Raw genomic sequence first — 57,671 nt, forward strand, 5'->3', positions numbered from 1 at the left:
ACGGTGTTTGGTCGAGAGTATATAGTTCTGGTACCAACTTGGCAGGAGAGATTACTTCTACGGTTGGTATATTGACCAACCTACAAGCTATTGAGTCGATAAATGCAGCGTCCGAGACGGATTACTCTTTTCATGAAGGGGTTGCGAAAACACTTTACGCTCACTCTTTATTTCAATTGGTTGATTTCTTAGGAGGGGCTGCCTTTTCGCAAGCAGGTAATGCGACTGAGTTTCCTGCTCCAGTTTTGGATAGTGGTGCTGACGTATATGCTGGTGCGCTTGCTTTATTGGATGAGGCAGAAGCGCTTTTAGCTGCAGATCCCGACCCCGTAGGTGCTACGGATTTATTTTACGATGAAGATACCGCAAAATGGGTAAAACTGATCAATACCTTGAAACTCCGCACCTATTTCTTAACTGGAAATACAGCAGCATTCGATGCTGTCATTGCAGGTGACAATTTCATTTCGGATACGGAAGATGATTTCCAATTTCAATATGGAACAAGTGCCTTGCAGCCTGATAACAGGCACCCAGACTACATCGATGGATACACTCCTTCTGGTAACAATGAAGAGTATCGTTCAAACTGGTTGATGAACCAAATGCTTGTAAATGATGATCCAAGAAGATTCTACTACTTCTATCGTCAACAAGATGCCACCCCTGGTGCGGATGCCGATCCTAATGAAGAAACTTTGGTTTGTTCATTTGTAGTTCCTCCTCCACACTATGATGGTTTTATTTACTGTTCGGTTCCTGAAGGGTACTGGGGTAGATCTCATGGTAATGATGAAGGTGGCCCACCAGATAACTTCTTAACCGCAGCTCCAGGTGTTTATCCCGCAGCTGGTAAGTTCGACGACAGTGCATTTGGTGTTGTTGGTCTTGGTGTAGGTGGTGGTGGTGCCGGTATTGAGCCATTGATGTTAGCTTCCTATGTTGATTTTTGGAGAGGTGCTATGGCCACTAGTGATACTGAAAAAGCCGCATTCTTACGTGCAGGTATGGAGAAATCTATTGCGAAAGTTCAGAGCTTTGGTTCTTTGGATGGCGGTGCTGATCTATCTACTGAACCGGACGAAGATGCCGTTACAGATTTCATTGATGGTGTTATTGACAGTTACAATGCCGCCACCGGTGATGACAAAGAAAATATCTTTGCCGAGCAATTTTGGGTAACCCTTTATGGAGGAGCTACAGAATCCTACAATTATTATAGAAAAACAGGATTCCCAACTACGCTAGCACCAAACTGGGAGCCAGATCCGGGATCGTTCCCACGTACGTTCTTGCTTCCTGAAAACGAGGTAATCAACAACCCAAGTTTGACGCAAAGAACAGATTTGTCAACGCAGGTATTCTGGGATACCAACCCAGCAGGACCTGCATTTCCAGCAGCTAACTAAAAAAATAAGAACATGAAAAGATATTTTAATACACGAATCGCAATTGCACTGGCAGGAATTGTCACTTTAGTTTCAGCTTGTGCCGATGCCGATCAAGTTTTTGACGAGATTCAAGCAGACGTCACTAGAGGTGCTATTTTAAGAGGATTGGATATAGTATCAGAAGAATTGGCCATTAATACCGTCGATGGCGGTATAGTCGATGGGGAGTTTTTTGAGGTAGTAATACAAGAGCAGGATCAACAAAGTGGTGATTTGCTTTCTTCAGTGGATGTATATCTCAGCTTCTCCGATAATACGGATGGAGCTACTGACACAAGTAAAGCTGAAATACAGCACGAAACCATTGCTGCCGATTCTTTTGCTAAAGATGAGTTTGGCTTGCCAAGATACACCTATACGATTACTGCGGAAACGATGCAGAGCGCGCTTGGCGTTGCTGATTCAGATATCGAGGGTGGTGATAGTTTTGGCATCCGATTCGTATTGAATCTTACCGATGGCAGATCCTTTACCAATGCACAGAATTCAGGTACGATAACCGGGTCGTTCTTTTCGTCACCGTTCCTTTATAACGCAACTGTTGTTTGCCCTCCAATTGCACCGACACCTGGAACATGGACAATTGTTCAGAATGATTCCTATGGTGACTCTTGGAACGGGGCATCTTTAGATGTGACCATTGATGGTGAAACTACAAGCTATGCTCACCCTGACGGATCGACAACAACCTTTGAATTTGATGTACCCGATGGCGCTGCCGCAATTCAAATCGTTTATGTTAGTGGTGATTTTGATGAAGAAAACACCTATACTGTAACATCTGCAAATGGTATGGTCGTGCTAGAAGATGGCCCGAATCCAGTGATTGGAACTCTTTTTGATTTCTGTCTTCCACTTGATTTATAAATAGTTTATCTAATAAATACTAAAGGCCCAAATTTTCATTTGGGCCTTTTATTTTATAACTAATTGTCGTTAATTTATTAAAATTGGTTTTGTTCATTTTTTGCACGCAGATGTTAAGAAAACAACTATTCCATAGCCTATTTTGCTTCAATCGATTCTTGGTTGTATGTATCGCTTTTATCGTATTTAACTGTGAGCAGAAACAGAAACCGGAAAAAACAGGTTTGGAAAACTCACCGGAACAACCCTCTATCTTTCAAAAAATAGAGGCACAGTCTTCTCACTTATTCTTTCAAAACAATTTGCAAGAGAATATTGCCACTAACGAGAACCTCTTTAATTACGATTACTTCTATAATGGTGCTGGCGTGGGTGTTGAGGATATCAATAATGATGGCTTACTGGATATTTTCTTCTGCGGCAACCAAGTACCAAATAAACTGTTCATCAACCGGGGTGATTTTGTCTTTGAAGATATTTCGGAAAAGGCATTAATCAATAGCGGTAAAAATTGGTCAAACGGTGTGACATTTGTCGATATAAACAACGATGGCTGGATGGATATCTATGTGTCCCAAGGCGGACCTAAATCTAGGGAAGAGCGAAAAAACCTGCTCTTTATCAATCAGAAAAATGAAACTTTTAAAGAAAGTGCGGAAGACCTCGGATTATCCGATATGGGCATCAGCACCCAGTCTGCGTTTTTCGATTATGACAAAGATGGTGATTTGGACTGCATCGTAATGAACGAAAACGAACTCTATGGCGTTGACCCCATCAATTTATATAGACTTGTCGATTCAAGTCAAGAGAATCAATATTTTAATTCACCGCATTTCTATAGAAACGATAATGGAAAGTTTGTAGATCAAACACGGGCATCAGGCATTCAACGTCCTATTTTCGGTTTGGGCCTTTCCGTTTCGGATATCAATAACGACGGATGGCTTGATTTCTACATCGCAAGTGACTATTATATTCCAGATGCCCTGTTTATCAATAATCGAGATGGTACTTTTTCAGATGGTATTAAAGAATACACCAAACATATTTCGTTTTACGGTATGGGAATGGATATCGCCGACATCAACAACGATGGATTGCAGGACATTTTTGTTTTGGATATGGCCGCAAATGACCATGTACGATCCAAAACCTTAATGGCTTCGATGAATACGAAACGTTTTGATTATTTGGTAAACAAAGCCGGATTTCATCATCAGTACATGTATAATTCCCTACAGTTGAACACCGGATTAAATACATTTTCAAATATCTCACAGGCCACTAAAATGGCCAATACGGATTGGAGCTGGTCCGTATTAATGAACGACTTTGATCATGACCAAGATAAGGATGTCTACATCACAAACGGATACCGTCGCTACGCCCTCGACAATGATCTGCAAAAGAAAGTCTTCAATACCAAGATGAAATATCGGAATAACGTCCCCTTGGAAATAAAAAAACAACTTTATAACGAAATACCTTCGGAGAAACTACCGAACATACTTTTTGAAAATAAAGGTCTCACGAACTTTAAAGAAAATGCAAGGGAGTGGGGACTGAATGATTTCTCATTCAGCAATGGCTGCGCTACCGGAGATTTTGATAACGATGGAGATTTAGATTTGGTCGTCAACAATCTTGATGAGAATTGTTTTCTCTATAAAAATATGACGATGGAAGTCCAAGGTGGCAACTACTTAAAAGTCCAAACCAAAGGTAGCCTATCAGAGTCGTTTGCAAAAGTGAAGATTGCCTACAACAAGACACAACAACTAATTGAAACCAGAAGGGTACGTGGATACAGGTCATCGCAGCAAAACATTGCCCATTTCGGACTTAAGGATGTCTCCGTTATTGATACCATAACCGTTTCTTGGCCAAACGGAAAGTCGGAACAGCGTTATAACGTTGGCGCAAACACCACCATTACCTTTTTGGAAAAGGATGCCAAAGACATTCTTAAGTCCGATTCAAAGACCAAGTCCATTTTTACAGAAAAAAGCGCAACATCATTGGGTGTAGCTTTTAAACATCGAGAAAATCCGTATGACGATTTTGAAAAAGAGGTCCTACTGCCCTACAAACAATCGAGCCTTGGACCGTTTTTTTCTCAGGGGGATTTGAACGGGGATGGACTGATCGATTTTTACGTTGGAGGCGCGTCAGGTCAAACCGGAGCGGTATATCTACAAAATCGCAACGGTACCTTCACGCAAAAATCACAAAAATCACTCTCTGACGACAGGAATTATGAGGATATGGAGTCGCATATTTTTGATTGGGACAATGACGGTGACCAAGATCTATATGTAGTAAGTGGAGGAAATGAGTTTCCGCAATATTCCTCTTTATACGCTGATAGATTATATTTAAATGATGGAAAGGGAAGGTTAGAAAAACAAACGATTGAAGTGTTGGAAACTTACCCAAAAAGTGGAAAAACGGTTACTTCGCTCGATTTCGACAAGGATGGGGACCAAGATCTTATCATTGGAAACCGTACGATACCCCAAGCTTATCCGTATCCTGCTACGTCGGTCATTTATGAGAACAAAGCGGGTACTTTAATAGACGTCACCGCAAAAGCAGCTCCCGGTCTTCAAGAGTTCGGGGTCGTGAATAAAGTGATTCGTACAGATTTTGATAATGACGGTTGGGAAGATTTAATTGTGGTGGGCGAATGGACAGGAATCGGGCTTTTTAAGAACAATAATGGAGTTTTTGAAAGTCTTGCCGATGCGAATGCACCTTTAGCTGCATTGAGAGGCTGGTGGTTCTCCGTTGGCGAAACCGACATCAATAATGACGGTCTACCTGATTATATCATTGGAAATGTAGGCAGCAACATCAAATTCGACGCCAGTCAAAAAAAGCCTTTCAAAGTATTTGCCAATGATTTTGATGAAAATGGCACGCCAGACATTGTACTAAGCAAACAATATCAGGGCGCATACGTACCGGTAAGAGGTTTGGAATGCTCCTCACAGCAAATGCCATTCATACAACAAAAATTCGAGACCTATTCCGATTTTGCCAATGCCAATATAGAGGATATCTACGGTGACAAGTTAGAAACGGGTTACGAAGCCGAAGCAAACGAATTTAAGTCTGTCTTGCTTATAAATAAAGGCAATGGAACGTTTGATTATACGTATTTGCCAGAGCTTGCCCAATTATTCCCCGTTTTAAAGAGCACTTTCATCGACATTGATCATGATGGATTCGAAGATGTCATTTTAGGTGGAAATATCTACGAGACCGAAGTCGAAACACCAAGACTAGATGCTTTTTCAGGCTTGGTTCTAATCTCAAATGGTAAAGATGGCTATCACGCGGTTTCTCAGAAAGAATCCGGATTGTCAATGAATGGCAACATCAAAGACCTCATGGTATTGTCAACGCAAGAGTCGACGATGCTAATGGCCTCTCAAAACAATGGGAAAATCTTGTTCTTCGAAAAGGAAAATTGAACCTATTTCCTAGAATTTAGAGAAGTCATGAAATGGAAAATTGTTGGATTTCCTTCGCGCTCCAGTCTCACTTAATCGTTTTAAAATCTTAAAAAAACGTTAAATTCAGCATTCTAGAATAAAAAAGTGTTAAATTAAAAGAAGGTAAAAACTTTAAAAATCATAATATGAGAAAGATTGCATTCCTATTTATAGCAGCATTGGGCATGGTAACGCTAAATGCCCAAACATCCGGCCAAATGGCAACCTATAATTCCTTCAGTGCCGATGGCGGAGTCACGGACGCATTACTGAATTACGCAGACGGGGATTTATCAGAGAAGTACACCGAAAGTTCTTTAGTGAACGACCAATATATTCAAGGGTCACCATATCTTTCCAATTCTTTTTCCCCTACCCCATTATATTACAAAGATGATGTTGTTGGAAATGTTTTCTACCGATATAACGCCTTGAACGAGGAAGTTGAAATCATGAAAACCCAGGTAGAGGGCGAAACAATTAGAGGACTGGCAAAAGACAAAGAGCTCAATATTCGCCCTAACGGCAAAAAAATGAGTTTCAAAACCTTTATCACTGCTTCCGATAGAACTGTCAACGGTTACCTGACTGAACTTGTCAATGGTAATACTTATGATCTCTACAAAAGAATACACGTTAAATTCTCTGAGGCGAAAGCACCTAAGAATACCTTTGAAAAAGCCGTTCCTGCAAGGTTTACCAAGTACGTTGAATTTTACGTTCAAAAGGAAGGCGCGAATCGAATCGACCAGATTCTTCCCAAAAAGAGCAAGTTTTTAAATCTGCTTGATGCGGATAACAAAGAGGCAGCAAAGCAATTCATCAAAGAGAATGATCTCAACCTCAAAACTGAGGCGGATATGACTAAGTTATTCACATTTTTGAACAAGTAGTCCAGTATAATTTCCCTTAAAGTATAAAAACTGTTTCCTAGCACGCTGGGAAACAGTTTTTTTGGTTAGGCAAAGCCTACTTGTCAAAAAAACGCTGGCTTCATTTCCCCTGTTCTTAGGTTCCGTGAGTTTTCCTCTATTTATAATAGATTGATTTAGGTCTTGTGGTGATTTGTCTTATAAGACGCCTTCCCTGTAATTATCCACGATTGAATTTTAGGGTATCAAAAATTATCGAATTGAGGTATTGAGACCTTTTTTTCAACGTTTTGTCTAAAAATGCGGTTAAAATGGCCAATATTTGGTAGGGCTCCTATAAATTAATTATCTTGCTGCAACAAAATATTTTTACGACATGAAAAAGTCCTTTTTACTTGCATTTACTTTCTTTTCCGCCCTTGCTATGAGTGGGCAAACTACTGGTCAACTGGCCACGTACAATAGCACACGAGGTGACGGTGGTGTTACCGATGCCATGTATAACTACACTGCTGGATCCATTGGGGAAAAGTATTCTGAAAAAGACATTTTGGACGATGACAATATTCAAGGGTCGCCCTATACTTCGAATACCTTCTCTCCTACGCCTCTTTACTATAAAGATGAGAAGGTTGGAAACATCTTTTTCAGATACAATGCCTTAAATGAAGAGATTGAAATCATGAAAGCCAATGTTGAAGGAGAAACTATTCGAAGTTTAGCTAGGGATAAGGAACTTAATATTCGTCCAAATGGCAAAAAAATGAGCTTTAAGACCTTTGTTACTTCCAAGAACAGAACCACCAATGGTTACTTGACTGAATTGGTGAACGGCGATAAATATGACCTTTTCAAAAGAATACATGTAAAGTACACGGCAGCGACCGCATCGCAAAACTCTTTTGTAAAAGCTATACCGGCACGATTCACAAAGTTCACCGAATTTTATATGCAGAAAAAAGGAGTGTCTCGAATGGATGAAGTATTGTCCAAAAAAGGAAAACTCTTAAAACTGGTGGATGCATCCGAAAAAGAGTCCGCAAAACAATTTCTTAAGGATAACGACCTTAACCTTAAGGAAGAATCGGACATGATCAAATTTTTTGAATTTCTGAATCAATAATCACTAATTCAATGTCCTTTTCAAAAAACTGTTTACCTAATCATGGGTAAACAGTTTTTTTGGTTTTTAATAAATTTGCTGTATTGAAATGCATCTTTTTACGACATAGTTAATATACTTTAGCCTGTTGTAGGACCCATACAGCCACACAAATTTTGATCGAATGCTACAACCTATAAAATATTCCCTTATTGTTATTGGCCTAGTCTTATTAACATGTCTGTCTTGTGCTGACGATGACCCTGTGACAGAGCCAGAACCTTCAATGAAAGATGAAGAGGTTGTTGAGGAGGAGGAAGAGGTTGTGAACACGAATGACTTGGAAAATCCGGATACTGTAATAGAAACCGATTTAGGCATATCGGAGTTCTTCGACGAAGCCAAGGTCGATGACAATTACGTGCTTGTAAACGACGCGGCAAATAATAGTGTCTATATCATGGACAAAAGGTCTAAAAAACTATTTGACCTCGAACTCAACGCCAAACGCCTAGGTAATGATGTGCAATTGCTGCCTGACGGAAGAATCTTGGCCATGTTGGAGGCTGAAGAACCTACTATCAAAATTGGAGGTTTTGGGGGACTCATTCAACTACTGCAAAGTGATGGCACCGTAGAATGGAGTTATGATTATTCCTCAGAGGATTATATTGCCCATCACGACGCCGAACTCTTACCGAATGGAAATATCATCTTCCAAATATGGGAGCGGAAAACTGCTGATGAGTCAATAGCCAATGGATACACCTTGGAAGTGGATGTTTTTCCTGATGGAATATTGGAGGTGGACCCCAAGTCGAATGAAATTGTTTGGGAATGGCACGCCTGGGATCACCTCGTTCAAGCCCATGATGAAACCAAAGCCAATTTTGGGACCATAGGAGAAAATCCCCAACGAATCAATGTGAACTATATTACAGATGAGAAAGGCGATATTATGCACGCAAATGGTATCTCATATGATGCCAATCGTGACATTATTTATCTTAGTGCGAACTTTTTTAGTGAAGTATGGGTGATAGACCACAGCACCACAAAAGAAGAGGCTGCCTCTAACGAGGGAGGAAACTATGGTAAAGGAGGGGATCTCATTTATCGTTTTGGCAATCCTAGGGCATATAATAACCAAACAGGACCTGTTCGTTTTGACCACAATCACTACCCTAACTTGCTGACCGGGGAAGACGAGGGGAAAATGTTGATTTTCTCCAATGGTTTCGAAGCGGGTAAGTCTACGGTCTATGAACTACAACTCCCTACCTCCTTTGATCTTCGACCGAATTCGGATAATGAACCCTTAGTTCTATGGAGTTTCACGAATGATACTCTATTCTCACCCAAAGTTTCTGGCGCGATTAAACTACCAAATGGAAATCGGCTGATTACAGAGGGAGATCGTGGTTACTGGGAGGTAACCGAAGAAGGTAAAGTAGTATGGCGCTTCAAAGGCAAAGGTTTTTTTTGGCGGGGGTACCATGTCGAAAAAAATGCTGAGATTATAAATAATCTTGGCATTTAAAAACTGTAAGACTTTACTGTGCTAATTTTTAATTTCTTACGTTCTGTATTCCCATACGAACCAAAACTATCTGAATTATAGCTTTTTATGACAAGGTGGACTGTTGTTCCATAAGCATAGAAGTCTTACGGTCTAAACACAAATATTCCCCCATGAAACAAATCAATAAAACTATTATTTCGTCTGTAGTATCAATTTCTCTCCGGCGCAGACAGGTAGTCAAATAACAATGACCCAATACGCGTCGAATTCGGGCGTAGATGGGCAAGTCGGATACTTGTTGGGACTTATCGCCGATAGAGATGAATAAAATTTCGAAAAAAGGGACTATGGTCTATAAGGTTACGCCTTTACTTCAGACAAGCTTTCACCTGGTAAAGTATTCTATGGTATCGATTTTGAAGGTAATGTTTTATATCGCTACAACCCGTACCACGAAGAAATTGAAATTTCCAAGATAAACCTTCCCGGAGCACCTATGCGACCATTACTTCGTGATAAGAAAATCCGTCTGATATCTTCGAATGGGAATGAAATGACATTCAAAACTTTTATCGACAAAAAGAATCTCACTCAAAATGGGTATTTGACCAAACTCCGAAACGGAAAGTATTCTCTTGATAAAAGAACAACCATCAAATACACTACCGGCCAAAAACCACCAAATTCGCTTTCAAAACCGATTCCTGCACGTTTCAGTAAATTTTATGAGTACTATCTTGAAATCAAAGGCGTCAATAGAATTATTGAACTTGAATTAAGCAAAAGAAAACTGCTCAAATCTTTACCCTATGATAAAAAAGAACGTACTGCCGAATCCATAAAAGAGAACAAGGTCAAAATCAGTAATGAATATGGCCTTTTCAAGGTTGTGGAATTTTTAAACGAAAAGTAAGGGCACCAGGTTGCCAAACCGACTGGTAAGCACTTGTTAAAATTAGGCGAGTAAATTTCCAATTTTAAATCATCGGTATTAGATTCTATTTTCCCTCACCACCCCTTCGATCGATTTGGTTACCTTTGCCCTATGCAAAAAACCACTCAAATTTACGGTATACGTGCCGTAATAGAAGCGATCAATGATAAAGAACACATCGATAAGGTTTTTGTTCAAAGGGGCTTAAAAGGGGAGCTGATCAAAGAGTTGGAAAGTACGCTTAGAAGAAATCAAATCAGTACTTCTTATGTACCAGCTGAAAAGCTCAATCGCCTGACCAAAAATAACCATCAAGGTGTTGTCGCCAATATCTCACCTATCTCTTTCCATTCTATGGAAGATTTGGTCGAAAATGCATTGAAAAGCGAGAAAACACCACTGTTCCTTTTATTAGATCAGTTATCGGATGTACGTAATTTCGGAGCTATAATTCGAACGGCGGAGTGCACCGGAGTCGATGGCATTATCATTCAGAAAAAGGGGGCCGCGCCAGTTACCGCGGATACCATTAAAACATCGGCCGGGGCCGCATTTAAAGTGCCGATTGCAAAGGTAGATCATATCAAAGATGCCGTTTTCTACCTTCAGGCATCTGGTATTCAAGTGGTAGCGGCTACCGAAAAGACCCAAAATACCATTTATGAGATTTCCTTTAAGGAACCTACAGCAATTGTTATGGGTTCGGAAGATCGCGGTATATCACCATCCATTTTGAAAGCGGCCGACGAAACGGCCAAACTGCCTTTGCTCGGGGAGATTGAATCGTTGAATGTCTCTGTCGCATGTGCGGTCTTCTTATATGAGACCGTACGTCAGCGCATTGAACCATAAATCAAGCCTTACTCCTCAGTATCTTCCTTGTATTGATAGGTGTACCGAATAGGTTCTTCCTCAAGCTCTTTAGGGGTCTCAATGAAGTTTCCGTGCTCATCGAAATGTCTCAGAAATTCATCCTCTTCCTCATTATAGTCTTCATGCTCCCAAGCGAATTTCTTCGAAGACGGTACAGGTGCCTTCAGTATATAGGCCAATGCCAGTCCCGTGAGAAAACCACCCAGATGCCCCTCCCAAGAGATACCTTCTTTTATGGGGAAAATGTACCACAACAAACTTCCGTAAATAAAAACGACCATCAATGATAACGCCACAAGCCGATAATACCTGGTGATCATTCCTTTGAAGAAGATAAAACTTGCTAAAAAATAGATGACTCCGCTAGCCCCAATATGGTAAGAGGGTCTGCCGATAACCCATGTGAGAAGTCCTGAAAAAAAAATCCCTAATAGCAACGTACGTGCGGCTATATTTCTGTAAAAATAAAAAAGAGAGGCCATCAAAACGGCCAAAGGAATGGTATTATTATACAAGTGCTCAAGCGACGCATGTATAAAAGGACTAAAGAGAATTCCCCTGATTCCCTGAACAGTTCTGGGGTAAACCCCGTAATCGTTCCAATTCATTTGAAAACGAAGCTCTATCCAATAGACCGACCATATCGTTATAATCGCTAGCAAAGGGGCGACCACGACTGAATTGGAAAATCTAAAATAATTCTGCTCAACCATTGTTCAAAGTAAGCAATAAGTCGGCCGCTTGGCGTTTTCCTGAAAAAATGTCATTAAATAATCGGCGAAAGTTCTCAAAAAGAAGGCTAAAGTTAGTTTAAAAGTGATGTAATGAGAACTTTATTTACATTTATACTATGAACGAACCACTGGCAGAACGAGTACGCCCAAAAAATTTGGAGGAATATATAAGTCAAAACCATTTGGTGGGCGAAAAGGGTTCTTTGACCCATCAAATAAGGAGGGGAACGATACCCTCATTGATTCTTTGGGGGCCACCAGGAACGGGAAAAACGACGTTGGCCAATATTATAGCCTCGGAAAGCGGTCGCCCCTTTTATACCTTGAGTGCCATCAATAGTGGGGTCAAGGATATTAGGGAAGTCATTGATAAAGCGAAACAGAGCGGTGGACTTTTTACGGCCAAAAACCCTATTCTGTTCATTGATGAAATTCATCGCTTTAGCAAATCACAGCAAGACTCACTTTTAGGAGCGGTTGAAAAAGGTTGGGTCACCCTGATAGGGGCTACCACGGAAAACCCAAGTTTTGAGGTCATACCGGCCTTGCTATCAAGATGTCAAGTTTACATTTTGAATGCTTTCGGGAAGGAAGATTTGGAGACCTTGCTTGAGAACGCCATCAAAAAAGATGTGCAGTTACAAAAGAAAAAAATAAAGCTTAAAGAGACGGAAGCACTTCTACGCCTCTCCGGGGGCGATGGTCGTAAACTGCTCAATATCTTTGAACTAGTGGTGAACTCGGAAGAGACAGATGCTATTGTCATCACAGATGCACTGGTTATGGGCAAAGTGCAAAAAAACACCGTGCTCTACGATAAAACAGGAGAGCAGCATTATGATATTATTTCAGCCTTCATAAAATCTATACGAGGCAGCGACCCTAATGGCGCCGTGTATTGGTTAGCCCGTATGATCGAAGGTGGAGAGGATGTCAAGTTTATCGCACGAAGAATGCTAATTTCCGCATCCGAAGATATTGGGCTGGCGAATCCGACAGCTTTGGTATTAGCCAATGCGGCTTTTCAAAGTGTTACGACCATAGGCTATCCTGAAGCGAGAATCATTTTGAGCCAGTGTGCCATTTATTTAGCGACATCACCAAAAAGCAATGCGAGTTACATGGCCATAGGAAAGGCACAGCAAAGCGTTAGACAAACGGGTGACCTATCGGTACCGCTACCTTTGCGAAATGCGCCTACCAAATTGATGAAAGACTTAGGGTATGGTCAGGAATATAAATACGCCCATAACTATCAAAATAACTTCGTGGAGGAGGAGTTTTTACCTGAAGCATTAACCGGCACCTCTTTTTATCTACCTGGTGGCAACCATCGGGAAAAAGCCATCAAAGAGTTCTTGAAAAATCGATGGAAAGACAAATATGAACTTTAAAACTTGATGTTCAGTTCCTCGGTCACCAGTTCGTTGGCATTATAGTACTCAAAAAACCACCTGCCATTTTCAGTGTATACCACACCATTGATGGTTCCGGATTCTGCTATATATACATTGGGAGATGAGCTTTTCAAGAGTTTCATTCGAATCTTGGGAGTGCTATCCACTAATTGATACCCATTTGCCAGTTCTTGAGCATAGAGTACGGCGACATCATTTTTCATTACCGGTGAAGACGTGACCTCGGAAGTATTCTTTACGCGATAGTCGGAAGAAGTTTCTGGTGCAGTCTGTTCAAAAACCTGCTCCTCTGCAGTAGCTACTTGTCTAGCCGTTTTCTGAACAGTTGTTTCCGCTACTTTTGACTTTTCTTCAACAACAGACTCAGTACCATTAGTCGCATTCGTATCCTCTTCCAGCTTTTTCACATCGTTCTTAAAACTGACCGTAATGGGTTCGGCAGTCTGCTCTTTTGGCTTTGGAGTGTAGTTATAACCTATACCGTCAAAGGAGCGAAAAGCATTCGTTATTGCCTCCTTAAATGACGCCTCGTATTCCTTTTTTTTACTTTTTCCTTGAGCTGTTGAAAAAATATCCACATTTGAACAGTCCTTTAAAATCAAGGTCGCCTTTGTTGTGAACATCGATGATTCATTGTCGAGGCCTACCAGTAACCCTAGACACCTATTGGCTTGAAGATCATCGGGAAGTTTATCTTCGTAAACGGTATTGAATCCTTTCTGGGTAAAAAGATGTTTGACAATGGTACTGGTCTTATATTGATTTTCATTTTTAAACCCTTCGAACTTTTTCGGTACGATTATATACTTATAATCATTTAGTTGTGCTTGAAGTTCATTTGCAAAACTTACTACAAGAAATATGGAGAGCACTATATTTTTCATCAAGGAATTCATTTTTGGTTTACAGGAAAGGATATGAAAAAAACGTGCCAAAAGTGGTTTATCAGTGTCATACGTTATTTAATACCTACCCTACTTCTTGCCCCAAGATATGATATTTAATCCTAATTGAAAAGAAGCGTACCTGCTGTCAAATAGATTGCGATAGCCCAATAGGTTATCGGCCATGAAATAAAGATTGACCGGCCCGGCCTGAAGATTCATACCAAGGCCGATATTGGTAGCGGAAAATTTATCTACAGTATAGGTTGCTTTGACTGCGGCCACATTGCCAAATCTTCTCAGGTAGAAGGCGCTCAAAGCGGTTTGAGGGCCCCGGGGTCGATTTATCGCGTAGAGCTGCCCCCCAAACGCATTGGCATACCTCGGTGCCCTACTATTTTGTGCTGCATTGGGTCCGCAGGCACAATCACCTCTATCTTCTATTTGCTTGCCGAAGTTATGTCTAATGGAAGCATTTAGTTTCGTAGGCCTGAAGGTTAAATAGTTCTTCAAGTTTTCTTCAAATGGAGCGAGCTCCTCAATGTCATCGATCAACTGCTGGTAGAAATCGGCATCAGGATCGACAAGTGCTCCTGGAAGTATGATTTGCACCCCTTCACTGGTCGCATTTCCTTTTAGGGTCCAGTTTTTTGGATCGGAGGAATGGTAAATGAAACCTAAATCCAAAAGACTTCCGGTTATTAGGGTTTGATCATTAAGATAATAGGTGAACCCTAAATCGATACCAAGGCCCAAATCTCCACCGAAAAGAGCTCTTTTCGTTATGATACTGCCTAAATCTTCCGATGCGGCCGCCCGTATCTCATTTATCCCAGAAGTACGCATTTCCAAATCAGCATCCAGAGTAGTGGAAATCAAGTTGTTCTGACCTTCGGTATTTTGTAGATACCCCGTATTTCGGGTCGAAGTGAAATCCAATATTCCAGAATATATTTTTGCCCTTCCTCCTATCACAAGCTTTTTACTAGCTCGTTTTTGTACTCCAAAATGGTAGACATTTACAATGGAGCCTCTAGTCTTCAGATGACTCAAATCAAACCGACGAAAAGTGTCGGCATTTCCGTCAAAGGCCAAAATCGCATAATCTTTGAACCAATATCCTATGGCATCCCCTTCATTATATACCCCTAAGGAATAAAAATAATCAGGGTCTTTTCCTCGCCATCCAATATTCAAAAATTCGATCTGGTAGTTGCCGCTGAGTTCATCGGAAATGGTCATTCCATTTAGGAGTCGATCTCGCACCTTAGCATTGATATCCAAGCCATCATCGGCAAAAAGATCAAAAGCCGAGACCCCACTAGATCCGGCATAAAAGGAAATACCCGACAGTACCGGAAAACCACTATACCATTTGAAATCGACATCAGCAGCCGGATTGCTCATTAGCGATTGCGGTATATCGGTGAAATCATACAGTAGTTGTTTGTTCTGGCCATGCGCGTACAAACACCCCATTAAAATGGTCGTAAGAAATATGCCGAAAATTCTCATTTTACGCGGACGGTGAATTTGCCACTTGATTTCAATGTGACCATTGGTTCGGGAGCGGAGGAGGTACTATCGGAATCACCCCGGTTTATAGCACTTACCCGAATAGATGAAAGATTTGTGATGATATCGATACTTCGGCCAGCAGGACCATAAAATATCTCTTTTTGAAGCACCATTGTTGGAGCGGGTTCTACTGAAAACACTTCGGTATCAAGAACAGTTTCGCTTTCATCCAAGAATTCAACGGTTATCTCCAGCTCTTTACTGGTCGTATTTTCGACGACATAAACAATGGTTCCCTCAATAACACGCTCGGCAAAAACGTCCGTGCTAAAGGCATCGAAATTAAAGTTGTTATTGAAAACCGTATTTCCGTCAACAAGGTTGATCAATTGTTCGGTAGCTTCCACATATAGCAAACTGGCTTCCAATGTTGGGGTAAGACTAAGATCATCGAATTGGTTCGTATCGATGTCTTCAACACATGATAAGAGTACCGTAGCAGCTAAAATTGCCAAAAAAACATATGTGAATACATGTCTCATCGAAAAACCTTTTCAAACCCATCTTTTGTTTCCAAATAGGTTCTAATTGTATAACTCTACAAAAGGCTTTTTATTTCACGTAAATCATGAATCATGCGACCTAAATCATGAGGTGGTTCGTTATGGCCGTTGAAGTGTATCGTATGAAAACCCACTGCCCTAGCCCCTAAGATATCCGCTTCAAGGCTATCACCGACCATCATAGATCTCTCGGCAACGGTACCGGCATTCTTTAGAGCGAGTTCAAAAATTATCGGGTTTGGCTTTTTTACTCCTGCCATTTCCGAATCGATTACTTGATCAAAATAGTGCTCGATATTGGCATTTCTAAGTTTCTTGTCCTGTATTTCCTGAAAACCGTTCGTAATGATGTGAAGCCTATACTTTGGTCTTAAATATTCAAGTACCTCAACGGTATTTGGAAAGAGGTGATTGTATGAAGAAAGGTATTTGATGTATTCATCGGACAAGAGATAGATCATCTCGTCGGTAATTGGATGGCCCAAATCATCAAAAACACTTTTTAATCGCTGATACCGGAGCTCCTCTTTGGTAATTCTTTCTTCGCGATAGAGTTTCCAAAAAGCCAAATTGGCAGGAACATAAACTTTCAGGAAATCTTGAAGATCCACACCGACCTGATTCGCGCGCAAAATGCGTTCAAAAGTGAGCGCTGAATTTCGTTCAAAATCCCAAAGGGTGTGATCTAAATCAAAAAAAACATCCGTAATCGTTTCTTTAAGCATTGTATTTATGTATGACGGACCGGTACAGCTTTTTCCAATCCACTTGACGCTCACCGCCAATGAGTTCATTTGAGAAAATGGTGATAAATGGTCCTTGAACACGTTTTACATCTTGATATAACAAATGAATTTCATCTAAAATATGTTCCTCATTTTTAAAGTCTAGCATGGCGTAATCATGAACCGCAAAGGGATGAACACGAATCGGTTGTTGTAGTTCTAAATTGATATCATAAAAGAAAAAGGGGGAGCAAGTACCCGCTCGAAATCCGATTTGATGGGTATACCCCATGGTGTAATCGTCCGAAAATTCGGCTTCTACCAAATTTCTGTAGGTTTGAGGGATATCAACACGGTTGTAACGCATTCTCGAATGCAAAACATCTCTATTCACTACCGAGATCAATCGCTTCTTTTCTGACTTCAATAGTGCTGTATTGGTGAAAGAACTGTAAGAGGCGGCAAGTGCTACCATGCTGTAATCGGCAATCGACTTGATTAAAAATCGGAATCGATTGTTGTTCGGCGATACGTTTTTGTCATAGGTCGAATACGATGCGAACTGAAAAAAGAACATACTCTTCACTTGTATTTTCTTATGGAGCTCAATCAGATACGTATAATTATTAAAAGGGTCTTTTTTGGGGTTGAACCAAACACCAATACGTTGAAAAACCCGTCTTAATCTAAAAGAGCCCAAGTCTAATAACAAGCCGGCCGTACTTCGAACAAAGCCACGATGGGCATAGCAATGTGAAGTGGTCACATCTATTATGGACGTATATTGATATGAACGCTTTTTGTACTCAAGGTCCGGAAAACGGAGGATTAGTTTCTCGCGCAGTTTAAATGCCCAAACATCAACGACCGGAGTTCGTAGAAAGCCATTGGTATAGGCAACACTTTCAGTCGGCGGAAATCTACCATGTATATCCTTCACATGGGGCAGATACTCTTCATACCGGCTCAACAGGTAAAAACTTGCGGAAAAAATATCAAAGGGAATCGTACTCTTCTCCCCCGCGTTAAAAAAACATGGAACACCTTCCCACGTACCCATTTGTATACTGATATCATTGATACCCTGTTCGAAGAGCAAATCGTTGCTGCGTATAAAAAACTCATTCTGTAGGGGTTGTTTTGTATACGTAATCTTAGCCCCGGAGTGTTTAATGAAGTCCTCTACCTTGGTTGTATAACTTATCTCTATTCCTAAAATTCTAGTAAATAGCTGCTTCATGATATAACTGAAGCGCGGTGTTATTTTATGGGTATAAATGAGCAACATAGGTCTACGTTGTTCAAAAATACGAATTCCTAATTCCAATGGACGACCTCAACAGCATTAAACCTGTCGTCAGAATCACTTTCATACAAGAATATGGGGATCGAATTACAACAGCTGCTCATCGGCGAAACTGAAATAGGCCTTCTGTGTTATAATAAGGTGGTCTAAAATTTTGATATCGAGGGCCTGAGCGGCAGATTTCAATTTTTGGGTAATCTGTCGATCTGCCTTGCTGGGTTTAAGCGTACCCGATGGATGGTTATGGGCCAAAATCAAAGCGACAGCGCTTTGTTCCAAAGCCTGCTTCATCACCAAGCGTACGTCGACCAGTGTACCGGTGATACCCCCTTTACTCATTTGCGCGGTGTGAAGTACCACATTGGAATTATTGAGAAAGATAATCCAAAACTCTTCATGCTGCAGTTCGCCTATTCTGGAATGTAATAACTCATACACACTTCTACTGCTAGCGATTTTTGTTATTTTTTGTACTTCAGTTTCCCTACGACGGCGTCCGATTTCCAAGGCGGCGGCTATCGTAACGGCTTTGGCCTCACCGATACCTTTGAATTGCATCAACTGCTTGATGCTGCGCTTACCCAGTTCATTGAGATTGTTATTGGTTGATGCCAGAATACGTTTCGAAAGCTCAACGGCGCTTTCATCTCTACTACCTGAACCAATTAAAATTGCGATAAGTTCGGCATCCGATAACATGGATTGCCCTTTTTGAACCAACTTCTCTCGAGGCCGATCATCTTCAGACCAGAATTTTATGGAAAATGATGTAGGTTTTTCCTTCATTACCTAAAAATAAGTATTTGTTCTGAATTCCTTCAAGAAACCACATAATCAAAATTGAAGATAAGAAAGGCATTGTCAGCCTTGTTTCAACTATTCATCTTCCGATTGAATTTCCCGATATTCGATTTTGGCCCGTGTATCGGTCAAAGAACGATCTTCTTCCAAAATGACATTGGACATCCCCAACATAAGGGCCGTCAAAAGTAGCGACACCTTCCTTAAAAGACATTTACGTGCTCTAGTGAATAGTGGTTTGTACTGTACTGGCATGGTAGATAAAAATCAAAATACGTTCCGCAAACCCAATACCTGACAAATATGCAGCTCGTAATCAATCGGTTAAGATTCGACAACCCTCTTGATTTCCCCTAAATCCAATCCACCATAATTTCCGGAACTCATGAAGAGAAGCACCGAATCTTCGAAATCCTGTTGAAAAACAAACGTTTTGAATGCGGTTGCATCCGTTTGAATTTCGAGGTCATTCCTTTGAAAGGCGTTTGAAATCTGCTCTGGGCTTACTGCAGCCAACTTCTTGATGGCTACCGATTCTGGCAAATAAAAGACCACCGCAACGTCAGCGGCATCCAGGGCACCTTTATACTCCTTTAAAAAATCAGGATTAAAACTGCTATAGGTATGCAATTCAAGAAATGCGATTAACTTACGGTCAGGGTATTGTTCTTTCACCGCCTTGGTAGTCGCGGTCACTTTGCTCGGTGAATGGGCAAAATCTTTGTACGCTACGGTAGTCGGTCCTTCGGCAATTTTCTCAAGACGTTTAGAAGCGCCAGTGAATGAAGCGATAGCTTCATAAAAATCATCCTCATCAATGCCTATGTTCTGACAGATCCATTTTGCACCTGCCAAATTACTGAGATTGTGTTTCCCAAAAATTTCTATTGGCATGGGTCCCTCAGGAGTTTCTAAAAATGTTTGCCCATTTTCAACTACATATTCCGGTGTTCGATAAGGGAGCTTTCTGATGGTATTTTCCGAAGCTTCAACTACTTTTTTTACCTCGATATCTTCTTCGTTATAGGTAATACTACCTCCTTTTACAATGCTATCTACAAAAATCCGAAACTGATCGACGTAATTTTCGAATGTCGGAAAGACGTTGATATGGTCCCATGCGATTCCGCTCAGCAGCGCAATATTAGGTTGATACAAATGAAACTTTGGTCTTCGATCAATTGGAGACGACAGGTATTCATCGCCTTCCAAAACCATAAAATCATTTTCTTCGGTCAAATGCACCATACGATCAAAACCTTCCAACTGGGCACCCACCATATAATCTACAGAGCGGTCGTGGTAGTTCAATACATGTAGGATCATCGATGTAATCGTGGTTTTGCCATGACTGCCGCCTATGACCACCCTGGTCTTATTTTTTGATTGTTCATAAAGGAATTCAGGATACGAATATATCGACACCCCCAACTCTTGCGCTTTGAGCAGCTCAGGGTTGTCATCTTTGGCATGCATACCCAAAATTACCGCGTCTAAATCGGACTGTATTTTCTCAGGAAACCAACCAAAAGACTCGGGCAGAAGCCCTTTATCTCGCAATCTACTTTTTGATGGCTCATAAATAACGTCATCGCTACCCGTTATGACGTACCCCTTATGTTCAAGGGCCAAAGCCAAATTATGCATAGCACTACCACCAATGGCGATAAAATGGATTTTCATGAAATAGTTATTTAAGATCAAAGATAGCGATTGAACCAAGCATCGAAAACCCAACGTTTATATTTATCTTAGGGGCAAAAGAAAAAAATGAGCCTCGAGCTATCCAATATTACACCAAAAGAAATTATGCCGGGCTACCACGGAAAACTGGTACATACCGAAACGATGACCTTGGTTTTTTGGGATGTCGAAAAGGATGCTATAGTGCCTGAGCATCACCACGTTCACGAGCAAATCATGCACGTCATGGAAGGGGAATTTGAGTTCACCTTGGACGGGGAAACGAAAATTTACCGTCCTGGTGCCATAGTGCCAATTGGCTCAAATCTGTCTCATAGCGGCAGAGCTTTAACTCCATGCCGCTTACTGGATGTCTTTAGCCCAAGGCGTGAGGAGTATATGTAATTCAATTGAAGTATCACCTAAATCACTCCAATGAAAATATCCTTAACAAACAAAAAGGCCTTAGTCGGCGGAAGCAGTGGAGGTATCGGGAAGGCTATCGCCCAACAATTGGCCGCAAGTGGTGCCAGTGTCACCCTGATGGCAAGAAATGAAACGAAATTAAAGTCCGTTTTAGATAGTTTATCGACTTCTGAAGGACAATCGCACGATTATATATTAGTTGACTTTTCTGATTTCGAGGGTTTCCAGAAAATTATTTCGTGTTATTTTGAATCGCATGAGGTCGATATTTTGGTCAACAATACCCAAGGTCCGCCGGCAGGAAACGCTTTAGAAAAAAATATCAAGGATTATCAAGAGGCTTTTGACCTTCTTTTCAAGACGGTTGTCCGCACTACGGAGTTGGCATTGCCCTATATGATTCAAAACCAATGGGGACGCATCATTAATGTAGCCTCCATTTCTGTAAAAGAGCCGTTATCTTATCTTGCGCTCTCCAATTCTATTAGAGCTAGTTTGGTCACTTGGGCCAAATCTCTGGCGATTGATGTAGGGGACAAGCAGATTACGGTCAATAGTATACTCACCGGATACTTTGACACAGAACGAATCGCTCAATTGAATGCGAAAAAGGCCGAACAACTCGGTATTTCTGAAAAAGATGTCTTGTCAGACATGAAATCGAAAGTTCCGTTAAAACGGATTGGAGACCCCAAGGAATATGGGTACCTAACCGCTTTCTTGGCTTCTGACAACGCTGCTTTTATTACCGGAACGCAAATCCCGATCGATGGCGGGTTATTAAAATCCTTATAGCCCATAACACAAGACCAACAGAAGACAGATTCGGAGATAAGGGGAATTGAGAATCGAGGGGTTTACTAATCCAAATACCTCTTTCGCTCATTTTTCATTGTTTTCAGGGGGTTTTGGTCACATCTTTGCACATAACTTTGCAATTGCATACGCCAAGTAGGGCAAAAACGTCCTACGTATGGCCTATAGCTTAATCATTCAAGTAATGAAACATTTTGTTACCCTTTTAACGATAGTATTATTTTCGCAGATGGCGCCATCACAAAAAAAAAACGATTCCTTCGAAATCCTCTGGAAACAGGTCGAAAAGCTCGAAAACGATGCCCTGACCAAATCCGCTCTCAGGGTTGTTGAAACAATTTCCGCTAAGGCCAAAAAAGAGCGGAATGCGCCTCAAATAGTAAAGGCACTTTTGCATACCTCAAAGTATGCAATGACCTTAGAGGAAGATGCACAGTTAAAAATCATAAACGACTTCAAAAGTGAAATCGAGAAAGCTGGATTTCCAACAAAAAACGTTTTAGAGAGTTATATGGCCCAACTCTATTGGCAGTTTTTTCAACAAAATAGGTATCAATTCTATAACAGGACCAAAACAGTAGTAAAGGTAGACTCCTCAGATTTCAGGACCTGGGATTTAACTACTCTTTTCAATGAAATCTCCCTTCGCTTCGAAGCCTCGTTGCAGCATGAATCGGATCTGAAGCAAACACCTGTTTCTGATTTTGACCTCATACTTGACCAAGAGGAAGGTTCTGAAGAATATCGCCCTACGTTGTACGACCTTTTGGCCCAAAATGCATTGGCCTTTTATACTACCAGCGAAAACAATATCACTCGGCCGGCCGACAAATTCGAAATCGATAATCCGGAATTTTTATGTGATGGGGACAGCTTCACGCAACTGAATATTGCTGCCAATGACAGCACCGCATTACAGGCAAAGGCACTCTGTATCTTTCAGCAACTACTATTACTTCACCTACCATCAAAAAATCCGTACACCTTCGCCGAAGTAGATCTTCAACGAATGGATTTTATATATCTAAATGCAGTTTTTGAGGACAAAGAGCAACGGTATGAAGAGGTACTACAAAATGTAGCGGCAGCGAGGGAAGGCGATTTAGCTTCCGGCCTATACAATCATAAGAGAGCGGAATTGCTACAGCAGCAAGGAAATCGCTATCAACCCAAAACCGGTGAAGCACAGCGTTGGAAAATCAAAGAGGCCCTTGAACTTTGCGAACTTGTCATCAATGAAAACCCCGTCGGTCGAGGTGCTGAAAAATGCAAGTCCTTAAAATCGCAGGTATTGGCGCATAGTCTGCAATTGACCACCGAAAAGCATGTGCCGACCAACATGACTTCCCGATTATTGGTGAATTATAAGAACTATGATAGCCTACAATTCACGGCGCGTACATTGACCCAAAAACAATGGGAAACCCTTGAAGATCTCTATCCACAAGAAAAGAAGCTTGCCTATATCAAGAAACTGCCTATTGCCCAATCATGGGAGACTTCCCTTAAAAACGAAAAGGACTACCAAACCCATAGCACTGAGGTTTCAATGCCACCCCTAAAAAACGGGCACTATTTGATTTTGGCAGAACCCATCGATAAAAAGGATAAAACCTTTGCATATTCACCGGTGCAAGCTACAAACCTTGCTGTAGTGGAGACACAGACCGAAACCCATCAAAGCTTTCAAGTTATCGACCGGAATAATGGGAAACCGATCGAGAATGCCAAAATGGAATTCCGATATCGCCTGAATTATGATGGAAAGCGATTGAGCAAAACACTTACAACTGACAAAACCGGAACGGTTACGATCAAAAGAGCAGCTACTGAATGGAGTGACATGAGCATTACGATAAGCTACCAGAAAGAGGTGGTATATTATCGAGACTATTACATCTATAGAAATTATGAACAGCCTGAGGCTAGTGTGTCCTATTCTTGTTTTCTCTTTACCGACCGAAGTATCTACCGACCAGGACAACCGGTTTATTTTAAGGGTATCGCGTTAAAACGCATTAAAGAGAATTCGTCGGTATTAGAAGATACTCAGGTTTCCGTTCGTTTGAACGATGTGAACGGTCAACTGGTGAGCGAAGGCGATTTCAAAACCAATGCTTATGGCTCGTTTTCCGGGGAGTTCATATTACCGGCCGATGGGTTGACCGGCCAATTTTCGATTCAGGTACAGTCTGCCACATATCCTCTAAGCGGATATACCAGTTTTGCTGTAGAGGAATACAAACGTCCAAAATTCGAAACGTCATTTGAACCCGTTACGGAAACCTATAAAGTAAATGATAGTGTAAAAGTACACGGAACGGCCATAGCATATGCAGGCAGTGCGATTACCGACGCCAAGGTCTCTTATCGGGTGAAGCGCTCCGTGTATTATCCCCGTTGGTATTATTGGAGTTATGGCGGACGGAATAGGAATCCTCAAGAAATAGCCCACGGTGAAACCAAAACAGATGGTTCAGGCAACTATAATATAGATTTCAAAGCACTACCCGATAACAGTACGGATAAGAAAAACCAACCCACCTTCAACTATGAAGTGACGGCCGATGTTACCGACATCAATGGGGAAACGCATAGCGCTACGACCTACGTAACGGTAGGCTACCATACCTTAACGGCCAATATGAGCTTAGCTAATCCGCTCGATAAAGATAAAAAAGATCATAAACTCACCATAACGACGAACAATCTCAACAACCAGTTTGTACCCGCTAATGGGACCGTTAAAATGTACAAGCTAAAAGCTCCCGAATTCGTGATACGACCCCGTAAATGGGCCGCTCCTGATTACAAGGGCTTTTCAAAACAGGAATTCAAGCATCTATTTCCACATCACGCCTTTGAGAATGAACACGATTCATCTACTTGGGAAAAAGGCGATCTCGTTTGGCAATCGGAGTTCGATACCGAAAAATCTAGGGAAATCGCATTGGGAACTATCAAGAAATGGAAATCAGGCAAGTATATTATAGAATTGGAAACCAAGGATAAATTCGGCCAAGAGGTCAAAGATATTCTCGAGACCACCCTGTTCAGTGATGCTGACAAAGTACTAGCGGATAATCAGTTATTCCAGATCAAAACAGACCAGAGCAGTTACGAAATCGGGGATAAGGCACGTATAACCTTGCTATCAAACGCATCGGACGTCAATGTAACCATAAACATTGAAAAAAACAGAAAAGTCATCGACACCAAGATCATTCGCCTGAACAAGAATTCAACAAGCTTCACAGTGCCTGTGAATAAAGAGGACTTAGGCGGTTTTGCGGTTACCTATAGCTATGCTGTTTACAATCATTTTAATACCGGGGTTTTGAATATGCAAGTCCCCTACCCATCTAGCGACTTACAAATTGAGACCGTTACTTTCCGCGATAAACTACAGCCCGGAACTGACGAGACCTGGTCTTTCAAGATCAAAGGACCCAAGGGTGACCAGGTGACGGCCGAACTATTGGCCAGTATGTACGACGCCTCTTTAGATTCTTTTAGAGGCCACTATTGGGGTTTCAATCCTTTGGCCAGACCTACCTATTATTCGAACAGGAGGTCCAATGCCTACCGCTGTTTCGAGACCAGTTCCTTCAACACCTATCAGGATACGAGTTGGTATGGGTATAGTGACCCCAGTTTTGATTCCTTTAATTGGTTCGGACTCTATTTCGGCCAAAGGTCGTACTATGGCGCCAACCGTCGTAGCCGAATGATGAGAAAGGAAAGCGCCCCTGCACCACTAGGAGCGGCTATGGATATGCAAGACATGGAACTTTCCGAAGTTTTAGAAGACCAAGCCTCAGGCGTAGCAATGGAAGTGGATAAATCTTCCGTACCCATGCCTGAAAAAAATAAGCAAAGCGCCGCTCAATCGGAAGGGCAAAACAACAGTGATGCATCCGACGAAATTAAGGTTCGGAAAAACCTACAGGAGACCGCTTTATTCTTTCCACAATTAGAAACGGACAAAGAAGGTAATGTATCCTTCACTTTTACTACGCCGGAAGCCTTGACCAAATGGAATCTACAACTATTGGCACATACCAAGAATCTGCAGAGTTCCTACAGAACGCTACAAAGCGTTACTCAAAAAGAGCTTATGGTCATACCCAACGCTCCCCGATTTTTAAGAGAGGGTGACCTTATTAACATCAGCAGTAAAATTTCCAACCTTACAGATAAAAACCTTGCCGGAATGGCAAGGCTACAACTAGTGAATGCTTTGACCGGAGAGGATATTTCCAAAGATGTTCTTATAAGTACCTTGTTAAGTGGAAGTAAAACGCAAGATCGGCATGATGAGGTCTCTTTTGCAGTCGATTCACTCAGCAATACCCAAGTTTCGTGGAGCCTCTTGATTCCGGAAGGAATTCAGGCCATCCAATATACGGTAACCGCAAAGGCCGGCGACTTTAGTGATGGGGAACAAAATTTACTGCCGGTTCTGACCAATCGTATGCTGGTTACCGAAACCTTACCGATGTGGGTTCGGAGCAATCAAACCAAAACCTTTACCCTAGATAAATTAAAAACGACCAACTCATCCACTCTAAAACATCACAAGCTGACGTTAGAGATGACATCAAATCCGGCCTGGTACGCGGTTCAAGCGCTTCCCTATTTAATGGAATACCCATATGACTGTAACGAACAGACCTTTTCAAGGTACTACGCCAATGCCTTGACCACTCATATCGCCAATAGTACCCCAAGAATACAGGAAGTATTTAATCAATGGGCGAACTCGGACGCTCTTCTGAGCAATCTCGAGAAAAACCAAGAACTGAAATCCTTACTGATTCAGGAAACCCCCTGGCTGCGTGATGCCCAATCGGAAACAGAACAGAAAAAACGTATTGCCCTACTCTTTGACTTGAACAAGATGAAAAATGAGCAATCCGCTGCGTTGAACAAATTAAAGCAAGGTCAAAAAGGTTCAGGGGCTTGGCCATGGTTCAACGGTGGCCCAGATAGTCGTTTTGTCACCCAACACATCATTGCTGGTTTCGGGCATTTGAATAAACTCGGTGTTGTTTCTATGGATACGGGTGATGAACGTAACATGATTCAAAATGCCCTCAACTATCTGGATGATGAATTTGTCAAAGAATATAATCGAATGAAACGTCATACTACGGCAATCAACGATGATCATCTAAGTCAAACGCAAATTCATTATTTGTACATGCGAAGCTTTTTCAAGGGTATCAAAACTTCTAAAAAGGTGAATGATATACAGAACTACTACTTAGGCCAGGCAAAGAAGTATTGGAAAAGCAAAAATCTGTACTCTCGAGGAATGCTGGCCCTTATTACGAATCGCTACAATGAAAACGCGACCTCCGGAAAGATACTCCGTGCACTGGAAGAAAATAGCATTATTTCAGAAGAACTCGGAATGTACTGGAAAGAGAATACAAATTCTTGGCACTGGTATCAAGCTCCCATCGAAACACAAGCTCTTTTAATCGAAGCATTCTCCGAAATTCGACCAGAAGACATCACTATTGTGGACAACCTCAAAATTTGGTTACTAAAAAACAAACAGACCAATCAATGGAAAACCACCAAAGCGACCACGGAGGCAGTGTACGCCCTTTTACTACAGGGAAGTGATTGGTTATCCGTTACCGATGCCGTGGATGTCTTGATCGGAGGTGAAAAAATTGAACCTTCCACATTGGAGGAGGTAAAAGTAGAGGCAGGTACGGGGTATTTTAAAACTTCTTGGAACTCTACCGAAATAAAACCCGAAATGGCCGAAGTAGAAATCGTGAAAAAAGGCGAAGGTATCGCGTGGGGAGCACTTTATTGGCAATACTTCGAAGATCTGGACAAGATTACCTCAGCCGAAACCCCATTAAAACTGAAAAAGAAACTCTTTTTGAAAACCAACACCGATACGGGAGAGGAAATTTCAGAAATCACTGATAAAACGGACCTGACGGTCGGGGATCTCGTACGGGTTCGCATCGAGTTGCGTGCTGACCGCACTATGGAATTTGTTCACATGAAAGATATGCGAGCCGCCGGGTTCGAACCCATAAATGTTTTTTCCACGTACAAGTGGCAAGACGGGCTCGGTTACTACGAAGCCACTAAAGATGCTAGCACGAACTTCTTCTTTGACTACTTGCCCAAAGGGATATACGTCTTCGAATATGACCTTCGGGTCAACAACGCTGGAGACTTCAGTAATGGCATCACCACTATTCAAAGCATGTATGCCCCTGAATTCAGTAGTCATTCAGAAGGGGTACGGGTGAAAGTAAACTAGAAATTCTTAATTTAGAGTTGAGTTTACTTTTTTCAGACTCATTGAAAGCATACGTTTACGAATGTACGATGTAGTTACCCTCAAGGTCGGTTTTATATAAGCACGTAGAAACCTAGTTTAGACAGGTACTATAAAACCAAAACATTATGAAAAATTCGTTTCGTATTTCCGTAAAAGAACCATGTTCTGAAAATTATGAAGATTTTGCAACAACTTCCCAAGGGGGGTTCTGTGAATCTTGTCAAAAAGAAGTAATTGATTTCACGACCCTATCCGATGAAGCACTCGTAGCGTACTTTGATCAAAATTCAGGTAAAACCTGTGGTCGTTTCATGAAATCACAATTAAAAGAGTATCAAACACACCAAGCCATGAATACTAATTTTCTCACCAAGGGTATTGCTTTAATGAGCTTTTCATTAGTAACGTTATGTGCAACCCCTGACCTACAAGCACAGGAGGCAGCACTCGTAAATTCACCCCTACGGACTGAAATCGGAGCGGTACAGCGATTCGAGGCTTCCAATCGTACGGTCGCCGATAAGTATACCGTAATTGGAACCGTTCTCGATGAAGAGAACTTACCGTTACCCGGTGTAAACGTGGTTCTAAAGGGCACTACGGAAGGCACCCAAACAGACTTTGATGGCAAATTCGAATTTCCAAGACCGTTGGAGGTCGATGACATCCTTGTTTTCAGTTATATCGGTTACGGAAAAAAGGAGCATACTATCGAGGCATCGGAATCTGAAATCGTCGACATCACGATTAGGTTCGACTTGTCGGACATCGAGCTGATGGGCGCAGTAGTGGTCGGAGGCGCATACAAGACCAAGCGCAATATTTTCCAGAAGTTCATAGCGATCTTCAAATAATGAGGCGGATTTTCCTTCTAACGTTTTTGTTTTCCACTCTTTGCTATGGACAGCGTTCCGATTTTCCGGCAATTGATTTCAAAGAGGCGGACAGTATTGCTGCCCTTTACAAGGGGGAGAGTCTCACAAACTTACCGGTACTGACCCATAAATTGACCACCGATTTATCGACTCCTGTTGAAAAATTCAGGGCAATTTATACTTGGGTCAGTTCCAATATCGAAAATGATTATGGTGCCTATTTGACGACCAGAAAAAAGAGGAAAAAACTAGCGGACGATCGTGAAGCATATTTGGAATGGAATGCAAGTTTTACCCCGAAAGTGTTTGCGAAACTGATTGCCGACCGAAAGACCGCTTGTACAGGATATGCCTATCTAATACGAGAGATGGCTAGTTTAGCAGGTTTTAAATGTAAAATCGTAAACGGATATGGGCGCACCCCTACCCTCCGCTTAAATGAGAAAAGCACGGCCAACCATTCTTGGAACACCATCGAAATCGACGGAAAATGGTATCTATGCGATGCAACTTGGTCTGCCGGCCGGGTGATGTTACAAGAAAATGGACCGGAATTTCAAAACGACTACTTCGACGGTTATTTTTTAGCGGACCCTGAACTGTTCATCAAAAATCACTATCCACTGGAAATAGGTTCGTCCTTACTTAGCGACCTGCCCACTTTTAAAGAGTTTTTAGATGGTCCTGTTGTCTACAAAGAGGCATTCACCCTGCCGATCGTTCCGCTCTACCCGAACAAGATGCATATAGAAATAGCAAAAAATGACCTTGTTTCTTTCGGTTTTAGCGTGCCTGAAGAATTTGAAGGCAAAGAAATCCGTTTAGTTTTGAATACCGGTGGCAATGACAGAACCGTAGCCCCGAAGTCAAGCCTTGTACCAAAAAAATGCATTTTGGATTATACGTTTGAAAAAACGGGATTGTATGACGTACATATTAAGATAGAAGATACCCTTGTTGCCACCTATGTGGTGCGTGTGAAACGACACAAATAACCTATTCATTGAGCATTGCCCATAACCGATCCTTTAAGGCAACGATTCCCTGTTGCGCCACGGAAGATATAAACAGATACTTGACTCCCTGCAAATCCCTATCGAGCTCCGAACGCATTTCATCCATTAGTTCTTCATCCAGCATATCGCTTTTTGAAATGGCGACCAACCGCTCCTTATCCAATAACTCCGGATTATATCTACGCAACTCATCCAAGAGAATGTCATACTCCTTACTGATATCATTGCTATCTGCGGGAATCAAGAACAACAAGGTTGCATTTCGTTCAATATGGCGCAGAAAGTAGTGCCCCAATCCGCGACCTTCCGCGGCGCCTTCGATAATCCCGGGAATATCGGCCATTACAAAACTTTGAAAATCGCGATACTGTACAATACCCAGATTAGGTTTGAGCGTGGTGAACTCATAATCCGCAATTTTAGGTTTTGCCGAAGTTATTACGGAAAGTAAAGTTGATTTCCCCGCATTGGGAAAGCCCACGAGTCCTACGTCCGCCAAGATTTTCAACTCAAGAATATAGCTGCCCTCTTTACCCTCGATTCCGGGTTGGGCGTATCTAGGGGTCTGATTGGTCGAAGACTTAAAGTGCCAGTTTCCGCGGCCGCCCATACCCCCTTCCAAAACGATTTTCTCTTCGCCGTGCTCGGTAATCTCCAAGAGCACTTCATTGGTTTCCGCATCACGAAGTATGGTGCCAAGGGGCACATCGATATAAATATCTTTTCCATCCGCACCGGTACTACGGCTTTTACTACCATGCTCCCCATGACCGGCCCTAAAGTGTTTCTTGAATTTGAAGGTTACCAGGGTCCACAGGTTTTGGTTACCGCGAAGAATGACATGGCCTCCTCGGCCCCCATCTCCCCCGTCCGGGCCACCCTTAGTGATATACTTCTCGCGGTGTAGATGTACCGAGCCCTTACCTCCATTACCGGAAGTTAAGAACACCTTTACATAGTCTACAAAATTACCTTCGGTCATTCTGATTTTTTGTGGTTAGGGCAATCGCATTTCAAACGGCAAAAGTAATCAATTCATATGGGGGTTCGGAAGAAATCAGCTCTTGGTTTACCCCTTGTACTGCGTATCGATGTATGCAATGGCCTCCTCTTGTGTCAATATGGCAAAATCTTTATAGCGTTCGTGTACATCCACAATCTCATCTAAGGCCTCTTTTACCAGCGCTTTATTCTCCCATTGGTTTAAAGCGTTGACTACCGTTTGTAAGCATCCTTTCTTATATGCAATTTGACCTAACACATGCACAAGCGTGCCCCGTACCCGCCTTGTATTATCATTTTGTAACTTCTGTAATAGGGGTAGAATATCTTGAGGGTGCGTACGCCCCCGTAATTCAAGACCATGACAGATTTCCCTTCGTATTTCTTTATCGGAATGCTCTAAATAAGGCGCAGCCCATTTCAATATGGGCACCGGATTCTTTTGTCCCATTTTCTTTAATGAGCCGATAACAGCATTTCTCACCGAATGATGGGCATCGAACAGCCCCTCATCGAAAAATCGTTGAACGTCTTTAAAATCGACCATTCCAATCTCTCCTGCCGCATTCACAACGGTTTGACGTACTTTCGGGTTTTCCGAAGACTTCAGCTTCAGTAGCGTATCAATTATAATCGACCGTAAATCGCTTTCGGACTTATACATCTTGCCCAATGACAAATAGGCCGACTTGCGAATATAAGTATCGACATCGGAGAAATAATAGTGGACGTTTTCGACCTTGTTCTGCTTAAGGTCATTGCGAATTTCACGGGTGATTTTCTCCACCAGCGCAACACGTTCCGATTTAGACAGATCATAAAAGGCCATAATTCAGTGATTCATTTCCCTTTGATCAAACAACGAACACTCGAGGGTGAACTTTCCCTGGTACTAGGAAAGTGGCTCGTCGATAATAAAGGTAACCCCTTTCTCTTTGGGTACAACCCAAGGTATGTTGGTATTCATTCCTCTTCTCGCACCCAACTTTTCCATTGCGCGTTGTGACCTATAGTTCAAGTTGTTTACATAAAAAACTACGGCGGCTTGGCTTTGCAATGCATAATTGATCATCAATCGTTTGAATGCCTTATTATAAGATCCGCCCCAATAGTCCCTTGATAGAAAACTCCAGCCTATTTCAACAATGCCCTCTTCTTCATCGATACACTTAAACCTCGAGCTACCGATTATTTTTTGAGAATCCAAATCCCTCAGGGTCAATGCCCCTTTCGAAGCTATGGACTCGTTAAAAAAAGCAGTGAAATTTTCGCGAACATAACGGTCTTTGTTCTGATGTTGTTCCCATATCAAAGCATCTGATGCCACTGCATAAAGCTCCTCGAAATCTGAGGCGATCAGCGGTCTGATTTCAATCAAACTATCTTTCAAAGAAGGCTGCAGATCAAAAGTCATGATACGATGTTCTTGTACTGTATATCAACTCTCTAGGGCGAGTGATTATATCAAATAACCTTGTTCAGACCGTATCCGAATCAAAGCTCCTCGATTACCTTGCCCAATCGCATGGTAATCTCATCAATGGCGCCAATACCATTCACGCTGTGGAACTTTCCTTGCGTTTCGTAAAAATCCTTCAAGGGTGCGGTCTTTACATTATACTCTTCGAACCGGTTCCGGATCTTGGCTTCGTCTTGATCATCACTTCGACCACTAACTTTGCCGCGCTCCAGCAAACGTTCGATCAACACCTCATCATCTGCCTCTAACGCTATAGTTGCATCGATTTTCATATTCTTTCCTGCCAAAAATATGTCAAGTGCTTCAGCTTGAGCTGCAGTTCTGGGAAAACCATCGAATATGAATCCGCTTGCATCCGGGTTTTTATCCACGGCATCCTCCAGCATTTTTATCGTTACCTCATCGGGAACCAAATCTCCATTATCAATGTATGATTTGGCCAATTTGCCCAGTTCGGTATCATTTTTCATATTGTAGCGGAACAAATCTCCCGTAGAGATATGTTCCAAATTGTATTTCTCCTTTAGAAACTCGGCTTGGGTACCCTTTCCAGCACCTGGCTTACCGAAAAGCACAAGATTGATCATATGTTTTTGGTTTAGTTGGTATACTTCTCGCAAGTTACGGCCGAGCTCTTTGTAATCAAGCCCGTAACCCACAATAAACTTATTCGGAATTTCGAGGCCGACATAGTCGATTTTATATTCCCCGTTATAGATTTCCGCTTTGTAGAAAAGGCTGGCGATCTTAAATTCCTTCACATCGATATCGGAAAACATGTGGATCAGTTGTTGTAGGGTGCGCCCCGTGTCAATAATATCTTCAAGTATGATAACGCTTCTCCCCTTGATATCCTCGGAAACGTCTAGAAGGGTTTCCACAATGCCCGTAGAGGTCAATCCGCCATAAGAACTGAGTTTAACGAAAGTGACTTCACAAGGGTACTCATAATGTTTTAAAAAATCGGACACGAACATAAAGGCCCCATTGAGCACACCTACAAAAATCGGGACCTCATCCTTGTAATCGGCAGCTACTTTTTCAGCCATGTTCTTAACGGCCGACAAAATTTCTTCTTCTGACAAATAAGGCTTAAAATACTGGTCGTGGAGTTTTAGCACAGTTTCAAAATCTAGGATGCCAAATATACTATTTTGATTTCTCTTTTTTATCGGAATACCTTTCGTTTTACGAATTCGACGTATTTTTACAACATCGCCCAAAACGATTGGAACAAATTCGATATGGAATACTTTTCTTCAGGCTTTACCTTAGGCATTCTAGGAGGTGGACAACTTGGTAAAATGATGCTCTATGAAACCCGAAAGTTCGATATTCGAACAAAGGTTATGAATGCCTCAGAGGATGCTCCGTGCCGCATAGCCTGCAATGAATTCGTCATCGGTAGTTTGATGGATTATAACACCGTTTACGAATTCGGAAAGACGGTAGACGTACTTACCATTGAAATCGAGAATGTCAATCTTGATGCATTGGAAAAGCTCGAAGACGAGGGTAAAAAAGTTTTTCCACCGACTAAAGCATTGCGCATTATTCAAAACAAGGCGAAACAAAAGTTGTTTTATGTTGACCATAACGTTCCAACAGCCGATTTTCAACGTTTTGCCTACGTGAACGAGATCAAGGATAGCATCCAAAATGGAGGACTTGATTTTCCCTTTGTCTGGAAAGCGGCCCAGTTTGGGTACGACGGTCAAGGCGTACAGGTCGTGCGAGAACAAAAAGACCTTGAAGGACTCCCCCCCGGAGAATGTATCACCGAGGAAATGGTGAATTTCAAAAATGAACTGGCCGTTATCGTAGCCCGAAGTGCTAGTGGAGAAGTCAAAACCTATCCGGTCGTGGAAATGGAATTTCATCCGGAAGCCAATCAAGTAGAATATGTCATCTGTCCGGCCAGGATTTCCGAGGAGGTAGCCCAAAAGGCGCAAGAGGTGGCCTTAAACGTATCTGAAGAGATCAAACATGTCGGGCTCTTAGCAGTCGAAATGTTTCAGACCCAAGAGGATGAAATCTTAGTGAACGAAGTAGCACCAAGACCCCATAATAGTGGTCATTACAGTATAGAAGGAAGTTATACGAATCAATTTGAGCAACACTTGCGTGCGATTCTCGATATACCTTTGGGAAATACGGACAGTAAAGTTGCGGGCATTATGGTAAACCTAGTCGGTGCCGAAGGCCATACAGGTGAAGTGGTTTACGAAAACATCGATGCAATTATGGCCATGTCCGGTGTCACTCCACATATCTACGGAAAAAAAGTAACAAGGCCTTTTCGTAAGATGGGGCACGTCACTATTGTGAATGAAGATGTAAAGGAGGCACGGACCATAGCGCAAAAAGTAAAGGAAACCATCAAGGTGGTTTCCAAATAGTTTTAAAACATATCGGGCTTGATATCGTGCCAATACAACGATTACCAAAAGGTCGGATTGTAAACAATATAACCCTACCTGATACCGGAAGTAGCTTTTCAGGTATTGTAGTTAGAAATTTAAAATACAATGAGTAAAGTAGCCGTAGTCATGGGGAGCACAAGTGACCTACCCGTCATGCAAGATGCAATAGATATCTTAAAGGGTTTCGATATTGCAGTGGACGTCGATATCGTTTCTGCCCATCGCACTCCTGAAAAACTCTTCGACTTCAGTAAAAATGCACATACTAATGGCTATAAAGTCATTATTGCCGGAGCTGGTGGGGCCGCTCACTTACCGGGCATGGTCGCAGCTATGTCACCACTCCCGGTGATTGGTGTACCAGTAAAAAGCAGCAATTCAATTGATGGTTGGGATTCCATCCTATCCATTCTACAAATGCCTGGCGGTGTTCCGGTAGCCACTGTGGCTTTGAATGGCGCGAAGAACGCAGGTATTCTAGCTGCCCAGATTATCGGAAGCTCGGATAACTGCGTTTTGGACAAGATCATACTGTATAAAGAAGGACTGAAACAAAAAGTTATCGAGGGCGCCAAATCAGTGAACAATAAACCATAGCCGATCGATGGCAAATGCACTTCGCAATCCTGATACATTTCCCAACACATAATTCCAATAGCTCAATTTCACTATAATGAACCCACTGCTACAACCCTTCGACACTGCGCCGTTTTCAAAAATTAAAAACGAGCACTTTAAAGCCGCATTTCTGGAGGCCATGAAAGATGCTCGGGCCGAAATCGATGCGATAACATCAACCCAAGAAAAACCAACTTTTGAAAATACAATCGAAACTTTAGAATTCTCAGGGCAGCAGTTGGACCGAATTTCAAGTGTATTCTTCAACCTCAATTCAGCCGAGACGAATGAAGAAATACAAAAAATAGCCCAAGAGGTCTCGCCCCTGCTCTCTGAATTTGGAAATGATATTACCCTGAATGAAGCCTTATTCGAAAGAATAAAGACCGTTTACCAACAAAAAGAATCACTGGACCTATCCGTGGAACAACAGACCCTTTTGGATAAACGCTATAAGAGTTTCAGTAGAAACGGGGCCAATCTTTCTGAAGAAAAAAAGAAGCGTCTACGTGAAATCGATGCCGAACTATCAAAGTTAAAATTGAAGTTCGGTGAAAACGTCTTGGCGGAAACGAACAAGTACGAGATGCACTTGACGGATGAAAAAGACGTGGATGGACTGCCGGAAGGAGCAAAAGAAATGGCATCTCAATTGGCCCGATCAAAAGAAAAAAAAGGCTGGTTGATCACACTGGATTATCCGAGTTACGTTCCCTTTATGAAATATGCGAAGAACCGTGAGCTGAGAAAGGAACTTTCATTGGCCTTTGGAAGCAAAGCGTTCAAAGGCGATGCTTTTGACAATCAGGAGACTGTTCTCAAAATTGCCAACCTAAGGCATGAACGTGCAACACTTCTAGGATATTCCACACATGCCCATTTTGTTCTGGAAGAACGCATGGCCGAAACTCCTGAAAAAGTACATTCTTTTTTGAATGAATTACTAGATAAAGCGAAACCCGCCGCGGAGCAGGAATTCAAACAGCTAGAAGATTTCGCCAAGGATCTGGATGGAATTGACAAACTTCAAAAGTGGGACGGCAGTTACTATTCTGAAAAACTGAAACAAAAACTGTTCGACCTTGATGACGAACAACTTAAGCCTTATTTCAAGCTTGAGAACGTTATCGAAGGTGTCTTCAAAGTAGCTGAAAAATTATTCGGATTGCATTTTGAAGAAGTCACCGATATCGACACCTATCACAAGGAAGTAAAGACATTTCGTGTCTACGATGCCGACAAAAACTTCATTTCGGTATTCTATGCAGACTTTCACCCCAGAGCCGGAAAGCGTGGCGGTGCCTGGATGACCTCCTTCAAACCCCAATGGAAAAAAGATGGGATGAATGTACGGCCCCACATATCGAATGTTTGCAATTTCACCCCTTCTACTGAAACCAAACCGTCTTTATTGACCTTTAACGAGGTCACTACCCTCTTTCATGAATTCGGTCATGGACTACACGGTATGCTAGCCAATACCACATACCCGAGTCTTTCGGGCACCTCGGTCTATTGGGATTTCGTGGAACTTCCGTCACAAATCATGGAAAACTGGTGCTATGAACAAAAGGCACTTCAGTTATTTGCAAAGCACTATCAAACAGGGGAAGTCATTCCTATGGAATTCGTAAAAAAAATCAAGGAATCCGCTACTTTTCAAGAAGGCATGGCTACCCTACGCCAGTTGAGTTTTGGATTGTTGGACATGTCTTGGCACGGAGCCGATCCATCGAAGATCAGCAACGTCAAAGCTCATGAATCCAAGGTCTTTGACGGTACCAATTTGTATCCTGATACACCTGAAACCTGTATGAGTACTGCGTTTGCCCATATTTTTCAAGGGGGCTATTCTTCAGGGTACTATAGTTACAAATGGGCCGAAGTGCTTGATGCAGATGCCTTTGCCTACTTCAAGGAAAAAGGAATTTTCGATAAAGAGGTAGCAACCAAGTTCAAGGATCATGTACTGTCTAAAGGAGGAACCGAAAACCCCATGGTCTTATACAAAAGATTTCGAGGAGCCGAACCCAAAGTTGAAGCATTACTTGAAAGAGCCGGACTCATAAAAAAAGCTGGATAACTTTCGGCTTTTCCTTAATCTTCATTTCGTATTTTACTTTGACATTCCGATGTCAAAATTCAGTTTCACCATCTCGCAGCGCTAGCGCAGCCTTTGGCGTGCTTACCTAACTAGACTTTATTTACATCGTAACACGGTGAGCCCGAACATCTTTTTCCAGGCTCTATACCACAGCTACGAGTAACTTGACAACAATTACTTTCAGGCCCTTGTTGGGATGGGTATTTTAGGGACCATAACCAAAACTTGTTTCACCAATGAACAAATCTTTTTTTATTGTCCCTGCACTTATTCTTGCTTCCTGTAGTAGTGATTCAGATGAAATCAAACAAGAAACAGAAAACAGTCAACCCTCGATTACACAACAATCCTTTGCCATAGATGAACATAGCCAAGCTGGCTCCTCAATAGGAACCGTAAGTGCTACCGACGCCGATAACGACGAATTGACCTTTACAATCAATAGTGAAAGTGGATTGGAAATCAATGAGGCAAACGGTGAAATCACCCTTGGAAACACATTGGTTCTAGACTATGAAGCCAGTGAAAGCCTTCCGTTTACCGTTTCCGTTTTCGATGGGAAAAGTATTGTCGAACAGGCTTTCGAGTTGACCATCAACAATATTGATGAATACGAGCTGTTGTCAGACACGCAAAAAGGGACCATCGCATATTACCAGTATTTGACGTTATGGCAAGCCCCGACGAACAGTGCTTTAAGCAATACGAGTAGATGGATGCAACCCATGAGACTGTACTTGGATGGACAGATTAGTACGGACTTCAGAGCAAATGTAGAAGCCGTTCTCGAGGAATACAATACGATCTTTGAGAATAGTGATTTCAGCATTTCACTAGTGGCTTCCTTAGAAGAATCGAATGCACATCTCTATTTTGGCGACACCAATGATATAGATGGACTTTGGGATGATATGTTCGCGATTATTGACGGACAGACCTTCTCGGGCTATGCCATTACCTCAAATAACAATTCCGTTTTAAGCAACTCAAGAATATGGGTATCAAGTACACTGCCTATCCTATTTAAACATGAAATGGGGCATGCCTTAGGTTTTGGTCACTCCGATAAATGTGATACCGAAAATAGTTTTATGTGTTCTAGCATCGATGCCAATCATGATTTTCTCGAAATGGAGAAAATGATTATGGCTTACGCCTATGGCAACGATATGGAAGCTGGTCTTACCGAAGACGAGATCGAAACTGTATTGGCAAATAAAATGTTCTTGGAAGACTAGAAAAACCATTGTATTCATGAAAGGAGATAGGCGGTAAAGCTACTACCTGTTTCCTTTTTTATTTCGCCCAGATTGCCCGCTTAATCGAAACAGCGGGGTGGTAGACAATCCAAGTTTACATCCTTCTAGCAGGTCGCTGAAGAAGCGGGAATATCCGCTGTGATTATGATTATCGTACCATCATCCAAGGTTCAATTCCCTTCAGAATAAAATTCATGAATGATGTGATCTCTTTGGGTTTTTCTTCCAAAAACATCACTTTAATTTTTTACATTGATCTTTGCTTCCGCCTTTAATTTCGCCTCGCTGTTCTTATCCCAAATTCTAATCTGCCATTTTAACGGATTCGCTATTTGACCTTCTTTGACAATGAGCGTGGCAGCAACACCTTGCTTCAAAAGGGCTTCATTGGTAATTGGCTCTTCAAAGACATCTGCCATATCGAGTATCTGATTGTTATCATTATCGATCACCCTCACGCTCATACCCAAATGTATCGCTTGGTCTTTTTTAACATACCCATCAAGGTCTTGAATATCAAAACGCAGATTTTCAAAAAAGTTGAACGTCCCATCGTGAATAATCTCATCTCGATCATCGGAATAGATATATGCCTCTGAATACGTAAGTCCGTTAGAGACTACTTTAATTTTCGTGTCAGGCACCAGTTCGAAATCCATCTTCGTGTTCATACTTGCATTTCCCTTTGTATCTCTGATATGGCATGCTAAGGCGTAGGTAGTTCCGGAGTAAATAGGTCTTGCCAAGATCATATGACCGTTTAGAGACGAATCATCACCATCGAGGCCCTCAAAATCAGCCCCAAACAAGTCATATCGCTTCAAAACGGTATCTCCTTTTTTAGACAATACGAACATATCCATCTGCGGAAATATTTTACCGTTCTCCTCGATAAAGCCATCTATGTCAATAAAATTCGTATATATTTTTTGACCATAAAAGAATGTACGGTTATCGGTCTCCTCCTCGGCATCGGCGAGATAGACCCTACTTGCCGACAAACCATTTTCAGAGACCATGATTCCCTTTGAACCATCTTTACTCGAGGAGGTATTCATCTGACACCCGAGTATCAAAATGGTCAAAAGTGGTAGAAGTACTAATTTCATATTATTTATTGTTGGCCGACCATGCGTCGTACCCTCCTTCAAGATTTACCACCTTTTTGTAACCTAAGGAGTCTAACAGCTGTTGCGCTTTCGCACTACGCCCTCCCTTCTTGCAGTATACATATACGGTTTCTTCCTTTCCGATTTTAGTCATTTGTTTTGAAAAGTCAGTATCAAACCAATTGATATTTATCGCATTCTCAAGATGGCCTGCTTTGAATTCCCCAGGTGTTCTTACATCGACCAATATCACGCTATTGATTTCATTCTGTGAGACTTCCGTGATAGGTTTTGACGACATTTGAGCACAGGAAAAATTGAATACGACAATGAAGAACAGTATTAAATACACTTTCATAACTGAATGTTTCAGTAAATATAAAAATTATGGCAGCATTAAAATTTACATCTCAAAAAGAAAATTTAAAGGTAGTTACATCAAATTCAGTTACATTTGATAACGAGAAAGGAAAAATGACAACTCATCAACTACAACCCGATTCTTGGGTCGATTTATACGCTGATTATCTTTTCAACTATGCGGTTGCCCGGGTTAGCGATTCTGAAATCGCAAAAGATCTGGTGCAGGAGACTTTTTTTGCAGGTCTAAAATCGGCAAAGAATTATAAAGGTGACGCCGCCGAACGCACTTGGTTAATCGCTATTCTCAAGCGCAAGGTAATCGATCACTATCGCAAAATCAATTCAAACAAAGGCAAAGCGGAAGTACGTATGAGCTATAGCTCAAATTCAGATTCTGAAGGGGACTGGTTGGAAGAACAAGTCGCCGATCCGTTCAGCACGCTGGAAAACAGCACAATCGAAAATGAGGAGCTAGGAATGGCCATTCATTCTTGTATCTCCAAATTACCCAGAAAACAAGCCCAAGTTTTCAAGATGAAAACAATTCAAGGGATAGGAACAGAAGAGATTTGTAATGAATTGGGAATTAATCCGTCCAACCTTTGGGTAATGATCCACAGAGCTAGAACAGCTCTAATGGGCTGCCTTAATGAAAATTGGTATTAGCTATGATTTCTTGTGATAAAGCCGCTATAATTTGCAACAAAACCCAATATGGGGAAGCTTCTTTTATGGATAAACTCAAACTGAGGTTTCATTTACTGATGTGCAAAACCTGTTCGGCTTTCACCAAAAAAAATACCGAATTCACTACACTTTGTGAAAAAGCGAACCTTCATAGTCTTTCAGAACAGGAAAAACTGAAAATGAAGGAGCAACTGCAGCGTAAACCCTAATTGGTCTGAAGAAAAGCCTCTAATAAAGCCCACCATAGAATCGATATACTCTCTATAAAAAAAGAGGCGTAGTATTTCGATTGGTTTCTTTTGGTCATATACATGACCACCCCCAAAAACAAAAAAATCAAGCCTTTCGAGGTGAGTTCCCCAATTGAAATTTCATCTTTCAAAAAGGTGGTGAAAAAAAACACCAAGGTCAATAATGCGCCCAAGATTTTTGTGTTTGTAACGCCATATCGTTGTGGTAAGGTTTTTAGATCGGGCGCATCGTAGGCCAGGTCACGTATTTCAAAAGGCACCATTAAGACGAGAATGAAAAGAAATCGCTGAAAGGTTTCTACTCCGGCATCCCAAGAGAAAAAAGTCTTACTTGAAAGTATTGGCAAGACTACCGTGGTACCCGACCAAACCAATGCCACTACAAAAATCTTAATCCCTCCCCAACTTCTGAGGTTCTTTGACACCGGCAATATAGGCAGGGCATATACTGCCACTAGTACCAAGAGAACCGCAATTCCTAAAAATGTATCGAAGTTCAAGAAATAGGCATGATAAAGGGCAAAAGGAACACAGAAAAAACTGAAGAGTTGAATACCCCGATGGTAACGATTCACGACCAAAATATATTTTTCAGCTTCTACGCCGTACTTTATAAAATTATAACAGGCAATAGATGAAAAAAATAGAAACCACCCAAGATGGTTTTCAAAAGAAATGTTCAATGTTAAACGGGTCACCCAAATCAAAGAAATCACAGCAAATGCCACATGTATACTAGCGTCGAGGTAAAAATCAAAAATGCGCCGTAAAACCTTCATTAAACAAAAGTAGCCAAACTGTTTATAACCCTTGATTTTGGTTAAAAACTTTCGTGTGCCGTGTCGATAAAGCACCTTTATACAGTGAATTAATCCTTAATTTTGCAAAGCTAATTTGAATAACTTTCATGTATGAAAACTGACGTGTTTGCATTGCGCCATATCGGCATTCAAAATAAAGATCTTCAGCACATGCTGCATAGTGTTGAAGTTGATAGTCTACAGCAACTTATCCAAGAGACGATTCCTGAAGAGATTCGCTTGAAAACGCCTTTACAATTGGATGCTCCTTTGAGTGAGCATGGATTTTTGACCCATATACAAGAGTTGGCCGAAAGAAACAAGGTATTCAAAAGCTACATAGGTTTGGGATATCATGAGAGCTTGACTCCTTCCGTAATCAAAAGGAACATACTAGAAAATCCGGGATGGTATACTGCATACACACCTTATCAGGCCGAAATCGCCCAAGGAAGATTGGAGGCACTTCTTAATTTTCAGACTGTGGTGACAGATCTCACGGGAATGGAGCTGGCCAATGCATCACTTCTAGATGAAAGTACCGCGGCAGCGGAAGCTATGACCATGTTATTCGATGTCCGCAGCCGGGAGCAGAAAAAAAGTGGCACGGTCAAATTTTTTGTATCTGAGGAAGTACTACCGCAAACACTTTCTCTTTTGGAGACCCGTTCAACCCCTTTAGGCATCGAACTGGTCGTTGGTAATCATGAAACTTTTGAATTTGGAAAAGACTTTTACGGTGCCCTTCTACAATACCCAGGAAAACACGGCATTGTACATGACTATGCTGATTTTGTCATTAAGGCTAAAAACGATGACATTAAGATTGCCGTAGCTGCCGATATTTTGAGTTTGGTCTTATTAACGCCTCCTGGAGAATTTGGGGCGGATGTCGTCGTAGGCACCACGCAACGTTTCGGGATTCCCTTAGGATATGGCGGGCCTCATGCTGCCTTCTTTGCCACCAAGGAGCAATTCAAACGAAGTATTCCCGGCCGAATTATCGGGGTGACCAAAGACACCGATGAAAAGCCAGCCCTGCGTATGGCCCTTCAGACGAGAGAGCAACATATCAAACGAGACAAAGCTACTTCCAACATCTGTACGGCGCAAGTGTTATTGGCCGTAATGGCAGGAATGTACGCCGTTTATCACGGGCCTGAAGGTCTGAAGTACATTGCCCGGAACGTGCATGCACACACTACGGCCCTTGTTGATGGGCTAGAACAAATGGGGCTCTACCAAACAAACCCTTCTTATTTCGATACGCTCGTCATCAAAGCGAATTCAAGTGTGGTCAGACCAGTGGCTGAAAAATACGAACTGAATTTTCTCTATGTAGATGATCAGACCATATCGATTGCGATTAACGAAGCGACTAGCCTTATCGATGTCAATCGAATTCTCAGCGTTTTTTCCGAAGCGTTTCAAAAAGATGCCATTCAAATAATAGATATTCCCACTACTTCTTCCATTCCCGAAAATGTGCGGAGAACGTCACCTTTCATGGAAAACAAAGTGTTCAATTCCTATCATTCCGAGACCGAGTTGATGCGCTATATCAAAAAACTAGAACGTAAAGACTTGGCTCTAAATCACTCTATGATTTCTTTAGGCAGCTGTACGATGAAATTGAATGCCGCCTCGGAAATGCTTCCCTTGAGTTGGAGCCAATGGGGCAATATACATCCGTTCGTCCCTATAGAACAAGCAGAGGGTTATCATATGGTCTTAAAGGAATTGGAAAAAGACCTCACGGAAATCACTGGTTTTGCGGGCACATCCTTACAACCGAATTCAGGGGCACAGGGTGAATATGCCGGTTTAATGACCATTAGGGCATACCACAAATCACGCGGTGAAGCACACCGTAATATCTGTATCATTCCGGCTTCTGCGCACGGAACGAATCCGGCTTCAGCGGTTATGGCCGGCATGAAGGTAATCGTCACCAAAACCGATGAAAAGGGCAACATAGATGTTTCCGATTTGGAAGAAAAAGTAACCTTACATTCAGAAAATTTGGCGGCTTTAATGGTCACCTATCCTTCTACCCATGGGGTTTTCGAGTCTTCTATTAAGCGGATAACCCAATTGATCCATGAACATGGAGGGCAGGTTTATATGGACGGGGCAAACATGAATGCCCAAGTCGGACTGACCCACCCAGGAATGATCGGTGCCGATGTGTGCCACCTTAATTTACACAAAACATTTGCCATACCACATGGGGGTGGTGGACCTGGTGTAGGACCGATCTGTGTGGCTTCACAATTGGTACCTTTTCTGCCAGGAAACCCTGTTATACCCACGGGAGGTGAAAAAGCCATCACAGCGATTTCGGCCGCTCCATGGGGCAGTAGTTTGGCTTGTTTGATTTCTTACGGATATATCAAGATGTTGGGCGAAGAAGGTCTTCGGCATTCCACTGAAATCGCAATTCTCAATGCCAATTATATTAAGCAGCGTTTAGATGGCAAGTACGAGGTACTTTATACCGGAGAAAGTGGAAGAGCTGCTCATGAAATGATTATCGACTGTAGACCGTTTAAAGTGAATGGCATTGAAGTGACCGATATCGCCAAACGTTTAATGGATTACGGATTTCACGCACCTACGGTATCCTTTCCGGTAGCGGGTACCATGATGATCGAACCTACGGAAAGTGAGAGCCTTATGGAACTGGATAGATTTTGTGATGCGATGCTCGCGATACGGGAAGAAATCGATGAGGCCAATGCCGATGATGGCAATAATCCTTTGAAGAATTCTCCACATACCATGGGTATGGTCACGACCGATGATTGGAAGTTCCCTTACACTCGGCAAAAGGCTGCTTTTCCCCTACCTTATATTGCGGAGAATAAGTTTTGGCCCACGGTCAGGCGTGTAGATGATGCGTATGGCGATCGTAATTTAATCTGTACCTGCGCCCCAATTGAGGCCTACGCTGAAGTAGAATAGTACCGAATACACCCCAAAATCAAGCCCTCACGCATTTCGCGAGGGCTTTTTCGTTTTCGCAGCCCTGCATATTCACCGGTTGAACGTCGTATTATTTGTTATGCGCGCATAACAAATAGTCAGGACTTGGCTATATTCCATCATCCTAAACCATTAACCTCATGAAGACCATCGGTATTACCGGAACAGGCAGTTACCTGCCAACACAAATCGTAAAAAATCAAGACTTTCAAACCCATGATTTTTTGAACCCGGATGGGTCTTCTTTTAAACAGGAAAACGGCGTCATTATTCAAAAATTCAAGGCTATTACCGGAATTGGTGAACGTCGCTATGTAGTCAATCATCTCAACACCTCGGATATCGCTTTTTTAGCAGCAGAACATGCGATTGCCGATGCCGGTATGGACAAGGAAAATCTCGACTATATCATTTTCGCACACAATTTCGGCGATGTGGCACATGGGCAAGCACAAGGCGACACCTTGCCAAGCCTTGCCACCCGGGTCAAACATCACTTGCGAATCAAAAATCCAAAGTGTGTTGCCTATGATTTACTATTCGGATGCCCGGGTTGGGTCGAAGGTGTCATTCAGGCGAATGCTTTTATAAAAAGTGGAATCGCCAAAAAGTGTTTGGTTATCGGCGCCGAAACCCTTTCAAGAATCACGGATCCGTATGACCGTGATTCCATGATCTATTCCGACGGGGCCGGAGCGGCTATTGTAGCCGAAACGGAAGGTCAGGGTCAAATTCTGGCACATGCCAGTGCCACTCATGCCAAAGACGAGGCTTACTTTCTGTTCTATGGCACGTCGAATAACAAAACGTCCACCAGGGATACAAAATTTATTAAGATGTACGGCCGGAAAATCTATGAATTCGCCTTGACCCACGTACCGCTGGCTATGAAAGACTGTTTGGACCAAAGCGGAAGATCTATTTCGGAGGTAAGGAAAATATTCATCCATCAGGCGAATGAAAAAATGGACGAAGCTATCGTCAAACGTTTTTATGAACTATATGAAAAAGAAATTCCAGCGGAGGTAATGCCAATGAATATCGGAAAACTAGGCAATAGCTCTGTTGCTACCATTCCGACTCTGCTCGATATGGTTCGAAAGGGAAAATTGGAGAATCATCAGATTCAAAAGGGAGATGTTGTTATCTTTGCAAGTGTTGGTGCCGGCATGAACGTAAATGCCATCACCTACGAGGTGTAAAAGTTCTGGTCGCTTTTTCAAGTAGTTTCTTGACCTTAGTGTCCAATGACTTAAGACCTCTCAACCAGAAACCTTTCCCATGTACGAAAAGACTTTTCCGAACAAGCGCTTTCAACATACCTTGTCATTTTTAGAGAAACACATCGCCAAAGACGAACCTATTTTAGATTTAGGCGTCGAGAATCCCTTTTCAACGATTATGAAAGAACACGGTTTTTCGGTTGAAAATACCGGTGGTGAAGATTTGGACCTGGACTATTCATCAGTTCAAAAATCAACGACAGGTGTGGTTACAGCTTTTGAGATTTTTGAACATCTTATTGCCCCTTTCAATGTACTACGAGAAATAAAGGCTAAAAAATTAGTGGCTAGTATACCTATGCGCTTATGGTTCTCAACAGCCTACAAAAGCAAGACAGATCCTTGGGACCGCCACTATCACGAGTTTGAAGATTGGCAGTTTGATTGGCTACTCGAGAAATCAGGATGGGAAATAAAAGATCGCGCCAAGTGGACGAACCCCGTGAAAAAAATAGGTATTCGGCCCTTACTCCGTAGTTTTACACCGAGATACTATATTGTGTATGCGGAAAGGCCAGCCAATTATCTCAAGGCACACTTATGAGACATTTGAACGAAAACTAATTGAGCAAATAGACGCCTGCCTACCTGTCTTGTAGGCAAGCGCCAGAACAAACAAATCTCGAGTATCGAGTCAACTAAGCCCACTATTCATCAAAACGGATGGACTACTACGTTATCATACCGGCCCACAACGAAGAAGCGCATTTGAGAGATGCACTCAATTCAATAGTTCATCAAAGTCTACCTCCAAAAAAAGTTGTCGTGGTCAATGATAACTCGACGGACGGAACGGAACGGATAATCAATACCTTCTTAGATACTAAAATAGATATACAAAAACTGAACAATAGTTCAGCTGACATACATATGCCGGGCAGTAAGGTTATACAGGCATTCAACAAGGGGCTCGAGCTACTTGATGATGCCTACGATTTTATTGTAAAATTAGATGCGGATATCATTCTGCCCGATAATTATTTTGAACGGATAGGTTATATCTTCCAAGGAAATCCGAAAGTGGGTATTGCCGGTGGTTTTGTCTATGAACAAGTCACCTATAACGAGTGGAAATTGAATCACCCCATGAACAAAAACCATGTACGAGGGGCCTTTAAGGCCTATTCAAATTCATGTTTTAAGGCCATTGGAGGACTCAAAGATGCCATGGGCTGGGATACAGTCGATGAGCTCTTGGCACAGTACCACGAATATGAGATCTTTACTGATGACAGTCTTCATGTCAAACACTTACGTCCGACAGGAAAGGCGTATAACCCCAAAGCAAAACTATTACAGGGGAAAGCCATGTACGCCATGCGTTATGGGCTATTGATCAGTTGTATCGCCTCGTTGAAAATGGCTTGGAAACAAAAAAATAGAAAGGCATTTTTTGCCAATATGTATGGTTTCTTCTTGGCTAAAAAGGAACGGGAACCTTTCTTGGTCAACGCGAAGGAGGGTCGATTCATTCGTACACTGAGATGGCAAGGTATTCGACAGAAACTTTTGTAAACAAAAAACATCCCGCTAAGCGGGATGTTTTTTGTTTTCGTAATCAGTTTCTATTTTCTAGAAACCCAATTCTTGTTTGACCTCGGCAAGCAAATCCTTACCTCTGGCAACAATCAGACCACCACCGGCCTGAGCGTCGATGACATAGTCAAAACCTTGGGCCGCAGCAACTTTTTCAATGGCCGCTTTCGCTTTTTCCGAAATAGGACCGAAAAGTTCTGCCTGCTTTTTTTGAATTTCTTGCTGTGCTGCTTGTTGTGCTTCGCCAATGCTCTTTTGAAAGCCTTGTAGTTCAACCGCTCTTTTATCGTTTTCTTCTTTCGACATATTCGCCGCCTCGCCCTCGTATTGACGAAATTTATTTTGAAGTTCGGTCATCGAAGCTTGAATATCTGCCTGATACGTTTCAGAGAGTTTCTTCAATTCTGATTCAGCAGCCTTCATTTCTGGCATATCGGCCAACAATTTTTGAACGTCGATGTGCGCTACTTTACTTTGCGCATTGACAAAACTGCTAGCAGCAACAAACAACACTAGGGCTACTGCGATTTTCTTTAAATGTTTCATGACTTATTAAGTTTATGTATTTGAGAGTTAATTAATGGTATTCGAGTTAATTTTAGTTAATCGTATCTTTTTCTGTTTCCGTTATTTTTTTTCGGTCTTCCTGCTTGGCTTTCTTTCTGGCCTCACGTTCTTCCAACAACTTTTTTCTTCTTTCTTCATACGCTTTTTTGCGCTCTTCTCGTAATTTTAACTGCTCAGCCCGTTTCTCATCGGCGCTTTTGGCCCTAGCCTCATTTGCAGCTTTGGCCTTATCTTGACGTTCTTGTAGCGCCTCGCTAATAACCTCCTCCTCTTCTCCATCGCCTTCAAAATCTTTCAAACGACTTTCTTGTGCTTTTTTCTTCTTTGGCGCACTTACCTTTCGGGTTCGCGCGATGCCCCTTAAGATGATATCACTGATATCGTGTCTTTTTTGGGAGTACAACATTACAACATCCGCAGATTTATCGAAAATAAAATCATATTTTTTATTGGTCCCGATTTTTTGCACTTCATTGAACACCTGATCTTGTATCGGTTGTATCAACTGCCGCTTCTGAAGTACCAAATCCCCTTGCGGTCCGAAACGAGCTTGTTGGTATTCCAACATTTCCTTCTCCAGTATCTGAATCTCCTCTTCCCGTTCGGAAATCAATTCATCGGTCAAGAGCACCTTCTCCGCCATAAGGTCTTTCTTCATTTGCTCTACCTCACTTTGCTTCTGCTCGATCTCTACTTTCCATTTTTCGACCTTCGTCGCCAATTGTTCCGTTGCTCCTCGATACTCCTCTACATTTTCAAGAATGTATTCCATATCAACATAGGCAATTCGAACTCCACGCTGCGCTATGGCAGTGGTCGTGCAAAGTATAGCTCCCAGTATAAAAAGAACGTTTGAAATTGCCCACCGGGCTTTCCGATTTGATTTTAGTATTGTCTTCATTACAATTTCGTTTTATCCTATAGAAAATACCGTGCCAAAAATACTAAAACTATTAAAATCAATGCTTTAGATTTCTACACAGCTGCTAAATTAAAACTGCTGGCCGATAATGAAGTGTGTTTCCCATCCATGTGCCCCAGTCTCGCGACCGGTATTATCAGGATCGAATCCGTAACCGAAATCAATACCCAATAAACCAAATGCGGGCATAAAGATGCGAAGCCCCACACCAGCCGATCGTTTTATTTCAAACGGATTAAAATCTTGAAAATTGTTGAAAGCGTTACCTCCTTCTAAAAAAGTAAGGGCATAAATGGAAGCAGAGGGCTTTAATGTGAGCGGATACCTCAATTCTAAGGAAAACTTGTTGTAGATCAATCCTCCTTCTTGTTGGCCTGTCAATGGATCCAGCGGGGTCAGGGTTTGCTCGTCATATCCTCTTAACTGAACAATATCCCTACCATCTAAGGTAAAGTTACCCAGACCTGTACCTCCCACAAAAAAACGTTCAAACGGCACATCGCCCACATCATTATTGTAGTTTCCTAAAAAACCGAATTCCGCATTGGTCCGCAACACTAATGATTTATCGGCACTACCGATCAAAGTAGTGTACCAATCACCCTTGAACTTTACCTTGTAGTATTCCAACCACCGGAAACGCTCTTGATCGATTTCTTCAAGTCGCGTCTGTTCTTCAGCTGATAACCCTCCATTTGTTATCCTTTGCAGATTCAGTTCTTCATTTTCATCTCGCAAAGATTTGAAATCTTTATTACTGAACAGCGAATACGGCGGTGTAAATTTACCCGTGATCTCGAAATTGGAACCGCCTCTTGGAAATATACGCCCCCCGGAGGTAGCGTTTCGCGAAACGCCAAAAGTATAGGCCAAGGAATTGGATTTTCCGTTTCCAAAATTGAAGAGACCGATATTGTAATTTCTAAAATCGTAAAGTTGATAGGCCAGGGAATGTGAAATCGTAAAATAATCATCTGGCCAACGCACTCTTTTGGCAAGACCTGCCGTAACTCCGGTGATAGAAAATTGTTGATTCTTATCCGGCTCTATTCTACCGTTTAGAATTCTCCCGAACTCATCACGTGCGATACCGAACTGTTGGGTTCTAGAAAAGGAAAGATTGAATCGTACCGGTTTTTTTCCACCTAACCATGGTTCGCTAAAGTTCAAACTATAGACCCTGAACGTTCTACTCGCCTGTACACGCAACGCAAATGTTTGACCGTCACCCATGGGTACAGGTTTATAGGCCTCTCCCTTGAACAGGTTCTGTATTGAAAAGTTGTTGAATGAGAGTCCCAATGTACCTATAAAACCACCGCCGCCGTAACCTCCCTGAAGTTCAATCTGGCTCGATCCCGACTCTACTAAACTATAGGCCAAATCTACGGTACCTTCATTGGGATCCGGGTTCTGAATATCTGGCTTCACCTGTTCCGCATCAAAAAAGCCCAATTGGCCCAATTCTCGAATACTTCGAATGATGTCTGACTTATTGTATTTCTGACCAGGTCTTGTGCGCAGTTCCCTAAAAATCACATGGTCATTGGTTTTATCGTTACCCGCAACCGTAACATGATCGAGAAAGGTCTCTTTACCTTCTACAATACGAATCTCAAAATTAATGGTATCGTTTTCAGCGGAAACCTCGACCGGATTAATATTTGAAAAGAGATAGCCGTTGTTCTGATACAGACTCGTTATATCTTGAGCATCGGGCTTGGAGTCGTCTGCGATTCTTTTACGCAGTTCCACCCCATTGTATACAGCACCTTTTTTGATACGCAATACACTTTGTAGCTGCCTGTCCGTATATACTGAATTACCTACGAAATCGATGTCACCAAAATAGTATTGGTTACCCTCTTCGACTTTGATTTTTAGCGCGATATTGTTTTCATCTACCTTAACAATGGTATCCGAAAGTACTCTCGCATCACGATACCCGTTTTCGGCATACTTGTCAATTAATAAATTAAGGTCATTATCGTAATCCTCTTCTATATATTTTGACTTCTTCCAAAAGCGCCCAAAGCGTTTCTTCTTCGTTTTTTTCAGGGCCTTACGGAGCTTCTTGTCCGTCAGCTTCTCATTACCTTCAAAGACAATCTCTTTGACCTTGACCTTATCGCCCTTATTCACGTTGATAACCATACGTTGGGCATTGGTTTCCGAGGTATCCTTAGCTGTTATGATGTTGACTTTTGCATTCAGAAAACCCTGTTTCTTATACTTGTTCTGGATATAGTTTCGAGAATTCGCAATGAGACTCTCGGTTATCTTCTTACCTTTCTTTAAGTCGGTATCTTTAAGGATGTCGTCAACTTTTCGAGGCTTTACCCCATTTACAGTAACGGAAGTCAATGTCGGTCTTTCACTTATCGCCAGTTCCAGGAATATCTTATCACCCTCCACATTGACCACATAGAACTCAATATTGCTAAAAAGTTCCAAGCCCCAAAGTTTGTTGATGACCGCACTGATCTGGTCTCCAGGCACTGTAATAGGCTGCCCCACTCTTAAGCCGGTGTAGGTTTTGACGGTCTGTTCGTTATAGCTCTTTAAGCCAGTAACGTCGAGCCCCCCTAAAATGTACTTTTTGCCATCCTCATAAGAACCGCCGCCCTGAGCGAAATTGATTATTGAAGTTAAAAGGAGTAGAAGGGTAAAAAGGACTTTTAGTGATGTGGTTCTTTTCACATCATTAATTGAGTTGTTCGCTAGTTTTTCCAAATCGTCGTTCTCTGTTCTGGTAATTCTTTATGGCCTCAACTAAATGATGCTCTTTAAAATCGGGCCAAAATACGTCAATAAAATATAGTTCGGCGTATGCAATCTGCCAAAGTAAAAAATTGCTTATCCTATGTTCTCCACTAGTACGGATAAGCAAATCTACATCTGGTAAATCGTGCGTGTAAAGATGAGTATTTATAATGGTTTCATCAATATTTTCGGGAGAAATTATATTATTTTTAACTTTGATACTTATCTGTTTCACAGCATTTTTCAGCTCTTCGCGAGCGCCATAACTCAGGGCCAAAGTCAAGGTCATTCCGGAATTTTTCTTTGTGGTTTCCATCACCTCCAAAAGTTCTTTACGAGCACTCTCCGGCAAAGAATCAATATCACCTATCGTATTTAACCTAATGTTGTTTTTCGTAAAGGTCTTTAATTCTTTTTTCAAGGAGGAGACCAAGAGCCGCATAAGGGTATCAACCTCTATTTTAGGGCGCTTCCAATTTTCTGTGGAAAACGTATATAGGGTCAGGTACCGAAGACCGATTCGTACGCAGTCTTCGACCGTACTGCGAACGGTTTTCACCCCATTTTCATGACCAAAGACACGAAGTTTGCCTTTTTGTTTGGCCCATCGCCCGTTACCATCCATAATGATGGCGATATGGACCGGCAGGTTTTCACTCTTAATATCTTTTGTAGTATTCATTTCCCATATTACTCAAAACAATCCATACATGGCTTTCTGCCAAAGGTGTAGGTAAAGGTCAGACCTGTAAAAACATACCAATCATCGCTAAAAACATTTCCGAAGGCCGGGTCTATCTGTTGGCTTATATTCGATTTTTCCGGATTACTGGCATCAAGGTTATCCGTAAACGTATACCGTGCACCAATTTCGCCCCCCAAGATAAAAAGTTGGCTGATCCGATATTTAAAGCCAACGGTCATCGGTATGGCGAATGCCCCATCTCTCTGATCAAGGTTCTGCAACCTTCCCGCGTCAAAATAATTATAGTCATATCTGAAATAGGTCACCCCAGTGTACAAATATGGCGTAAATGTCGGGCCTAATTTATGCAAATTATATTCAACGAAGTTAAACTCCAGTCCTGCCGATGCTTCCAAGATGGAGTTGTTGACTACAAACCCCCGTTCTCGCCTTGAAGCAATACTTGATTTTGAGTCATCGGCGGTGAACTTCCCGTAAATCAAACTAGCCCTCCAGGCGTACCGCTTACTTTTATTCCACTTGAACAGCCCCCCTACCGCGAAATCCGAAGGTAGGATAAAATTGGTTTTACCAACATCGCCAATATTATTGGCTCCTCCTCCAAAAACCCCAATTTCATAGGTTTGTGCCTGCACGATACCCATAATGGAAAAGAGAATTAAAAAAAGTAAACTCCTCATAAATTCTAAAAGTTTGCAAATATAACAATTGCAGTGGCTTACACTATTGAATTATCACATTCCTGTTCTCACATGATAAACAGTTTTTAGAAGTATTTATTGTTTTGCTCGAAGTTCAATTACGCCTGTCTTCGCCCCATAAAAGCTTGTTGCGAAGCGTTTTCAAGAAACTTTCAGAAGTGTATTCGATCATTTTAACCGAGAACCCTGCTTTTCGAATATGAATTTCCCTACCATTCTCAATTGAGGCAATGCGGGAATCCAGGGAAACCAAATGATTATCTTCCCTACCCGATACTTTTAGACGTATCACGGTATCGTCGGAAATTACCAACGGACGGGCATTTAAGTTATGTGGCGCAATAGGGGTCAACACCAATGATTTGGCCGTAGGCACAATTACAGGACCACCGCAACTCAAGGAATATCCGGTCGACCCGGTGGGCGTAGCGATAATCAGGCCATCTGCCCAATATGAAGTCAGGTATTCGTCATTGAGATAGGTCTCGACAGTAATCATAGAAGTGGTATCTTTTCTACTAACGGTAACCTCGTTCAGGGCAAAGTTCATTTCCGCGAACTCCGGAATACCACCACTCGCACTGACTTCAACTAAGCTTCTTTCAACAATCGAATATGATCCTTGGGTAAATTCAGTAACCACTTTTCTAACATCCTCTTTCTTAAAGGTCGACAAAAAGCCTAAGCGCCCTGTATTCACACCCACAATAGGTATCCCCAAATCGCGAACATAGGTCGTGGCCCTTAAAATAGTACCATCTCCCCCGAAGCTAACGAACATGTCAAAAGTACTGTCAAGGCCCGTGATTTCATCAAAAGTATCACAAGCACTTACCCCCTTGGTTTTAGACAATAGGGAGTGAAACTCTTTTTCTATGGAAATCGCGGCATTGACCTTTTGAAGTTCATCTAAAAGCTCGAGAACATATGAAACAGCACTTTCTTGGTAGGTCTGCCCGTAAATAGCAACTTTCATATCTTATTATACGTTAAGATATTTATCCAAATAATCAGAGCGTTGTTTTAAGTCTTCAAGAAACTGATCATCATTCGTGCCAAAAATGATATTATAGTTATACCTCCTAAAGGTCTGCTGAATCTCATTTAGATTCGTAGTACCGATTTTGATGGTCACCTGAACAACATCATTGTGAATATCGGTTATGAACCCCCCGATAAACCTAGTGTTATTACTTTCAACAATTTGGGCTATTTCACTAAATGAATAGTCTTTGATTCCTTTTTCAACAATAAGGATTCCTCCTGGTTCGGTGAAAAAAGGGGTGTCTATGAACATGCTAACAATATCGGTGATATCGTAGTAGCCCAATACATCCTCACTATCACCCAAAACGGGCAAAAGGTTCGATTCATTACGCGCAAACTTCTCAAGTACATCGAGCCAGTTGGTATCTTTTCGAACAAAAAAGCTTTCTAGATTGTAGCGATAATCCTCGATTTTTTTTCCTTCCTCGAAAGTCTCTAGATCGGCTTCATTGAAAACACCTAAGTAACGTCCTTTTTCAGCTACGGCAATATGCGAATAGGTATGCCCTTTGAAAAATCGGATTACCTTTTCCAAAGATTCACCTACGTCGAAGACCTCAATATTGGACAAAATGTGGGTTTGAATCTGCATCGCTTTAATTATATCGCAAAATACTAATTTAAAACATCAAAAGGCATGCCTAATTCGTATTTTTGGGTCTTATTAAATCAATTTAGCACATGACAAAACTTAGCGTCAACGTGAACAAAATAGCGACCTTGAGAAATTCACGTGGTGGTAATGTACCGGACTTGCTCAAGGTCGTTTCGGATATTGAGCGTTTTGGAGCCCAAGGCATCACTGTTCATCCACGACCCGATGAACGGCATATTAAGTATCAAGACACAAGAGACTTGACAAAAGTCGTGACCACTGAATTCAATATCGAGGGGAATCCAATTGATCAATTCGTGGAGTTGGTTTTGGAAACGAAACCTACCCAGGTCACTTTAGTTCCTGACAGTGTTGACGCCATTACTTCGAATGCCGGATGGGATACCATAGCCCATAAAGACTTTCTTAAGGAAGTCATTCAGACCTTTAAAGCCCAAGGCATACGAACCTCTATCTTTGTAGATGCCGACACCCGAATGGTAGAGGGTGCAGCCAATACCGGAACAGACCGTATAGAGCTGTATACCGAAAGCTATGCAAAAACCTACGTCGAAAACAAGGAAAAAGCAGTTTTAGACTTTACAAAGGCGGCCGAAATAGCACATTCATGTGGTTTAGGGGTCAATGCAGGACATGACCTCAGCTTGGACAACATTGCATACTTCAAAAAACATGTCCCGCACTTACTTGAAGTTTCTATAGGTCACGCCCTCATTTGCGAGTCGCTCTACTTTGGGCTTGACAATGTTGTGAATATGTATTTGAACAAATTGAAATGAGCGAAATTCTACATTCACGAATCATCGGAAGCGGAACACCTTTAATCATACTACATGGTTTTCTTGGTATGTCTGACAACTGGAAAACGCTAGGCACGAAGTATGCCGAAAATGGCTATGAGACGCATTTGATCGATCAAAGAAACCACGGTAAAAGCTTCCATTCGCAAAATTTCAACTACGATCTTTTGTCTGATGACCTAAAACGGTATATCGAACATCATACCTTGGGAAAAATATGCATCATAGGTCATTCAATGGGTGGCAAAACAGCTATGCAGTTTGCTTGTGACCATACCGAGCTCACCGAAAAGCTAATTGTTGCTGACATTTCACCCAAGTACTATCCGCCGCATCACCATGACATCATCAATGGTCTGCGCGCTTTGGATTTCGAAAAAATAAAGTCCCGAGGGGATGCCGATGCCGAATTATCCAAATTCCTTAGCGATTTTGGTACGCGACAATTTTTGTTGAAAAACCTCTTTTGGGCGGAGAAAGGAAAGTTGGCCCTTCGATTCAACCTACCTGTACTAAGCACAAAAATGGAAGAAATCGGAGAAAATATAAGTGCGACGGCACAATTTGGGGGACCTACCTTATTTTTAAAAGGAGATGCCTCGGAATATGTAGCGGAAACCGACCTTCCAGAAATCAAAAGACATTTTCCACTGGCAAAAATCGATACTATCGAAAACGCGGGCCATTGGGTACACGCGGCCAACCCTACCCAGTTTTTTGAAAAATCCCTTGCCTTTATGAATTCCTAATCCAGCGTACCGTGTATACTTCGATTTCATCTTAGACATTCATGGTTAAATCTCCACGGTTTTACCAACTCAGAAAAACCATTGTATGTTCACAATAGAATAATAAGTACCTTTATAGGAGCCAGTTTTTAGGCATCCTTTTTGTTTGACACCCTTAAAAACATCCATATGAAATTTCTATTACGATTACTTTTGAGCGCTCTTGCCGTTGTGGTCTTATCAAAAGTATTGCCCAATGTCTCTGTTGACAACTACACCACCGCCCTTATCGTGGCCGTCGTATTGAGTCTCCTGAATTTTATCGTTAAACCTATTATGGTCATCTTGACATTACCGATTACCATTGTAACCTTTGGTCTTTTTTTATTAGTGATCAATGCCGTCATCATTTTGTTGGCCGATCACTTTATCGATGGCTTTGCCGTAAATGGTTTTTGGTGGGCCCTGTTGTTCAGCCTACTGCTTTCATTTCTCCAATCGATTTTATTTTCATTCTTGAAGTCCGATAAAACGAAGTCAAAATAGATTGAATCCCAGCACTTTAAAAACTTGGTGGATGGGCTAAATTATACTACTTTTGCATCCCGTTTATTTTATCAAAATAGTGACAAATGAATATTACGAAAGAGCAGATTGATGAATTGAATGCCGTTGTAAAAGTGGCAATTACCAAAGATGACTACCAAGATAAGGTTGAC

General features: G+C 41.9%; 50 protein-coding genes (2 of these 50 only partly in view). 27 read left to right on the forward strand and 23 right to left on the reverse strand.

The window, feature by feature from the left end; all coding sequences use genetic code 11:
* The 8 genes from ACKWCA_RS00330 to rlmB all read left to right on the forward strand — a co-directional run.
* Window positions 1–1,409 carry the 3' portion of a SusD/RagB family nutrient-binding outer membrane lipoprotein gene (locus ACKWCA_RS00330; RefSeq protein WP_413976143.1) on the forward strand. Its footprint begins 262 nt before the window's first position, so only the last 1,409 of its 1,671 coding nucleotides appear in the window; its start codon lies off the left edge, out of view; the stop codon is at window positions 1,407–1,409.
* Window positions 1,410–1,421: 12 nt separating this feature from the next.
* Window positions 1,422–2,318, forward strand: a complete 897-nt coding sequence (locus tag ACKWCA_RS00335; RefSeq protein WP_413976144.1) for a hypothetical protein — start codon at window positions 1,422–1,424, stop codon at window positions 2,316–2,318.
* A 110-nt stretch (window positions 2,319–2,428) separates the two neighbouring features.
* Window positions 2,429–5,797 carry a VCBS repeat-containing protein gene (locus ACKWCA_RS00340; protein WP_413976145.1) on the forward strand — a complete coding sequence of 1,123 codons (3,369 nt, stop codon included), beginning with the start codon at window positions 2,429–2,431 and terminating at the stop codon, window positions 5,795–5,797.
* Window positions 5,798–5,964: 167 nt separating this feature from the next.
* Complete coding sequence (locus tag ACKWCA_RS00345) at window positions 5,965–6,711, forward strand: hypothetical protein (protein WP_413976146.1); 747 nt, start codon at window positions 5,965–5,967, stop codon at window positions 6,709–6,711.
* A gap of 355 nt (window positions 6,712–7,066) precedes the next feature.
* Window positions 7,067–7,813, forward strand: coding sequence for a hypothetical protein (locus ACKWCA_RS00350; protein ID WP_413976147.1), 747 nt, complete (start codon window positions 7,067–7,069; stop codon window positions 7,811–7,813).
* Window positions 7,814–7,976: 163 nt separating this feature from the next.
* Window positions 7,977–9,332 carry an aryl-sulfate sulfotransferase gene (locus ACKWCA_RS00355; protein WP_413976148.1) on the forward strand — a complete coding sequence of 452 codons (1,356 nt, stop codon included), beginning with the start codon at window positions 7,977–7,979 and terminating at the stop codon, window positions 9,330–9,332.
* A gap of 535 nt (window positions 9,333–9,867) precedes the next feature.
* On the forward strand, window positions 9,868–10,227 hold the full coding sequence (locus ACKWCA_RS00360) for a hypothetical protein (protein ID WP_413976149.1): 360 nt from the start codon (window positions 9,868–9,870) through the stop codon (window positions 10,225–10,227).
* A gap of 132 nt (window positions 10,228–10,359) precedes the next feature.
* Entirely contained in the window at window positions 10,360–11,100 is a 741-nt protein-coding gene (gene rlmB, locus ACKWCA_RS00365) for a 23S rRNA (guanosine(2251)-2'-O)-methyltransferase RlmB (RefSeq protein ID WP_413976150.1), read from the forward strand.
* A gap of 8 nt (window positions 11,101–11,108) precedes the next feature.
* On the opposite strand, the gene ACKWCA_RS00370 is transcribed toward rlmB, so the two are convergent.
* Entirely contained in the window at window positions 11,109–11,834 is a 726-nt protein-coding gene (locus ACKWCA_RS00370; protein WP_413976151.1) for a rhomboid family intramembrane serine protease, read from the reverse strand.
* A gap of 137 nt (window positions 11,835–11,971) precedes the next feature.
* Here ACKWCA_RS00370 and ACKWCA_RS00375 point away from each other — a divergent pair, with 137 nt between their 5' ends.
* Window positions 11,972–13,249, forward strand: coding sequence for a replication-associated recombination protein A (locus ACKWCA_RS00375; protein WP_413976152.1), 1,278 nt, complete (start codon window positions 11,972–11,974; stop codon window positions 13,247–13,249).
* Here ACKWCA_RS00375 and ACKWCA_RS00380 read toward each other — a convergent pair.
* From ACKWCA_RS00380 to ACKWCA_RS00415, 8 genes are all read right to left on the reverse strand, one after another.
* Complete coding sequence (locus ACKWCA_RS00380) at window positions 13,246–14,157, reverse strand: hypothetical protein (RefSeq protein ID WP_413976153.1); 912 nt, start codon at window positions 14,155–14,157, stop codon at window positions 13,246–13,248. The genes ACKWCA_RS00375 and ACKWCA_RS00380 overlap by 4 nt on opposite strands.
* A 90-nt stretch (window positions 14,158–14,247) precedes the next feature.
* Window positions 14,248–15,636, reverse strand: coding sequence for a DUF5723 family protein (locus ACKWCA_RS00385; RefSeq protein ID WP_413976154.1), 1,389 nt, complete (start codon window positions 15,634–15,636; stop codon window positions 14,248–14,250).
* Between the two features lie 32 nt (window positions 15,637–15,668).
* Window positions 15,669–16,217 (reverse strand): hypothetical protein, encoded by a 549-nt coding sequence (locus ACKWCA_RS00390; protein WP_413976155.1) that lies wholly within the window; start codon window positions 16,215–16,217, stop codon window positions 15,669–15,671.
* 56 nt (window positions 16,218–16,273) lie between these two features.
* Window positions 16,274–16,963, reverse strand: a complete 690-nt coding sequence (locus ACKWCA_RS00395) for a YjjG family noncanonical pyrimidine nucleotidase (protein WP_413976156.1) — start codon at window positions 16,961–16,963, stop codon at window positions 16,274–16,276.
* Complete coding sequence (locus tag ACKWCA_RS00400) at window positions 16,956–18,251, reverse strand: polysaccharide deacetylase family protein (protein ID WP_413976157.1); 1,296 nt, start codon at window positions 18,249–18,251, stop codon at window positions 16,956–16,958. Before ACKWCA_RS00400 ends, ACKWCA_RS00395 begins: the two co-directional genes overlap by 8 nt.
* 105 nt (window positions 18,252–18,356) lie before the next feature.
* Entirely contained in the window at window positions 18,357–19,055 is a 699-nt protein-coding gene (gene radC, locus ACKWCA_RS00405; protein ID WP_413976158.1) for a RadC family protein, read from the reverse strand.
* A 90-nt stretch (window positions 19,056–19,145) separates the two neighbouring features.
* Window positions 19,146–19,325, reverse strand: coding sequence for a hypothetical protein (locus tag ACKWCA_RS00410; protein ID WP_413976159.1), 180 nt, complete (start codon window positions 19,323–19,325; stop codon window positions 19,146–19,148).
* A 69-nt stretch (window positions 19,326–19,394) separates the two neighbouring features.
* On the reverse strand, window positions 19,395–20,753 hold the full coding sequence (locus ACKWCA_RS00415; RefSeq protein WP_413976160.1) for a UDP-N-acetylmuramate--L-alanine ligase: 1,359 nt from the start codon (window positions 20,751–20,753) through the stop codon (window positions 19,395–19,397).
* Between the two features lie 87 nt (window positions 20,754–20,840).
* Between ACKWCA_RS00415 and ACKWCA_RS00420 the strand changes: the two genes are divergently transcribed.
* The 5 genes from ACKWCA_RS00420 to ACKWCA_RS00440 all read left to right on the forward strand — a co-directional run bounded on the left by ACKWCA_RS00420 (window position 20,841) and on the right by ACKWCA_RS00440 (window position 30,181).
* Complete coding sequence (locus ACKWCA_RS00420; RefSeq protein WP_413976161.1) at window positions 20,841–21,158, forward strand: cupin domain-containing protein; 318 nt, start codon at window positions 20,841–20,843, stop codon at window positions 21,156–21,158.
* Window positions 21,159–21,188: 30 nt separating this feature from the next.
* Entirely contained in the window at window positions 21,189–21,974 is a 786-nt protein-coding gene (locus tag ACKWCA_RS00425) for an SDR family oxidoreductase (RefSeq protein ID WP_413976162.1), read from the forward strand.
* Window positions 21,975–22,179: 205 nt separating this feature from the next.
* Entirely contained in the window at window positions 22,180–28,290 is a 6,111-nt protein-coding gene (locus tag ACKWCA_RS00430; protein WP_413976163.1) for an alpha-2-macroglobulin family protein, read from the forward strand.
* A gap of 146 nt (window positions 28,291–28,436) precedes the next feature.
* Window positions 28,437–29,165 carry a carboxypeptidase-like regulatory domain-containing protein gene (locus ACKWCA_RS00435; RefSeq protein ID WP_413976164.1) on the forward strand — a complete coding sequence of 243 codons (729 nt, stop codon included), beginning with the start codon at window positions 28,437–28,439 and terminating at the stop codon, window positions 29,163–29,165.
* The gene (locus ACKWCA_RS00440; RefSeq protein WP_413976165.1) at window positions 29,165–30,181 is read left to right on the forward strand and encodes a transglutaminase domain-containing protein; all 1,017 of its coding nucleotides are present in this window, start codon (window positions 29,165–29,167) and stop codon (window positions 30,179–30,181) included. The genes ACKWCA_RS00435 and ACKWCA_RS00440 overlap by 1 nt, the downstream gene beginning before the upstream one ends.
* 1 nt (window position 30,182) lies before the next feature.
* Here the strand turns inward: ACKWCA_RS00440 and obgE are convergent, their stop codons facing one another.
* The 4 genes from obgE to ACKWCA_RS00460 form a co-directional block, all read right to left on the reverse strand.
* Window positions 30,183–31,184 (reverse strand): GTPase ObgE, encoded by a 1,002-nt coding sequence (gene obgE / locus ACKWCA_RS00445; RefSeq protein ID WP_413976166.1) that lies wholly within the window; start codon window positions 31,182–31,184, stop codon window positions 30,183–30,185.
* Between the two features lie 87 nt (window positions 31,185–31,271).
* Complete coding sequence (locus tag ACKWCA_RS00450) at window positions 31,272–32,033, reverse strand: HEAT repeat domain-containing protein (protein WP_413976167.1); 762 nt, start codon at window positions 32,031–32,033, stop codon at window positions 31,272–31,274.
* A gap of 63 nt (window positions 32,034–32,096) precedes the next feature.
* The gene (locus ACKWCA_RS00455) at window positions 32,097–32,618 is read right to left on the reverse strand and encodes a GNAT family N-acetyltransferase (RefSeq protein ID WP_413976168.1); all 522 of its coding nucleotides are present in this window, start codon (window positions 32,616–32,618) and stop codon (window positions 32,097–32,099) included.
* An 80-nt stretch (window positions 32,619–32,698) separates the two neighbouring features.
* A complete protein-coding gene (locus ACKWCA_RS00460; protein ID WP_413976169.1) occupies window positions 32,699–33,805 on the reverse strand; it encodes an adenylate kinase in 1,107 nt (368 codons plus the stop codon).
* A 123-nt stretch (window positions 33,806–33,928) separates the two neighbouring features.
* Between ACKWCA_RS00460 and ACKWCA_RS00465 the strand changes: the two genes are divergently transcribed.
* The 4 genes from ACKWCA_RS00465 (at window position 33,929) to ACKWCA_RS00480 (ending at window position 39,067) form a co-directional block, all read left to right on the forward strand.
* Complete coding sequence (locus tag ACKWCA_RS00465) at window positions 33,929–35,083, forward strand: 5-(carboxyamino)imidazole ribonucleotide synthase (RefSeq protein ID WP_413977100.1); 1,155 nt, start codon at window positions 33,929–33,931, stop codon at window positions 35,081–35,083.
* A 129-nt stretch (window positions 35,084–35,212) separates the two neighbouring features.
* Window positions 35,213–35,704 (forward strand): 5-(carboxyamino)imidazole ribonucleotide mutase, encoded by a 492-nt coding sequence (gene purE / locus ACKWCA_RS00470; protein ID WP_413976170.1) that lies wholly within the window; start codon window positions 35,213–35,215, stop codon window positions 35,702–35,704.
* 76 nt (window positions 35,705–35,780) lie between these two features.
* Window positions 35,781–37,808 (forward strand): M3 family metallopeptidase, encoded by a 2,028-nt coding sequence (locus tag ACKWCA_RS00475; RefSeq protein ID WP_413976171.1) that lies wholly within the window; start codon window positions 35,781–35,783, stop codon window positions 37,806–37,808.
* A gap of 257 nt (window positions 37,809–38,065) precedes the next feature.
* Entirely contained in the window at window positions 38,066–39,067 is a 1,002-nt protein-coding gene (locus ACKWCA_RS00480; RefSeq protein ID WP_413976172.1) for a cadherin repeat domain-containing protein, read from the forward strand.
* A gap of 260 nt (window positions 39,068–39,327) precedes the next feature.
* On the opposite strand, the gene ACKWCA_RS00485 is transcribed toward ACKWCA_RS00480, so the two are convergent.
* Together ACKWCA_RS00485 and ACKWCA_RS00490 are read right to left on the reverse strand one after the other, a co-directional pair.
* Window positions 39,328–40,197 carry a hypothetical protein gene (locus tag ACKWCA_RS00485; protein WP_413976173.1) on the reverse strand — a complete coding sequence of 290 codons (870 nt, stop codon included), beginning with the start codon at window positions 40,195–40,197 and terminating at the stop codon, window positions 39,328–39,330.
* A gap of 1 nt (window position 40,198) precedes the next feature.
* Window positions 40,199–40,555 (reverse strand): rhodanese-like domain-containing protein, encoded by a 357-nt coding sequence (locus ACKWCA_RS00490; RefSeq protein WP_413976174.1) that lies wholly within the window; start codon window positions 40,553–40,555, stop codon window positions 40,199–40,201.
* A 116-nt stretch (window positions 40,556–40,671) separates the two neighbouring features.
* On the opposite strand from ACKWCA_RS00490, the gene ACKWCA_RS00495 reads away from it, so the two are divergent.
* Window positions 40,672–41,226 (forward strand): sigma-70 family RNA polymerase sigma factor, encoded by a 555-nt coding sequence (locus ACKWCA_RS00495; RefSeq protein ID WP_413977101.1) that lies wholly within the window; start codon window positions 40,672–40,674, stop codon window positions 41,224–41,226.
* A 226-nt stretch (window positions 41,227–41,452) separates the two neighbouring features.
* Here the strand turns inward: ACKWCA_RS00495 and ACKWCA_RS00500 are convergent, their stop codons facing one another.
* On the reverse strand, window positions 41,453–42,277 hold the full coding sequence (locus ACKWCA_RS00500) for a UbiA prenyltransferase family protein (protein ID WP_413976175.1): 825 nt from the start codon (window positions 42,275–42,277) through the stop codon (window positions 41,453–41,455).
* A gap of 132 nt (window positions 42,278–42,409) precedes the next feature.
* On the opposite strand from ACKWCA_RS00500, the gene gcvP reads away from it, so the two are divergent.
* The 4 genes from gcvP (at window position 42,410) to ACKWCA_RS00520 (ending at window position 48,081) form a co-directional block, all read left to right on the forward strand.
* Complete coding sequence (gene gcvP / locus ACKWCA_RS00505; RefSeq protein ID WP_413976176.1) at window positions 42,410–45,262, forward strand: aminomethyl-transferring glycine dehydrogenase; 2,853 nt, start codon at window positions 42,410–42,412, stop codon at window positions 45,260–45,262.
* Between the two features lie 161 nt (window positions 45,263–45,423).
* Window positions 45,424–46,485: a 3-oxoacyl-ACP synthase III family protein gene (locus ACKWCA_RS00510; RefSeq protein ID WP_413976177.1), complete on the forward strand. Its 1,062-nt coding sequence runs from the start codon at window positions 45,424–45,426 to the stop codon at window positions 46,483–46,485.
* 79 nt (window positions 46,486–46,564) lie between these two features.
* On the forward strand, window positions 46,565–47,110 hold the full coding sequence (locus ACKWCA_RS00515; protein WP_413976178.1) for a methyltransferase: 546 nt from the start codon (window positions 46,565–46,567) through the stop codon (window positions 47,108–47,110).
* 119 nt (window positions 47,111–47,229) lie between these two features.
* Complete coding sequence (locus tag ACKWCA_RS00520; protein ID WP_413976179.1) at window positions 47,230–48,081, forward strand: glycosyltransferase family A protein; 852 nt, start codon at window positions 47,230–47,232, stop codon at window positions 48,079–48,081.
* Window positions 48,082–48,138: 57 nt separating this feature from the next.
* Here ACKWCA_RS00520 and ACKWCA_RS00525 read toward each other — a convergent pair whose 3' ends face one another.
* The 7 genes from ACKWCA_RS00525 to ACKWCA_RS00555 form a co-directional block, all read right to left on the reverse strand.
* A complete protein-coding gene (locus ACKWCA_RS00525) occupies window positions 48,139–48,648 on the reverse strand; it encodes an OmpH/Skp family outer membrane protein (protein WP_413976180.1) in 510 nt (169 codons plus the stop codon).
* A 52-nt stretch (window positions 48,649–48,700) separates the two neighbouring features.
* Window positions 48,701–49,570: an OmpH/Skp family outer membrane protein gene (locus tag ACKWCA_RS00530; protein WP_413976181.1), complete on the reverse strand. Its 870-nt coding sequence runs from the start codon at window positions 49,568–49,570 to the stop codon at window positions 48,701–48,703.
* 90 nt (window positions 49,571–49,660) lie between these two features.
* A complete protein-coding gene (gene bamA, locus ACKWCA_RS00535; RefSeq protein WP_413976182.1) occupies window positions 49,661–52,291 on the reverse strand; it encodes an outer membrane protein assembly factor BamA in 2,631 nt (876 codons plus the stop codon).
* A 4-nt stretch (window positions 52,292–52,295) separates the two neighbouring features.
* On the reverse strand, window positions 52,296–53,036 hold the full coding sequence (locus tag ACKWCA_RS00540) for an isoprenyl transferase (RefSeq protein WP_413976183.1): 741 nt from the start codon (window positions 53,034–53,036) through the stop codon (window positions 52,296–52,298).
* A gap of 8 nt (window positions 53,037–53,044) precedes the next feature.
* A complete protein-coding gene (porG, locus tag ACKWCA_RS00545) occupies window positions 53,045–53,740 on the reverse strand; it encodes a type IX secretion system protein PorG (protein WP_413976184.1) in 696 nt (231 codons plus the stop codon).
* A gap of 115 nt (window positions 53,741–53,855) precedes the next feature.
* On the reverse strand, window positions 53,856–54,737 hold the full coding sequence (locus ACKWCA_RS00550) for an NAD kinase (RefSeq protein WP_413976185.1): 882 nt from the start codon (window positions 54,735–54,737) through the stop codon (window positions 53,856–53,858).
* A 6-nt stretch (window positions 54,738–54,743) separates the two neighbouring features.
* Window positions 54,744–55,400 carry a CBS domain-containing protein gene (locus ACKWCA_RS00555; protein ID WP_413976186.1) on the reverse strand — a complete coding sequence of 219 codons (657 nt, stop codon included), beginning with the start codon at window positions 55,398–55,400 and terminating at the stop codon, window positions 54,744–54,746.
* Between the two features lie 89 nt (window positions 55,401–55,489).
* On the opposite strand from ACKWCA_RS00555, the gene ACKWCA_RS00560 reads away from it, so the two are divergent.
* The 4 genes from ACKWCA_RS00560 to tig form a co-directional block, all read left to right on the forward strand.
* On the forward strand, window positions 55,490–56,203 hold the full coding sequence (locus ACKWCA_RS00560; RefSeq protein ID WP_413976187.1) for a pyridoxine 5'-phosphate synthase: 714 nt from the start codon (window positions 55,490–55,492) through the stop codon (window positions 56,201–56,203).
* Window positions 56,200–56,973 (forward strand): alpha/beta fold hydrolase, encoded by a 774-nt coding sequence (locus tag ACKWCA_RS00565; RefSeq protein ID WP_413976188.1) that lies wholly within the window; start codon window positions 56,200–56,202, stop codon window positions 56,971–56,973. The genes ACKWCA_RS00560 and ACKWCA_RS00565 overlap by 4 nt, the downstream gene beginning before the upstream one ends.
* Before the next feature lie 168 nt (window positions 56,974–57,141).
* Window positions 57,142–57,498: a phage holin family protein gene (locus ACKWCA_RS00570; protein ID WP_413976189.1), complete on the forward strand. Its 357-nt coding sequence runs from the start codon at window positions 57,142–57,144 to the stop codon at window positions 57,496–57,498.
* 86 nt (window positions 57,499–57,584) lie between these two features.
* Window positions 57,585–57,671, forward strand: the 5' portion of a protein-coding gene (tig, locus tag ACKWCA_RS00575) for a trigger factor (protein ID WP_413976190.1). Its footprint extends 1,236 nt past the window's final position; 87 of the gene's 1,323 nt are visible here — the first part of the coding sequence; the start codon lies at window positions 57,585–57,587; its stop codon lies off the right edge, out of view.

Origin of the sequence: Maribacter corallii, from assembly GCF_047345415.1 — a bacterium.
Taxonomy (GTDB): domain Bacteria; phylum Bacteroidota; class Bacteroidia; order Flavobacteriales; family Flavobacteriaceae; genus Maribacter_C.

What these genes read in the sequence shown, in the direction of transcription:
- ACKWCA_RS00335 (WP_413976144.1), top strand. Translation starts at nt 1,422, where the DNA reads ATGAAAAGATATTTTAATACACGAATCGCAATTGCACTGGCAGGAATT.
- ACKWCA_RS00340 (WP_413976145.1), top strand. Translation starts at nt 2,429, where the DNA reads ATGTTAAGAAAACAACTATTCCATAGCCTATTTTGCTTCAATCGATTC.
- ACKWCA_RS00345 (WP_413976146.1), top strand. Translation starts at nt 5,965, where the DNA reads ATGAGAAAGATTGCATTCCTATTTATAGCAGCATTGGGCATGGTAACG.
- ACKWCA_RS00350 (WP_413976147.1), top strand. Translation starts at nt 7,067, where the DNA reads ATGAAAAAGTCCTTTTTACTTGCATTTACTTTCTTTTCCGCCCTTGCT.
- ACKWCA_RS00355 (WP_413976148.1), top strand. Translation starts at nt 7,977, where the DNA reads ATGCTACAACCTATAAAATATTCCCTTATTGTTATTGGCCTAGTCTTA.
- ACKWCA_RS00360 (WP_413976149.1), top strand. Translation starts at nt 9,868, where the DNA reads ATGACATTCAAAACTTTTATCGACAAAAAGAATCTCACTCAAAATGGG.
- rlmB (WP_413976150.1), top strand. Translation starts at nt 10,360, where the DNA reads ATGCAAAAAACCACTCAAATTTACGGTATACGTGCCGTAATAGAAGCG.
- ACKWCA_RS00370 (WP_413976151.1), bottom strand. Translation starts at nt 11,834, where the DNA reads ATGGTTGAGCAGAATTATTTTAGATTTTCCAATTCAGTCGTGGTCGCC.
- ACKWCA_RS00375 (WP_413976152.1), top strand. Translation starts at nt 11,972, where the DNA reads ATGAACGAACCACTGGCAGAACGAGTACGCCCAAAAAATTTGGAGGAA.
- ACKWCA_RS00380 (WP_413976153.1), bottom strand. Translation starts at nt 14,157, where the DNA reads ATGAAAAATATAGTGCTCTCCATATTTCTTGTAGTAAGTTTTGCAAAT.
- ACKWCA_RS00385 (WP_413976154.1), bottom strand. Translation starts at nt 15,636, where the DNA reads ATGGGGTGTTTGTACGCGCATGGCCAGAACAAACAACTACTGTATGAT.
- ACKWCA_RS00390 (WP_413976155.1), bottom strand. Translation starts at nt 16,217, where the DNA reads ATGAGACATGTATTCACATATGTTTTTTTGGCAATTTTAGCTGCTACG.
- ACKWCA_RS00395 (WP_413976156.1), bottom strand. Translation starts at nt 16,963, where the DNA reads ATGCTTAAAGAAACGATTACGGATGTTTTTTTTGATTTAGATCACACC.
- ACKWCA_RS00400 (WP_413976157.1), bottom strand. Translation starts at nt 18,251, where the DNA reads ATGTTGCTCATTTATACCCATAAAATAACACCGCGCTTCAGTTATATC.
- radC (WP_413976158.1), bottom strand. Translation starts at nt 19,055, where the DNA reads ATGAAGGAAAAACCTACATCATTTTCCATAAAATTCTGGTCTGAAGAT.
- ACKWCA_RS00410 (WP_413976159.1), bottom strand. Translation starts at nt 19,325, where the DNA reads ATGCCAGTACAGTACAAACCACTATTCACTAGAGCACGTAAATGTCTT.
- ACKWCA_RS00415 (WP_413976160.1), bottom strand. Translation starts at nt 20,753, where the DNA reads ATGAAAATCCATTTTATCGCCATTGGTGGTAGTGCTATGCATAATTTG.
- ACKWCA_RS00420 (WP_413976161.1), top strand. Translation starts at nt 20,841, where the DNA reads ATGAGCCTCGAGCTATCCAATATTACACCAAAAGAAATTATGCCGGGC.
- ACKWCA_RS00425 (WP_413976162.1), top strand. Translation starts at nt 21,189, where the DNA reads ATGAAAATATCCTTAACAAACAAAAAGGCCTTAGTCGGCGGAAGCAGT.
- ACKWCA_RS00430 (WP_413976163.1), top strand. Translation starts at nt 22,180, where the DNA reads ATGAAACATTTTGTTACCCTTTTAACGATAGTATTATTTTCGCAGATG.
- ACKWCA_RS00435 (WP_413976164.1), top strand. Translation starts at nt 28,437, where the DNA reads ATGAAAAATTCGTTTCGTATTTCCGTAAAAGAACCATGTTCTGAAAAT.
- ACKWCA_RS00440 (WP_413976165.1), top strand. Translation starts at nt 29,165, where the DNA reads ATGAGGCGGATTTTCCTTCTAACGTTTTTGTTTTCCACTCTTTGCTAT.
- obgE (WP_413976166.1), bottom strand. Translation starts at nt 31,184, where the DNA reads ATGACCGAAGGTAATTTTGTAGACTATGTAAAGGTGTTCTTAACTTCC.
- ACKWCA_RS00450 (WP_413976167.1), bottom strand. Translation starts at nt 32,033, where the DNA reads ATGGCCTTTTATGATCTGTCTAAATCGGAACGTGTTGCGCTGGTGGAG.
- ACKWCA_RS00455 (WP_413976168.1), bottom strand. Translation starts at nt 32,618, where the DNA reads ATGACTTTTGATCTGCAGCCTTCTTTGAAAGATAGTTTGATTGAAATC.
- ACKWCA_RS00465 (WP_413977100.1), top strand. Translation starts at nt 33,929, where the DNA reads ATGGAATACTTTTCTTCAGGCTTTACCTTAGGCATTCTAGGAGGTGGA.
- purE (WP_413976170.1), top strand. Translation starts at nt 35,213, where the DNA reads ATGAGTAAAGTAGCCGTAGTCATGGGGAGCACAAGTGACCTACCCGTC.
- ACKWCA_RS00475 (WP_413976171.1), top strand. Translation starts at nt 35,781, where the DNA reads ATGAACCCACTGCTACAACCCTTCGACACTGCGCCGTTTTCAAAAATT.
- ACKWCA_RS00480 (WP_413976172.1), top strand. Translation starts at nt 38,066, where the DNA reads ATGAACAAATCTTTTTTTATTGTCCCTGCACTTATTCTTGCTTCCTGT.
- ACKWCA_RS00485 (WP_413976173.1), bottom strand. Translation starts at nt 40,197, where the DNA reads ATGAAATTAGTACTTCTACCACTTTTGACCATTTTGATACTCGGGTGT.
- ACKWCA_RS00490 (WP_413976174.1), bottom strand. Translation starts at nt 40,555, where the DNA reads ATGAAAGTGTATTTAATACTGTTCTTCATTGTCGTATTCAATTTTTCC.
- ACKWCA_RS00495 (WP_413977101.1), top strand. Translation starts at nt 40,672, where the DNA reads ATGACAACTCATCAACTACAACCCGATTCTTGGGTCGATTTATACGCT.
- ACKWCA_RS00500 (WP_413976175.1), bottom strand. Translation starts at nt 42,277, where the DNA reads ATGAAGGTTTTACGGCGCATTTTTGATTTTTACCTCGACGCTAGTATA.
- gcvP (WP_413976176.1), top strand. Translation starts at nt 42,410, where the DNA reads ATGAAAACTGACGTGTTTGCATTGCGCCATATCGGCATTCAAAATAAA.
- ACKWCA_RS00510 (WP_413976177.1), top strand. Translation starts at nt 45,424, where the DNA reads ATGAAGACCATCGGTATTACCGGAACAGGCAGTTACCTGCCAACACAA.
- ACKWCA_RS00515 (WP_413976178.1), top strand. Translation starts at nt 46,565, where the DNA reads ATGTACGAAAAGACTTTTCCGAACAAGCGCTTTCAACATACCTTGTCA.
- ACKWCA_RS00520 (WP_413976179.1), top strand. Translation starts at nt 47,230, where the DNA reads ATGGACTACTACGTTATCATACCGGCCCACAACGAAGAAGCGCATTTG.
- ACKWCA_RS00525 (WP_413976180.1), bottom strand. Translation starts at nt 48,648, where the DNA reads ATGAAACATTTAAAGAAAATCGCAGTAGCCCTAGTGTTGTTTGTTGCT.
- ACKWCA_RS00530 (WP_413976181.1), bottom strand. Translation starts at nt 49,570, where the DNA reads ATGAAGACAATACTAAAATCAAATCGGAAAGCCCGGTGGGCAATTTCA.
- ACKWCA_RS00540 (WP_413976183.1), bottom strand. Translation starts at nt 53,036, where the DNA reads ATGAATACTACAAAAGATATTAAGAGTGAAAACCTGCCGGTCCATATC.
- porG (WP_413976184.1), bottom strand. Translation starts at nt 53,740, where the DNA reads ATGAGGAGTTTACTTTTTTTAATTCTCTTTTCCATTATGGGTATCGTG.
- ACKWCA_RS00550 (WP_413976185.1), bottom strand. Translation starts at nt 54,737, where the DNA reads ATGAAAGTTGCTATTTACGGGCAGACCTACCAAGAAAGTGCTGTTTCA.
- ACKWCA_RS00555 (WP_413976186.1), bottom strand. Translation starts at nt 55,400, where the DNA reads ATGCAGATTCAAACCCACATTTTGTCCAATATTGAGGTCTTCGACGTA.
- ACKWCA_RS00560 (WP_413976187.1), top strand. Translation starts at nt 55,490, where the DNA reads ATGACAAAACTTAGCGTCAACGTGAACAAAATAGCGACCTTGAGAAAT.
- ACKWCA_RS00565 (WP_413976188.1), top strand. Translation starts at nt 56,200, where the DNA reads ATGAGCGAAATTCTACATTCACGAATCATCGGAAGCGGAACACCTTTA.
- ACKWCA_RS00570 (WP_413976189.1), top strand. Translation starts at nt 57,142, where the DNA reads ATGAAATTTCTATTACGATTACTTTTGAGCGCTCTTGCCGTTGTGGTC.